Source organism: Segatella copri, assembly GCF_024330485.1.
In the GTDB taxonomy this organism is placed as follows: Bacteria; Bacteroidota; Bacteroidia; order Bacteroidales; family Bacteroidaceae; genus Prevotella; species Prevotella copri_L.
This window is the reverse complement of the sequence record NZ_JANDWX010000023.1, coordinates 1-56917: the sequence shown is the minus strand read 5'-3', so window position 1 is coordinate 56917 and position 56917 is coordinate 1. Positions and strand designations below refer to the sequence as shown.

Sequence of the window (56917 nt, the reverse complement as noted above, 5' to 3'; positions counted from 1 at the left end):
ATTGCAAAATACAGAAACGAGCAGAAGTCCGCTCGTTTCCATATTGTTACCTATATAATATAGGCAAACGCCCAACTTCTTGATTTTCAATCAAAGTCCAATTTAGAGCGAGTTAGATTGTTTAACAGGTTTCAGATTGAGAGCGTGCTGAAAATCGCGCCTTATCACACGCTGAAATTTGGTGGTATCGGGAAATTGGCGTATCTTTGCACTGTCGTTCGAAGAAAGGCTGCACTCGACAAAGCTTAAGCAAGCTTAGCTCTGTTCTCGTTTGCACTTTCTTTGCATCGTGATTCAAGAAAGGCTTGTGCACCCCGCCAAGTCAACATTCAACATTCAACATTCAACACTAAAAAATTTAAGATTATGGAAGTAAAAGGAACATTGAAATATCGTAAAGTACAGCGCACACCTCAGACTGGTGAAAACGCAGGTAAGAAGAAGTGGTATGCTACTTCGGTAACCGACCGCGAAGTGGACTTCGAGGGATTCGTATCGCATATCTCCGACCACGGCTCGCCTTACTCACGAGGTACCATCCACGGTGTGCTGATGGATGCACTCGACCATCTGCAGGAGCTGATCCTCGACGGCAAGAGCGTGCGTCTCTCTGACCTCGGATTGTTCTCTATCGGTATGAGCTCCAAGGCGGAGGATACCAAGGAGAAGGTGACGGCTGCCAGCGTAGAGGGCGTGCACCTGATTGTGAGAAACACGAAGAGCTGGAGCAATACTGAGCTGCGCAAGAAGTGCAAGATTCAGGAGTACGGCGGCTATATCGGCACCGACGAGGAGGGCACTACAGGCGGTGGTACTACCGGTGGCGGCACTGAACAGGGCGGCGGCTCTGACACCAGCCAGGGCGGCAGCGGTACAACCGGCGGCGGAACCCAAGAAGGCGGCGGAGGCGGTTCTCAGGATAGCGGCGATGGGCTTGAATAAAGCCCTCGCCTGAGGGCCGCCCCGCAGGAGCGCCTAACGGGGGTGCGTCTCTCCCTAACACCTAGCGGAAGCCAGCGCATCCCCCACCAAGTCAACATTCAACACTCAACATTCAACATTTAAAAAGTCAACACTCAACATTCAACATTAAAAAAGTCAACATTAAAATAAAGATTATGAAAGCAAATACTTGGAAAACGATTTTGCAGATTGCTATCTCCGTCCTTACAGCCATCGCTACTACGCTCGGAGTTACCAGCTGTAGCGTGTAAAAAAAAAGATGTTTTTTAAATTTTGATTCGACATAGCAAAGCCCCCGGTGCATCACGCATCGGGGGCTTTTTTTTAACCCTTTAACCAGTCGGCTACCCATGTACGGCGTTTCGCCGTATATGGTATGCTAACTAGTTAATAGTCAATACTTTGTAAATAAATATTTTCAATAATTAAAATTTTTCTATCTCTTTACAACCCCTCTTATCACGAACCAGGCATGAACTGCAAGGGTGGGAAGAAGGCCGTAATGGGTGCGCATCACCTGGAAACGCTCCTTCAGGGAGGCTTTGTGGTTCTGCGTGGTCATGCCGCCATCCAGAAAATGGGTGAGAACGGCATGGACGTTGCGCAACGGGAGCTTGCGGCGAGATGACTCCCGCATGATGCGGATGCACCAGTCTACATCTGCCGAATAACGGTAGTGCAGATCGTAATGAATCTCACGGGCTATGTCTGTGCGGGCATAGAATGACTGGTGACATACCAGCATGCCCCAGATGAACGAACGCCACGTGAGCTTCTTGGGTGGAGCTAGACGGCGATGACGCAGGAAATGGCCCATCTCGTCCACGATATCGGTATCGCCGTAAAGTACGCCGGGCAGTACTTCGCCTTCGCCTACACAGCCTTCTACGTACTCCAGCGTATCGGCTGTAGGAAAGGTGTCGCCGGCATTCATGAACACCAGGTAATCGCCCGTAGCACGGTCGATACTCTTGTTCATGGCATCATAAAGTCCCTTGTCGGGCTCTGATATCACCACGATTTCGTGCGAGCTCTCGCCTACTGCATTGCGATGCTGATATGCCTTCACCAGCTGGAGGGTGCGGTCGCGGGAACCGCCATCCATGATGAGGTGCTCGATGTTGCAGTAGGTCTGGCGCTGCACGCTGTCGAGGGTACGCTGCAACTCCTTCTCGGCATTGTACGTACAGGTTACGACGGTGAACTTAATCATAACTTATAGTTTTTGTAGGCCATCGCCTCGTTATAAACTTCAATATATTTCAATGCTACTGCATGCTGCGAATAGTTCTGTGCTACCTTCTGCAGACATGCCTGCTTCAGCGCCGCCCTGTCGGCCTCTTCGAGTACCCAGTGGATACCGCTCGCCAGGTCTTCGGTATCACGGTAGTTGGCCACGTAGCCGTTCTGCTGATGGTCTATCATCTCCGGTATTCCTCCTACCCTGAAACCGATGCTCGGCACGCCGCACGCCATCGACTCCATGATGGTGTTAGGGAGGTTATCTTCGAGCGATGGCAGCACAAAGGCATCGGCAGAATTGTAGATTGCCACAATCTGCTTCTCATCGCTGACATAGCCGAGCGAATAGGACGGCAGAGTGAGGTTCACTTCCTCGGAATGGCCGCCCAGGATGGCGATGGCGGTATTCTCCTTCATCTCGGGATAGCGCGCTACCAGCCGGTCGATGGCTTCGATGAAATAACGCATGCCCTTGCGCTCGTCGGTTACGCGCTGGGATACGAAGAGGATGATATGCTTGTCGGCTGGCAGACCGGCACGCAGACGCGCCTCTGCCTGATCCTGAGGACAGAACACGTGGGTATCTATCGGATTCGGGATGTTGGTGATGCGCTGGCCTACGAAGAGACCGCTACCCTTTGCCTGCCGTTCGAGCCAACGGCTACAGGTGACGAAGGAGATGGCGCCGCGATGGTAGAGTTCCTTCTTGCGGCGGAATATCTTTGCTGAGAGGTCGTTCTTGCTGCCTTTATTGGGGAGAAGCGGACAGTTGCCGCAGGCGGAGGCATAGCGGTTGCAGCCACGGGCATAATGGCAGATGCCGGTAGCTGGCCAGAGATCGTGCATGGTCCATACCACCGGTTTGCCGCTGCGGATTATCTTGCGGATGTTCTTGAGTGAGAGCATGCCCTGGTTGATCCAGGAGAGATGGATGACATCTGCCTCCTGAAACTCGCGGAGCCTGGTGATATCGGTACCCGATGTTGCCACGTCTACCTCCCAGAGGCGCTGACGGGAGAAATGGAGATGCCAGAACACGCACCAGCGCTCCCACAGGAAGTTCCACTGCAACCTGAGCGAACGGGGCAGACTGACCACGGTGATGTCTTCAGTCTCCTTGTCGCGTACCAACATCTTTGCCTTAACGCCATTGTTGTTAAGGGCATCCATCAGGCGGTTGGCTGCTACTGCCGCTCCGCCTGTCTTTTCACTTGTATTTACTATGAGTACTCTCATCTGCGTATATTTTTGATACCGCAAAAAGCTGCGTATATTGATTGATACTGCAAAGATAGCACAAATCGGAGACAAAACAAAATAAAAAGGCATGTTTTTTTCGAGGAAATCGGAAAAGAGGAAACGGAAGGGGGAGAAAGGGGCATAAAAAAAACATGCCACAACTCTCAACGAGCTGTGGCATGCAATATGTTTAACTTAAAAAATCTAATCAAAATAGTCTCACGACCGTCTCAATTATCGGTTAAACAATCTACCTTAAAACCTAATAACTAAAAACCTAAATCTATTACTACTAACCTAAACAATCTATTAACCTTTTGACGCTGCAAAATTACTACTATTTCGGCTATCCACCAAATATTTAGCCAAGAAAGTGTGACGTTTTTACATTTTTTTGATATATATCAAGCAAAAATGAACAAAAGAAACGGAAATTAACAACTTTCTGACACTTTTCCTACATTTTGCAGAATATAAAGCTTTTGCCCTTTCAGGGCGCCTTGCTGATTGCTATTATACCCAGGGCGATGCCCTGGGAGGGCACTGAAAAAGTCCCTTCATGGGTTATGTTAGTTTAACATTCGATCTTTGAAATAGTGTACCCAAAAGTTGCATATGTGCAATATTTTTTGTATCTTTGTAGAAAAATACAAGGATTATGCTAGAGCAACAACAGACCATATCATTCAGTGATTATTCAAGTTTGTATGACTTGATTATCCCAAAAGACAACCTGCTCCGCCAGATTACTGACCTGGTGGACTTTCGTTTCGTATACCAGGAATTGCAGGACAAGTATTGTCATGACAATGGTCGTACAGCAGAGAGTCCTATCCGTATGTTTAAGTATCTTCTTTTAAAGGTAATCTATGACATATCGGATGTTGATGTTGTTGAACGTACTCGCTATGATATGTCGTTCAAGTACTTTTTGGGATTAACTCCTGAGGAGACTAATCTGATTAATCCTAGTTCCTTGACCAAATTCCGTCGACTTCGTCTGAAGAATATGGACCTGTTGGATCTTCTTATCAAGAAGACTGTTTCTATTGCTATAGAAGCAGGTGTCCTCAAGTCTAGAACCATCATTGTTGATGCAACCCATACGCATTCTCGTTCCAACCCTATCAGTGCAGCAAAGAGTTTGGAGTATTATTGCAAGGCCGTAATCAAGGTCGTTAATTCTGTAGATGACAGCATGGAATTGCCTGAGCTTCCAAAAGAAAAGAAGTATTCTTCTATCATGACTGCTGCCAAAACGATAGTTGCAACAGTAGAAGCTGACGCTGCAACTGCCAATATGCCTGCAGTCAAGGAACGTCTTAACATGCTGAAAGAAACCATTTCCGATGCAGAGACCCGAGGCGTAATATCAAAAGATGCAGATGCCCGTACAGGACATAAAACAGCGCATTCTTCATTCTTTGGCTATAAGACGCATATAGCTATGAGCGATGAGAGAATTATCACCGCAGCTACCGTCACCTCCGGCGAGAAGGGTGATGGACAGCAATTGCCAGAATTGATAAAAAAGACAGAGGAAGCAGGAATGGAAGTTGATTCCATAGTAGCAGATAAGGCATATTCCAGCAAGGAGAATCTCAAAATGGCAAAGGAAAACAATATGCGCCTCTCTGCTCGTTTAAGCTCTGTAATTGACGGTAATCGAACAAACAAACTCCCTTTTGAATACAACAAGGATGCAGATCTGTACGTCTGCCCAGCAGGGCATCTGGCGAAATGGAAAGAGATGAATAATCGCAAAAATGACAAGCGTCACAGAAACTCCAGCATTACCTATTATTTTGATGTGGACAAATGCAAGGTCTGTCCATTACGTGAAGGTTGCTACAAGGAAGGAGCCAAGACAAAAACATATGCGATTACCATCAAATCGGATGAACAGTTGGAGCAAATCGAATATCAAAAAACAGAAGAGTTTATAAATCTTCAGAGGAAACGATACAAGATAGAAGCCAAAAACTCCGAACTTAAGAATGTCTTAGGATATGACAGAGCCCTGTCATACGGTTTGTCGTGCATGGAAATGCAGGGAGCTTTGACTATTTTCGCTGCAAATGTGAAGAGAATCATCAAATTGATGCAAAATGCATAAGGGGGAAGTAGATTTCTCTATATATTGCCGAATTAAACGCCAGAAACGCTATAGAAAGCTGTTTGAGACTATATTCCTGTCCAAAAAAGTATTTCACTTTTAAAAGATGAAATGCTTCTTGGACAAGAATTAAAGTTCAAAAACAAGCTATGCAACTTAAAATTGGGTACCTTTTTCAGTGCCCTCCCTGGGCTAGGAGCTTCTGCCCTTTCAGGGCGTGCTGATTGCATGCTGCCCGATTAAGGGCGTGTTGCTTGCATGCTGCTCTTTAAGGGCGTGCTGATTGCGTGCTGCTCTTTAAGGGCGTGCTGCTTGCATGCTGCTCTTTAAAGGCGCCTTGCTTGCGTTCTATCCTTTCTGGATAAGAACGGTGGCATAGGCGGAGATACCCTCCATTCTGCCCGTGAATCCGAGTTTCTCGGTGGTTGTTGCCTTGATGGATATCTGGTCTTCGTCTACCCCCATTACCTCTGCCAGACAGGCTTTCATGGCTGGCACATGCGGGTTGAGTTTAGGGCGTTCGGCACAGACTGTGGCATCGATATTGCCCAGTGTATAGCCCTTGGTAGCTATCAGTTCCATCGTTTTGCGGAGCAGTATCTTAGAATCCACATTCAGTGTCTCTGCTGCCGTATCCGGGAAATGATATCCGATATCACGCATGTTGGCGGCGCCCAGCAGGGCATCGCAAATGGCATGTATCAGCACATCGGCATCGCTGTGACCCAGCAATCCCAGTTCATAATCTATCTTGATTCCTCCCAGCCACAAGTCGCGGTTCTCCACCAGCTTGTGGACATCATATCCAAATCCTACACGTATATTCATCGCTTTAAATTTATATTAGTGTTGAATGTTGAATGTTGAATTTTTGCCTAACGGACTCAAGGGCGCTAGCCTAATTCAACATTCAACATTCAACATTCAACACTATTCATTCAACATTCAACATTCAACATTCAACATTCAACATTCAACACTATTCATTCAACATTCAACATTCAACACTCAACATTACCTTTTAAACAGGTCCTTCAGTCCATCCATATCAAACGACAGGGTGAAGCGGAGGGTCTGGTCGAGCGGGTTACTCTTGGCGGTAGCCACCACATAGGCAGCATCGAGCGAGAAGACATTCATCTTGAAACCGGCACCTACAGTGAAGTACTTGCGGTTACCCTTGCTCTGACTCTCGTGATGATAACCGGCACGGAGCGCAAACTTATCATTATATACATACTCGGCACCCAGACCGTAGTTGATTTCCTCCAGCTCTTCCTTGAAACCGCCAGGGGCATCGCTGAAACTCTTGAAGATACCGCTGATGCCCGAAATATCATCATACTCACGATGCACACGGTCTTCATATTCTGAATTGTCCTCACCCTCTTCCTGCTTCGGAACGGTAGGCACCAGATACTTGTTGGCATCGGCTGCCAGGGTAACGCGATTGTACTCGTCGATAGGAATCATCAGCGAGGCGCCCAGACGCATGTTGGCTGGCAGGAACTCGCCATACTCCTTGCCGCTGAAGGTAATCTTACTACCGATGTTAGAAATATTCAAGCCCAAACCCAACTGGCATTCGCGCTGGCCGATGACCACATAGTTCTGGTAATAGGCGGCAATATCGGCTGCGAAAGCGGAGGCTGGCGAATTGTCTTCGGTATAATCGAAGCGCATATCGGAATAGATCCAGCGGATGGCGGCAGCAAGAGAGAACTTCTCGCTGAGCATCAGAGAATAAGCCACATCGACCGACATCTCGTAAGGATTGATGGTCATACCCGTGCCTGTCTCGGCACCCTCCTTACTGGTGTACACTTCGCCCATATTGAAATAGCGGAGCGATGCCGATACGGCGCTGTAATCGCCAATGCGGTAATAGCCAGAGAGATAGGCAAGATTCATATCATTGACCAGCGAGCGCAGCCAAGGAGTGAAACTGAGCGACACTCCGGCACGCGAAATGGTGAAAGGATATTTTGCCGGGTTCCAGTACTGGGAGTTGACATCAGGGTCGGTAGCCGCACCGACATCTCCCAAACCGCCACCACGGGCATCAGGAGCTATGGTTTGTGAAATGACTGCATAGTTCACAGGATTGAAGAGGTCTTTCTTATCCTGCGCCTTCACTTCTGATGCCATCAGAGCGAGACATCCCAAGATGAATATCTTATAGATTCTTTTCATTGCCATTGTAAATATATTTTTATTTAATAATGATGAGTTTCTTGACTTTAGAGGTGTAGCTGCTGCCATCGCTTGCCACCTTGACGCGATAGAGATATACGCCGGTACCCAGAGGAGTGCCGCTATCGGAGGTGAGGTCCCAGCTGACGGTATAGCTGCCCGAGGTAGGTACACCGCTTTCGGAATGGCGCCAGTGCTGTCTGCCCGATGAATCGAACACTTCTACCACCACGTCCATATCGCTCTCTGTGCGGTCGTGACTGATGATGAAGGTGGTGGAGGTCTTAGCCGGATTGGCGGTTACGCCCACATCGAAGAGTGCCGGACTCAGTGCCTTCACCACATTGAAACGGAGTTTCACCGTAGAACTGTTGTTCTGGATATCCCAGGCACGGAAGGTGAGTTCGTGCTTGCCCGGTTCCAGTTGCGGTATGCTGTAATAGGTAGAACCGCTGGTATAGGTTCCGAAATCGTAGGTGAAATTGCTGTTCAGCACGTAGGTCTTCGACATATCGCCATCTATCACCAGCTGCAGGTCGTGGCCGATACCGCTTCCGGCAGCATTGATTCCGTCCTTATCGGTTATCTTTGCCACAAAGAACGGGGTGGTGTTGACATTGCCGCCATCTACGAAGGAAGGCGAATTGAGATAGCAGTAGATGGAAGGACCGATGGAATCGTTCTTCTGCTCCTCGCTCTCGCCTACCGTAAACTGCTCGCTGGAGCCGTGGGCAGAGAGGGTCTTGGCGGTATTCACCGCATAGAGGTTGACCAGACCGCTCTGGTTGGAATAATTGATATCCAGCGGAACGGCAAAGGAGAAGGCAAACTTGCCGCCTCTTACGCTATCGGTGCCCTGATACAGGGTCTTGGTTCTGTCTTTGTATTCGAAAGCCTTCTCAGCACCATCTTCTTTGCTGGTATTGTTCAGTCGACAGGTAACCGTTTCCTTAGAATCTCTTACGATAGCGGTTATCACGCCCCGGAAGTCGTCTGCTCCCTCGATATGACCTGCCATGCGGGCGATAGAGCCTGCCTTCAGCATCGGCAGGGTTTCAGACTCGGCAACAGGAATGCCATTGATGGAATCTACTACTATCTGATACTTAGGCAGATTGAGCGCAAGCGCCGGGTCGCCCAAGAGGGAATAGTTGAGATGGTTCACCGTGACATCGGAGCCGGGAGTCGGGCCGTTGCCGCTCACCAGATCGTTCTGAGCCAGACGGTGTGCTTCGCCCATCGTAACAGGCTTGCCGTCTACCAGACTGAGCACTCTGTAGATGAAGGCGCGGTTGATATATTTGTTATACAGGGAGGAAACGGTACGGGTGGTGCCATAGAAGGCTACTGCGCCGCCTTTATCGTTGAGCAGCGCATATTCTCCGATGTTGGCCTGGAGTCCGTCGAACGGCATGATATCGCAGGAGGCAGTTACCCAGAGCGGCAGGTTGGTATTGCGGAAATCGGCAAAATCGTTGAGTTTCAGAACCGATTCGTGCGATATCTGGGTAGGATCGCCATGTCCGGCATAATCCATGATGAGGGTTCCCGCAGCCTGCTGCTGCTTGATGATCTTGGTTGCCTCTGGATAGGTATTGCCCGTAGAGGAGGTTTCGCGGGTATAGGCATCCCACATCACCTTCTTGACGAGATAGGCGGGATAGGTGGTGAGCACATCATTTGCCACCTCATCGGCATCCTTCATGTGGAGGTTGCCGTTTCCGTCATCGCCCATAAACATCAGGGTGTTCTGCCAGGCGCCTACATTGGCATTCTGAGCATAACTGATGGTCTTGTCTACCAGCACCTTGGCCTCTTCTGCATAGGTTACCGGGAAGCGGCCTACGGCTACATCCTGCAGTTCACGGCTAGGATACAGTCCGGCTCCCTCGCCGAGCATACCGAACCAGCTGTCGCTGACGAAGCAGGATACGGCGCTGAAGGAGTTTTCACTCTCAAAGCACAGCAGGTAATCGTCAGGATTCAGGATTCTGCAACCGGAGGTAAGCATGCGGTTATCCCATACGCAGTCGCCAAAGAGCAGGAGATATTTCGGCATGTCAGCCTCGCTCTTCGCCTTATCGGAAAGCATGCGCAGGTAGCGGCGGTAGGCGTTGGCATCGGGGGTACCGCTAGAAAATTCGTTATAGAGTTCATCAGCAGGTACAATCGTAACGCGCAGTCCGTCGTGCTGTTCATGAAATTCTTTCAGCCGCTGAGCCTGTTTCAGCAGTTTCTGTGAGGTCGGGATGATGATGACCATATCGGCTGCTCCATCGGCATGATGATCCTGGTTGGTGATGCCGTAGACATACTGGGCAGCCGGAATCTTTCCACCGGCGGTCAGGTTCGCAGCGGTAAAGGCACAGCTTCTAGGCTCTGCCCACGTTACGGAGATATAATCGAGGCGGATGGAAGCACCCGACAAGACCTTGATAGAGATAGTATCCTTATCCTGGAAATCGGAAATGGGATAAGTGGCAACCTTCTCTGTAGCCTTGAGGTAAGCTATATCCTCCGTTGGATTGTCATCTTTGAGAGAAAGGGTGATTTTGCCCAAAGCCTTGCCATTCTTCTGTATCTGAGCCACGCTGTTTGTGACGGTAGTCAGGGCTACGGAGAGTTTGCCTGCCGCAGAACCGGTGGTATTCGTGATTACCACTTTCTTTTCATCTCCCACCTTCAGTTCTTCTGCATCGAAGAGGTTTCTGCCGCCATGATAATAGCTGAAACCATCTGACTCGTAGAGGGAATGGTAATCGTAAGGCTGCGGATAATGGGAAGAGACAAAGGTGGCTGAATCCTGCACCAGTGGCTCTCCATCGGTTTGGGTAATAAAATAGTAGCCGTAATCGGAATAAGGATTACGGATGCGCTGGAGGGCGGTTTCTGACTTCCAGGATACCGGACCCTGGGCATAGAAATAATGCTTGCCGTCTACGATGCACTGGGGAACTTCCTGCAAATCGTCGGTAGCCTGCAGTTCGCTCGCCAGAAGGGCTTCGTTCTGCAGATTGCCGCCATAGCCGTAAATCTTCACCTTGCTGATATCGGAGAAGCCTGCCTGGCGCACTACCTGTTCGGTAAGCTGATGGAAACCAGTTTCGCTGACTCTAATCTTCGCCCATCTGCCTGAGGCTAGGACGGAATGGGAGGCATAGAGGGAAGAGGCTAAGCGCAAAGCATCAGAAGAAGTGAAGGCTGATACTTTGCCCTTAGCCAGTAAAGAACCCCGACTGGAACGCTCGGAGCGCTTCAGAGGACGGGCTTCTACCTGGAGCATGAAGCTGACCAGCAGCTGATGGCGGTTATTGCGGAACACGACAGGACTGAAATCTATCTGGAGTACGCCCTGCTTACGGCATTCGGTAACCCGCTGCTGGGGTAATACCTGCTCAGGAGGAACTGCACCCGACAGGCGGTTGTAATTGGCGATGTCGGAGGCAGTCATATCGATATACTCGCCATATTTCAGGCTGACGGTATATACGGAGTCACGATATGCACCGGTCAAAGGAATGGAATACACGAAACGGGGCAACACGGAATCTACTCTGACTTCAGAAGAGGTCAGATTGAAGAATCGCTGTGCCTGAGCAGGAGCCACCAGCATGAGCAGGCATGCCAGCAGCATGTATTTCCAAACCTTTGTTGTGTTCATATCGATATATTACTTGCAATATTGTTTATTTACAGTGAAAATCGAGCACCTTCCTGTCTTCGAGATAGCCTACGAGATGGTCGTCGATGTTGACAGGACCGCAGCCTGTAGGACATCCGGTATAGAGCAGGTCGCCCGTCTTGAGCGTGAAGTACTGGCTGATATAGGAGATGATTTCATCTACCTTGTAGAGCATATCGCTCGTGCAGCCTTCCTGTACGGTCTTGTCATTGAGGTCGAGGCGGAAGTGCAGTGCCTGGATATCACGGAACTTCTGGATGTCGACCCATTCGCCGATAACCGCAGAACCGTCGAATCCCTTGGCGAGTTCCCAAGGCTGGCCAGCCTCGCGCAGCTTCTTCTGCATCTCGCGTGCCGTAAAGTCGATACCTACGGTTACTGCATCGTAATAGCGGTGGGCGAAACGCTGCGGAATGGTCTTTCCCAACTTGGATATTCTGACCACTACTTCGGTTTCATACTCTATTCTTCCCAGATGATCAGGGATGAAGAAAGGCTTGCCGTTATTGAGCAAAGCAGAATCTGCCTTGGTAAAGATGACAGGACGCTCTGGTTTAGATAACGTACCATGCAGCGATTTATTGTGTTCGGTATAGTTCATACCGATGGCAAATATCTTCATAACATCAAATTTTTATATAAAAAAGAAATGGGAGTTAGAAGCAAAGCGAGGCTTAACTTCATAACTCCCGGTATTCTAATTTAACTATAAGTCAAATTAACGCTTGCTTTTGAGTAATGATTACTCAGCAGCAAGAGTAAAGCGCTGGTAAGCAACGATCTTGAGATCCTTGCTCTGAGAAGCGAGGTACTGAGCAACAGTCTGCTTGTCACCGTCACCGAACTGGAACTCCTGGTCAACGAGGCAGTTCTCCTTGAAGAACTTAGCCAGACGACCATTAGCAATGTTCTGGATCATAGTAGGGTTCAAAGTAGCAGCTTTCTCCTCACCAACAGTCTTCTTGATGTTGCGAGCCTCTTCAGCCTGCTCAGGTGTCAACCAACCCTTCTTGGTGTTGCTCTCGATGTGCTCCTCAGAGTCAACGTGAGCTGGGTTGATGCCAGCCTTCTTCAAAGCAGCGTTAACAGCCTTCTCTACGAGTTCTTCCTTAGTCTTGGCAACAGCAACCTCGAGCTCAGTCTTCTTAGTCTCCTCAGAAACAGAAGACTCGTCGAGAGCTACAGGGCGCATAGCAGCAACCTGCATAGCTACCTTGTGACCAGCCTCCTCGTTGTTCTCGTTGAGCTGAACCATAGTACACAATGTGTGCTTGTTCATGTGGTCGTAAACCTCGATGTTGTCACCCTCGAGAACGCAGTAGCCGTCGAGCTCCATCTTCTCGCCAGTGATACCAGAGCGCTGTGTAACAGCAGCCTGAGCATCAGCATCGCCAACCTTCAAAGTCTTCACCTCGTCGAGAGTGTGAGCCTTGGCAGCGATAGCAGCGTCGAGGATGTCAGATGTCAACTTGATGAAGTCAGCACCGTTAGCTACGAAGTCAGTCTCGCACTTGAGAGCGATGATAGCAGCGAAATCGTTAACCTTCTTAACGAGAACGCAACCGTTAGAAGTCTCACGGTCAGAACGCTTAGCAGCGATAGCGAGACCACGCTCACGGAGCAACTCCTTTGCCTTATCGAAATCACCTTCAGCCTCTGTGAGTGCCTTCTTAACGTCAGCAAGACCAGCACCAGTCATAGCGCGAAGTTTCTTGATATCTTCAATTGAAACAGCCATAATAATATTTTTATATTAAAAAGTTAATAATAATCTTTGCTTAAAAGCTACTAAAGCCATCGAATCATAAACAGAATCAATGGCTTCAGTATATATTTCTTTGCCTAATTACTCAGCCTCGTCCTTGCGGGCAGCCTTCTTCTTAGGCTGGTCCTTCTGCTCAGCAGCAGCCTTGTCGTCAGCCTTCTCAGCCTTGCGCTCCTCGAGAGCCTCAGCGATAGCACCGCAAACTGCAGTAAGGATAGCATCTACAGAATCCTTAGCATCGTCGTTAGCTGGGATAACGTAATCAACATTCTTAGGATCAGAGTTGGTATCTACGATACCGAACACTGGAATACCAAGACGGTTAGCCTCCTTAACAGCGATATGCTCCTTCATTACGTCAACAACGAAGAGGGCTACTGGGAGACGAGCCATATCTGCGATAGAACCGAGGTTCTTCTCCAACTTAGCACGCTGGCGGCTTACCTGAAGCAACTCGCGCTTAGAGAGGTTAGAGAATGTACCATCGTTCAACAGACGATCGATGTTTGTCATTTTCTTAACTGCCTTACGGATTGTAGGGAAGTTGGTGAGCATACCACCAGCCCAACGCTCGTTTACGTATGGCATATTGATAGAAGCTGCCTTCTCAGCAACTACGTCCTTAGCTTGTTTTTTAGTAGCGACAAACAGGATCTTTCTACCTGTCTTGGCAATTGTCTTGAGAGCCTCAGCAGCCTCGTCGATCTTAGCGACAGTCTTGTTGAGGTCGATAATATGAATACCGTTACGCTCCATGAAGATGTAAGGAGCCATTGCTGGATTCCACTTGCGACGGAGGTGTCCGAAGTGGCAACCTGCCTGAAGTAACTGGTCAAAATTTGTTCTTGACATTGTTTTTTCTTTTTTAATTGTGTTTACTTTCTTTTTGAATCTAATGTTAGATCAGTCGATGAGTAGTCCCCGATTAATGGAATCTCACCGATTTAGATACTAAACTTTTTAGCTCAGCTATATATAATCTGTATATATATAATAAAATATGTATAAGATTAACGCTTGCTGAACTGGAAGCGACGACGAGCCTTTGGCTGACCTGGCTTCTTACGCTCAACAGCACGTGAGTCACGTGTCATGAAGCCTGCATCCTTCAAAGCCTTCTTATCGTTAGCGTCGATCTTAACGAGCGCGCGAGCGATAGCGAGGCGGAGAGCCTGGCTCTGACCGGTGAAACCACCACCGTCGAGGTTTGCCTTAATATCATACTTACCCTCAGCTTCGAGCAACTGCAATGGCTGCTTTACTACATAGCGAAGGATTGCTGATGGGAAATATGTCTCAATATCTTTCTTGTTGATTGTGATCTTACCGGTACCCTCTGTGAGGTATACACGAGCTACAGCGCTCTTACGGCGACCAATTGCATTAATTACTTCCATTCTACCTTAATTATTTATACTGGTTAATATCAATAGCCTTTGGCTGCTGTGCCTCGTGCTTGTGCTCTGTGCCATCGTAAATGAAGAGGTTGTCCATCAAAGAACGACCGAGAGGGCCCTTTGGCAACATACCCTTGATAGCGTGACGGAGGATCTTGTCCATTCCATCAGGACGCTTGCGCAACTCTGCTGGAGTGTTGAAGCGCTGACCACCTGGATAACCAGTGTAACGAGTGTAAACCTTATCAGTTTCCTTCTTACCAGTGAAAACTACCTTAGCGGCATTGATAATGATTACGTTGTCACCACAATCTACGTGTGGAGTGAAAGTTGGCTTGTACTTTCCGCGGAGCAATTTAGCAACCTTAGAGCAGAGACGACCTACAACCTGGTCGGTAGCGTCGATTACGACCCACTCTTTCTTAGCTGTTTCCTTGTTTACGGAAATAGTCTTGTAACTTAATGTGTCCATTTTAAAATTTAAATTTACTACTAAAAAACGTTTTTAATCTTTTTTACTCACTATTCAGACAGGTGATTCACTAACCACATACCCCGGCCACAGGGCATGCTATTAACACACCATATCTTGGGGACTCTAAGCGTATCCCCGAAATAATCGGACTGCAAAATTACACATTTTTATTTGATTATGTGTAGGTTACGAGTTTTAACCCCAAACTTTTATAAATATTTAACTTAGTTTACGCTTTTCTGCTCAGGATAAGCAAAAAAAGAGTGCATTGTTAACGGCAATGCACTCTTTTTTATTATATCAATTCCTTATCCAGGAAATATTATCTGATGAACAGCAGTTCACGATACTTTGGCAATGTCCAAAGTTCATCAGCTACGAGAAGCTCGAGCTTGTCTATCTGATAGCGGATTTCCTCCATCTTTGGAGCTACCGTGTCGTGATATGCTACTGCCTTCTCGCGCTCACTCTCTATCTTGTTGGCTACCTTGCGGGCATCTACCAATGCCTCTACACCACGCTCTATTGCCTCGGTGCGCTCGGCTATCTCACGGATAATCTTCACGTTGCGAGCAGTCAGTTTCTTGCCTTCCTCGCCACCGAAGATGTGAATCATACCCTCTACGTTCTTTGCCAGACGGCTCTGATAGTGGGTTGCCACAGGGATGATGTGGTTCATGCTCAGGTCGCCCATCACACGAGCCTCAATTTGAATCTTCTTGGTATAGGTCTCCCACTTCACCTCGTTGCGCGCCTTCAACTCGCTCTCGCTCATCACGTTGGTCTTGGCAAACATCTCGATGCTTTCCTTGTCCAGATAACGGTCGAAGACTACCGGGCAGGATGCCTCACAGTCCAAGCCACGCTTCTGAGCCTCTTCCTTCCACTCATCTGAATAGCCGTTGCCATCAAAGCGGATTGGCTTGCAGGTCTTGATATCCTCGCGTACAATATCTATAATAGCCGATGTCTGGTCCTCGCCCATTGCTATCAAGGCATCTACACGAGCCTTGAAGTCTTCGAGAGCCTCAGCTACGGCAGCATTCAGTACGATGAGAGATGACGCACAGTTGGCCTCTGAACCTACGGCACGGAACTCGAAACGGTTTCCGGTGAAGGCGAATGGAGAGGTACGGTTGCGGTCGGTGTTATCGATCATCAGCTCCGGAATCTCAGGGATATCCAGCTCCATACCCTTCTTGCCAGCCAGGGCGAAGAGTTCTTCCTTGTCTGCCTTCTCGATATGGTCGAGCAGGTCGGTGAGCTGCTTTCCGAGGAATGAAGAGATGATGGCTGGTGGTGCCTCGTTGGCTCCCAAACGGTGCGCATTGGTAGCGCTCATGATAGAAGCCTTCAGCAGTCCATTGTGCTTGTAAACGCCCATCAGGGTCTCTACGATGAAGACTACGAAGCGGAGGTTGTCCTCCGGTGTCTTGCCTGCTGCATGGAGCAGTACGCCGGTATCGGTGCAGAGACTCCAGTTGTTGTGCTTGCCCGAACCATTCACACCGGCGAATGGCTTCTCGTGAAGGAGCACACGGAAACCGTGCTTGTGAGCCACACGCTTCATCAGACTCATCAGGAGCATATTATGGTCTACGGCAAGATTGCACTCCTCATAGATAGGTGCCAGCTCAAACTGGTTAGGAGCCACCTCGTTATGGCGGGTCTTGCAAGGGATGCCGAGTTCGAGTGCCTGGATTTCAAGATCCTTCATGAAAGCCTGCACACGCTCAGGGATTGTTCCGAAATAGTGGTCGTCCATCTGCTGGTTCTTCGCAGAGTCGTGTCCCATCAGGGTGCGGCCTGTAAGCATCAGGTCAGGGCGAGCCGAATAGAGACTCTCATCTACCAGGAAGTACTCCTGCTCCCATCCGAGATTGGTCTGCACCTTCTTCACCTGAGGGTAAAAATAGTGGCACACCTCGGTAGCCGCCTCACTCAGCGTATGGAGCGAGCGGAGCAATGGAGCCTTGTAGTCCAAAGCCTCACCGGTATAAGATATAAAGATGGTAGGGATACAGAGGGTATCGTCGATGATGAACACAGGCGATGTAGGATCCCATGCAGAATAGCCACGAGCCTCGAAGGTGTTGCGGATACCGCCGTTAGGGAATGAGCTGGCATCAGGTTCCTGCTGGACAAGCAATTTGCCAGAGAATTCCTCAATCATACCACCCTTTCCGTCATGCTCCACGAAGGCATCATGCTTCTCGGCAGTACCTTCTGTCAATGGCTGGAACCAGTGAGTATAATGTGTTACCCCGTTTTCCTCAGCCCAGAGCTTCATGCCGGCAGCCACGGCATCAGCGATGGAACGGTCCAGACGAGTACCGTTGTCTATCACATCGATGAGTTTCTCATACACATCAGATGGCAGATACTTGTACATCTTCTGGCGGTTGAATACATACTTGGCGAAGTACTCCGAAGGGCGCACCTTGGGAGCCTCTACCTCTACAGGTCTTTTCTTAAAGGCCTCGGCTACAACCTCAAATCTCAAATTAGCCATTCTTTCTTTTATTATTAATTATAAGTTTGCGGGTGCAAAGTTACGAAAAAATGAGCAAATTGCTAGCGTTTGAGCGTATTTTTTATGCAAAATTCAAACTTTTCTTATACATAAAGTGCCTTTTTCCTACATGGCGACGTAATCTTTCCTACGTCCTGACACAGAAACTCCTGCGTCGCCATGTAATTTCAAGGGCATTAGAAGAGAAAAAATCCCTTGCAACCACTAGAGTCGCAAGGGATTCACATTATCCACTTATCTATTTGTACCTTAAGGATTTATTGAAGATTGGAGGTCGGCAATTAGAAACGGTATACAACAAAGCTGTTTGGCTTCATCTTCACGTTCAATACATTGCCCTGAACCTGTGCATCTGATACTACAGGAACAACCACATTTTTATTGTCTATCTTGTTTTCTGCCTGAATATCGTCGGCATGGAGAACGGTTACCTTACCTGGGTTCAACTTCTTGATACCATTAAAGGTGACGTTGATTTCCTTTGTCTCGTTAGAGGTGTTGGCAATCTTTACGATGTAGCTCTTGGTAGCCTTGTCGAAGCAAGCGGTGGCATAGAGACCATTCTCACCTGCTACAGCCTTGCCGTTCTCGGTAAGTTTCAACACATTGGTACCCTTGTTCTCGCCGTAGAGCTGCTGAACATAGTAGTTGGCAGAACGGACAGAGCTGAGGTTATCGAACCAGATGAGGTCCGGACGCCACTGCCATCCCTCTACATGAGCGAAGAGAGGTGCATAGGTAGCCTGATAAACCACATCGGCATTACGCTCCAAACCGGTCATGAAAGCTGCCTCAGAAAGGGCTGCCTCCCAAGAGTTTGGATCATTCTCGGCATGAGCAGCATACTCACCGGCAAAGACCTTAGGACCCTTGCGGTCGTACTTGTCGTAACGGCTGGCATTGCTGCGGAACCATTCCGGACTCTTGTAGTAGTGCTCATCCACCATGTCTACGCCCAACTTGCGCATCTGCTCCCAACCGTAGTCGAAGTCCTTGCCATCAGCAGATGGACCTGATGAACCGCAGATCTTGATCTTTGGATACTTGGCATGAATCTGCTCCATGAACTTCTGCAGACGCTCAGGATACATAGGACCCCACTGCTCGTTACCGATACCAATCTGCTTCAGATTGAATGGTGCCGGATGACCCATATCGGCACGGAGCTTACCCCACTTAGAGGTGACAGGACCATTGGCAAACTCGATGAGGTCGAGTGCATCGTCGATATAGCTCTGGAGATCCTTGACTGCTACATGCGCATTAGGATCCTTATCATCGTTCTGATACTGGCAAGCCAGACCTACAGAGAGAATAGGCAATGGCTCAGCACCAATCTTCTCTGAAAGGAGGAAATACTCATAGAAGCCCAAGCCCAATGACTGATAGTAGTTAGGGAAAAGGCGATGTGGGAAGGTATCTCTCCAGCGGTTCTCGTTTAGAGGACGGTTCTCAGGAGCACCCACAGAGTTCTTCCACTCATAACGGGTATCGAGGTCGGTTCCCTCGACGATACATCCGCCAGGGAAGCGGAAGATGCCTGGCTTCAAGTCAGCCAAATCCTGTACGAGGTCGGCACGGAGACCATTCCAGTTGTCCTCAGGGAAGAGAGAGATATGGTCGAGATCTACGCTCTCAGAACCCTTCTCCAGATATACTCGCATCAAACCCTTGGCATCGGTCTGAGGAGAAGTAAGGGTAGCAGTAAGCTTCTGCCATTTATTATTGGTGATGTTGATGACCTGCTTGGCAATCACATCATTCTTTGAATTGACGAGTTCTACGCGAATCTTGCCCTGCTTGCCATCGATGAGATGAAGACGGCCATATACGGTGAAATCGTACTTCATATCCTTCTTCAAGCCCATGCCGAAGAAGCCACGGTTCTCAAGACCAGTCTGCTTCTCACGTGCGCCTGCGCTCTCAAGTGTTACATAATGAGGATTGCGGTCGAAGGCAGGTTTTACGTCGCTGAGGGTTACATTTCCGAATGTATTCCATCCCATCAGGCGCTGTGGGAATTCGAAGGAGCGGTTCTCTACCATCTCTGCATAAAGACCACCATCGGCACCGAAGTTGATATCCTCGAAGAAGATACCATACATGGTAGGCTGGATTTCTGCTCCAGGCTTGTTAGCCTGAACAGTAAACTGATGCTGTGCGAAAGCTCCGAGTGAAGACATCGCCAGCAATGCTGCTGCGAAAAATTTTGCTTTTCTCATATTGTTCGTTATTGTTTTATTTTTAGGCTGTACCTACACTTTTCCGTGATAGGTGGTGCAAAGATAAAAAAATCCACCCCGAATGAGGTGGATTTTCTGTTTAAATATATTGGATTTTCGTATAAATCCCTGCTTTTCTACTATTTATCTAATGGAATGAGCACGAAAGTGAAGTTCTTATCGCCATAATGGAGGCGATATTTCTCCAAAGGCCATGCCCCCCAAGAGTTCTCACCAGCCACACCAGAATGCTCTGCATCGAGGAAGAGATTGGTGAATCTTGACTTCTTCAGATTGAAACTGTGGCGCTGATCCTTGTCATCACCATCATCCAGTTCTTCGGTGTCGAAGTGGATGGCAGAAGCATAGAATGGCTTGCAGCTCTTCACCTTGAATCCGAAGCCGGAAGCATCGGTCTGGTTCCACCAGCGCATATCGCCCTTGGTTCCACTCTCCTGTGGACGAATGTATGGGAAGTACTGGTTGTCGGCATCATCGCTGTAGATTCCGATGCGCATGCAGTCCTCACGGTCAGAATAGTTCTCGATAGGACCACGGCCGTAATACTGGCTCTTGTCCATATCGTATGGCAACTGCATCAGCATACCGAAACGGAACAGATCGCTGACCTTGGCATCATCAGAAGCATCAAACTCCTGGCTTACCTTCATCGCACCGGTGTTTGGCATGATGAGATAATCGATTTCCAGCTCACCCTTCACCTCTGGCATCTCATAGGTTGCACAGATATTGATGGTATTTGCCTTCTTGTCCTTTTCAACAGCTACACCCTTCAGGTTCATGACAGGGTTCTTCCAAACCTGGAACTTCTTCTGCAGGCCGGCACCGAAATCATTATCGGTAGGAGCACGCCAGAAGTTTGGCTTCAGGGTACCGCCCTCGCCGAGGAGCGACTTGCCACGATAGGTATATTCAGAGATGAGACCTGTGGTACGGTTCACCTTCACGGTCAAATTAGGAGTAGTAACGGTGATATCCTGCTCGCCCTTCTTGTCGATGAGCTTAGCCTTCACCTTCTTGCCGTCCTGAGCCTTAGCCATGTTGTCTGCACAATGACCGCAGCACTTCTTCTCCTTCACTGCCAGCTGGGCATAAGCCACAATCTGACCAGCCTCCATCAGAGGTTCAGCCTTCTTCAGACGGAAATCGATGTTGAGGAACACCTCCTTGCCCTTTACCTTAGAAAGGTCGTAAGGGATGGTGAAGTTCTTGGTTTGCTGGGCAGCTACATCGATATCAGCGATGGTACCGTTCTGAGTCTCCACGCCATCCTCAAAGAGGCTCCAAGCCAAGGCATAGTTGCTCAAATTGCGGAAGAAGTTCTCATTGTATACACTTACTTCGCCCTTCTCTGCATTCACCATCTTAGCCCAGATGTTCTGATACTGGTAGGCTACCTCGTAGGCATGAGGATTGAGCTGACGGTCAGGACCGATGATACCATTGCAGTTGAAGTTGTTGTCGCTAGGGTCGTAATTGTTGTAATCGCCACCGTAGCAATATTCTATCTTGCGGAGCTCTTCATTGCTCATCTTCTCAGGATTCTTGATGGTCATCGGCTTCAATACCTTGCGGTGCAAGCCCTGGTCAACGAAATCCCAGTCGAAACCACCCTGGAAGATAGGATACTTGCGTACCAGATCCCAGTATTCCTTCAGGTTACCACCCGAATTACCCATAGTATGGTTGTACTCGCACTGGATGAGCGGCATCGGACTGTTAGGGTCCTTCGCATACTTTTCACAAGCACTTACAGGATAGTACATAGGGCAGAAGATATCGGTACCCTCGCCTCTGCTTGCCTGCTCGTACTGAACCGGACGACTCTGGTCCTGGCTCTTGATCCACTTGTAAGCCTGCAGGAAGTTATCGCCCATCACAGTCTCATTACCCATACTCCAGGTTACGACACTAGGATGATTGAAGTACATGGAAACATTGTGCTGGTTGCGCTCCATAATCTGCTTGGCAAACATCGGCTTCTTGGCAGCAGCATCATCGCCATACTGGAAACCATGACTCTCCTGATTAGCCTCAGCTACCACATAGATACCATACTCATCGCAGAGCTCGTACCAGCGTGGATCATCAGGATAGTGGCAGGTACGGACAGCGTTGATATTCAGGCGCTTCATAATCTTGATGTCCTGAATCATGCGCTCCATGCTCAATACATAACCTCCATCAGGGTCAATCTCATGACGGTTGGCACCCTTGATGAGCACAGGCTGACCGTTGACAAGGAACTGCTTGTTCTTGATTTCCACCTTGCGGAAACCTACCTTGACAGGAGTCATGCTAGCCGCCTTCATAGCGTCCTTCTTCTGAGCACCCATCAGGGAAACCTGCAGGGTATATAAATAAGGTGTCTCGGCACTCCACTTCTGAGGATTAGCTACCTGCAGAGAAAAATTGGCAGTACCGTTCTTTGCCACGCCGGTAGTGGTTGCTACCTGCTTGCCGTCCTTATCGAAGAGGGTGAAGACGAGCTTACCGTTACCCTTTACCTTGGTAGAGATATTGAGCACACCATCCTTGTAGTTGTTTACAAGGTCAGGAGTAACACGGATATCCTCCAAATGCAACTGGGCATCGCGGGCAAAGAGATAGCTTTCACGAGCCACACCACTCAAGCGCCAGAAGTCCTGATCCTCATCCCAGGAACCATCACACCAGCGGAAGGTCTGGAAGGCAATCAGATTCTTGCCCTTCTTCAGATAAGGAGTGATGTCAAACTCGGCAGCTACCTTGCTATCCTCTGCATAACCGGCAAACTTGCCGTTTACATAGAGATAGATGTTGGAAGTAACGCTACCGAAATGAGCTACTACCTGCTTGCCATCCCAGTTGGCAGGGATGTCGATGATACGGCGGTAAGAGCCTACATGATTGTCCTTGGTAGGAACAGCTGGTGGCTGCTGGTCAAAATGTCCGCGCCATGCAAAACCATTATTTACATACTCCGGATCGCCGAATCCATTCATCTCCCAGTTGCCTGGAACATTCATGGTCTTCCATTTGGAGTCATCAAGATTTTCCTTGTAGAAATCGGTAGGACGCTGGTCTGCATTAGCCACCCAGTTGAACTTCCAGGTTCCGTCGAGCGAAAGGAAATACTTGCTCTCCGTCTTGTTCATGTGCAGGATATCCTTGCTCACGATTTTACCGTCTTTCTCTGAAACCCAGTCATCTGCCGGATAGGTGAAGAAATTGGTGTGCAACGGAAAACGATTGATGGCATTCACCTGAAGGTCGTGCCATTCTGTGTAAGTTGGCTGTTGGATGGTCGTCTTATTCAACGACTTAATGGCAGCCTTCGGTTTGGTTGCACCAAAGGTTGCCATTGCTAATCCTGCCAAACTCAATGTTACGAACAGTCTCTGTTTCATGTTTGTTAGTTATTTATACATTAGATTGAAATTACACCTTATTATATATAGGCTATTCTATACCTTATTATATATAGGCATATCCTGGAGCATCTTATATGCCTCCATGTTGCCGGTAGCCTCAGCTAAGCAACTGCAAATATATGAAAATTAAGTTAGAAACAAGCAGAACGACCGTATTTTTTATTGTTTTTTCAACACCGGAGCACCATTTTCCCAAGAAATAGGTACCCACAAGTGTCTGCTGTCACTCAAGTGTTTTGGGTTCCACATGTCTGCCATGAACACATAGTCAGCACCATGAAACATCTTCTTTTGTGCTGCAGTTTCCATCTTTAAAGGTAGCCATACCATCATAGAAAGGCATATAAATATATAAAACTTTTTCAATATCCGCTAAAAGAAAATGACAAAAAAGTTTGGTGTTTCCAAAAAAATGCATTACCTTTGCCATCATAAAATAAACAACGAAACGACATAAAAATTATGATGACAATCGAAGAATACAGAGCAGCCATCTTGCAGGCTTTGCTCGATACTAAGAACGAGGACGGCACTCCAGCCATTACTCCAAGGGAAGCACAGGAAGCACTCAACGGATTTACCGACGACGAGTTGCAAGACGGACTCCTATGGAATTCGCCCGAAGACGTGGCGTCAATTATCCTTGAGGGATAAATCACGGAAGTTATATTCAGCTACCAACAGATAAGAATAGGAGCAAAGACCCTTTTTGCGGGGCCTTTGCTCCTATTCCCATTTATACTTTCTGTTCTTTCCTTTAAAGACAGTCTTCAACAGCCCCGCAATACTTCATTTCTGTTGCAAAAGCAATAAAAAACTAAAGAATGCGACAAAAAACAAAAGAATGTGCAATTTTTCTTTCACAATTCAATTATTATTTGTAAATTTGCAGCCGCATAAACGGAAAGGGAACTTGCAAATCCCTCTTCAATCAGTTTAAAAAGATAATTTTACCGGTAAAAAAGATATATTAAATAATGAAGATAGAAAACGAAATCATCAGCTCGGTCATCGCAGCGGTGAAGGAGCTTTATGGTCAGGACGTGCCAGAGAAGATGGTAGCCCTGCAAAAGACCAAGAGTAATTTCGAAGGTAACCTTACCCTCGTCGTATTCCCATTCCTCAAGATGTCAAAGAAAAAGCCTGAGGATACAGCACAGGAAATCGGCGAATACCTGAAGAAAAACTGCGCTAATGTTATCGCAGACTTCAACGTGGTAAAGGGTTTCCTCAACCTTTCTATCGCTCCTGCCGCTTGGGTAGGACTCTTGAACACCATCAACGCTGACCCTAAGTTTGGCGAGAAGCCAGTTACAGAGAACAGCCCGCTCGTCATGATCGAGTACTCTTCTCCTAACACCAACAAGCCTCTCCACCTCGGTCACGTCCGCAACAACCTCCTCGGCTGGTCTCTGGCTCAGATTATGGAGGCTAACGGCAACAAGGTAATCAAGACAAACATCGTTAACGACCGTGGTATCCACATCTGCAAGTCTATGCTCGCCTGGCTCAAGTGGGGCAATGGCGAAACTCCTGAAACTTCCGGCAAGAAGGGCGACCACCTCATCGGCGACTACTATGTAGCTTTCGACAAGCACTATCGTGAGGAAATCGCCGAACTCAAGGCTCAGTATATGAAGGATGGCATGGACGAGGAAGCTGCCACAGAGAAAGCTAAGGTAGAGGCTCCGCTGATTAAGGAGGCTCACGAGATGCTCGTAAAGTGGGAAAACAACGACCCTGAGGTTCGTGCACTCTGGCAGAAGATGAACAGCTGGGTTTACGCTGGCTTCGATGAGACTTACAAGATGATGGGTGTAAGTTTCGACAAGATATATTATGAGTCAAATACTTACCTCGAGGGTAAGAAGAAGGTAGAAGAAGGATTGGAGAAGGGTCTCTTCTTCCGCAAGGATGATAACTCTGTTTGGGCTGACCTCACCAACGAGGGTCTCGACCAAAAGCTCCTGCTCCGTTCTGACGGTACTTCTGTTTATATGACTCAGGACATCGGTACTGCCGACCTCCGCTTCAAGGACTTCCCTATCGACAAGATGATCTACGTGGTAGGTAACGAGCAGAACTACCACTTCCAGGTGCTCTCTATCCTGCTCGACCGTCTCGGTTTCAAGTGGGGCAAGGACTTGGTTCACTTCTCTTACGGAATGGTAGAGTTGCCTAACGGTAAGATGAAGAGCCGCGAGGGAACCGTAGTAGATGCTGATGACCTGATGGCAGAGATGATCAAGGATGCTCGCCAGACAAGCGATGAGCTCGGCAAGTTCAAGGACATGAGCGAGGAAGAGCGCCAGGAGATTTCACGCATCGTGGGTCTCGGAGCGTTGAAGTACTTCATCCTCAAGGTAGATGCCCGCAAGAACATGCTCTTCAACCCAGAAGAGAGTATCGACTTCAACGGCAACACAGGTCCATTCATCCAGTATACCTACGCTCGTATCCGCAGCATCATGCGTAAGGCAGCTGCCGAGGGCATCGAGATTCCTGCAGAGTTGGGTGCAGATGCTCCTATCAACGAGAAGGAGATCGACCTCATCCAGAAGATGAACGACTTTGCTGCAGCTGTAGCCGATGCAGGCAACAACTACAACCCTGGCGGTATCGCTAACTACTGCTATGAGTTGACCAAGGAGTTCAACCAGTTCTATCACGACTACAGCATCCTGAATGCTGAGAGCGAGGCTGAGAAGATTACCCGTCTGGTTCTTGCAGCCAACGTGGCTAAGATTCTGAAGAACGGTATGTCTCTGCTCGGCATCGAGGTTCCAGAAAGAATGTAATATATACATAAGATATAATAACCTACAATTTAAAAATAAAAAAATATTGACTATTTGACATAATGAGCATGGCCCTGGAGCTCGACTCCAAGGCGCATGCTCATTTCAGTTTTAGCCAATCCTTTTTGTTTTCCAACCCCAAAAAGAAAAAAATATGAATAAAATGCCCGTAAATCCTCCTTCATGGAGAAACGATACCATTTTGCCTCTGCCCAACGAGGTAAGAGCCAACGCTTGGGCTGTGGATGCCGCCTGTTCCGGCAATCCCGGCCCGATGGAATACCAATGCATCGACCTTCAGACCGGTGCCCAGGTTTTCCACTATGGTCCTATCCACGGCACCAACAACATCGGCGAGTTTCTCGCCATCGTCCATGCCCTCGCCCTGATGCAGCAGAAGGGCATTACCGACAAGATAATTTATAGCGACAGCGTGAATGCCCAGCTATGGGTAAGCAAGAAACAATGCAAGACCAAACTGGAGCGCACTCCCCAGACCGAACAGCTCTACCAGATCATCGCCCGAGCCGAAAACTGGCTCCGCACCCACCCCATCAACATACCTATTATAAAATGGGAGACGAAGAAATGGGGCGAGATTCCAGCCGATTTCGGAAGAAAGGGATAAAAAGGACATTTTTATGTGCCTTTCCCGAAATAATACCCGCAAAAGCTTGCAATTTCAGATATTTTGTTTAATTTTGCAGCTATTATCGTATTAAACATACATAATCGCAAGAATGGAAATAGAAAAAGAAACAATATTATTAATGTCGAAAGGAGACAAGAAAGCATACGAAACGATGTTCCGCAGGTTCTATCCTAAGGTACACCGTTTTGTGGCCATGCTCTTGAAAAACGAAGATGATGCTGATGACGTCAGCCAGCTCATCTTCTTAAAGGTATGGAACAAACGCGAGAAGTTTGCCGATATCCAGGACTTCGATTCCTACCTCTTTATTTTGGCAAAATATACTGTCATCAACTATATTTCCTCCAAGCACATCATCCCAATAGATATTGACAGTCTGCCAGACAGATACGCCAACGAATCTTCGCCACATGACGATGTGGTGGCAAAGGATACCCAGCTGCTCATCGACATGGTGGTAGAAAGCATGCCGCAACAACGCCAGCAGATTTATCGCATGAGCCGCGAGCAGCATCTCAAGAACGAAGAGATAGCCCAGCGCCTGGGTATTCAGAAGAAAACGGTAGAAAATCATCTTAACCTAGCTCTTAAAGAAATTAAAAAAGCCTTATATTTGATGATTTTGTTACCTTGCCATTGGGTGTAACACCATTGAAACATGTCTTAAAAATAAATGAAGTTTTTATTATGGCAACAAAGATAAGGGATATCATAGATTATTATAGCGGGCACAATGTGCCGGATGAAATAAAAGAAAGAGTATTAGATAGGATTTCCAATACACAAGACGATAAAGAGGCGAACGAGGCATTTAGAGAATTATGGGACAAGGCTGATTCAGCCTATATGGAAGAAGAAGAAATTTCTGCTGCATACAACCGCCTCTTCGAAACAGAAGAAACAAGAGAAATAAAAAAGAAAAAATCGCTTCGAATCTTCAACTTTGCCAAACTGGCTGCCGTCTTCGTACCGCTGCTGATGCTGATTGTATTCGGCAAGCTCTACGTCCAGATGAACAACCAACTCAAGGATGTAAAACTGGCAACCATGCTCCAGGAGCATACCATCAACGAAGAGAGCAAAGTCATCGCCTTGGCAGACGGAACGAAAGTAAGACTCAGCCAGAGTTCCGTACTCCTCTATCCTTCCTCTTTCAAGGGAGCAGAAGAACGCAAGGTTTTCCTGTCGGGAGAGGCATTCTTCGACATCAGGCATGATGATGCCCAGCCGTTCCACGTCAGCACTCCTCATTTCGAGATTACCGACTTGGGCACCTCTTTTACGGTTTCATCTTATTCAAATACAGATGAAGTATCTGCCACACTCAAAACCGGCAAGATAGAACTCCGCATCATAGGTCAGGAAGACAAGGTCTACAGCATGAAACCTAACGACCAGTTAGTATATAATGTAAAGACCAAGGCTGTAAACCTCCGCAAGGTTTCGGCCGAAGAAGATGGTACAAGCTGGCGCAACAAGGAGATTGACCTGAACGATGTAACGCTGGCAGAAGCTGGTAAGATTCTGGGTAATGCATACGGAGTGAAATTCACCTTCCGTTCAAAGATTCACCAGAACACGAAGGTTACAGTTCATTTCAACCGTGGCGAAACCCTCTCGGGAGCCATGTTTGTCCTGAAGAACCTGGTTCCTGGTCTGGAATATGAAGTGAAGAAAGAGGAAGTAATCATCAGGTAGGCATATATTATAATAGGTAAACAAAAGGCGCATTATGTAAAAATGATGCGCCTTTTTTCATAAAAGAGTATCTCTGCACGGGATATGAAAACAGAAATAATAACATAAATGGGAAATATCATGATAAAGAATTTGATTTTTGATTTTGGAAAAGTACTCGTAGATTACGAATACTTTGAAACGCTTGACCAGATTTTCAAGACCCACGAACAGGCTGAAGAATTCTATCATCTCCTGATAGACGGCAAGTGGAATGAGAATATGGATCGCGGAGATTCTTTCGAAGAAACCTTCTGCAAGATGCAGCAGATTATGCCGCAATATAAGGAAGAAATAGCAACCGTAGCCCAGCGCTTTAACGAATTTGTAAGGGGCGAGAAGGAAGGAATGCGCACCTTACTAACCCAGTTGAAGGCAGAAGGCTACCACCTTTACGGACTTTCCAACTGGTGCACCAAGGTTCACGAAACGATGGCCCAATATCCCATCTTCCAACTTCTGGAAGGACAGGTGATTTCTTCAGAAGAGAAAATCATCAAACCCGACAGGGCAATTTACGAAAGAATCTGCCAGAAATACAATCTGAAACCGGAAGAATGCCTTTTTGCTGACGACAGAATAGAGAATGTAGAAGCCGCCCAGCGTTTCGGAATGCAGGCCATCTGCTTTGAGGATGCTGCGCAGTACGAGCGGGAATTGAGAAAAATCGTTATAAATAGTTAATAACCTTCCCAAAAGTTTCCATATATAGATTCTTTTGCTTATATTTGCACATGTTTTAAATATAAGACAGATAATGAAAGAAAGATTTAAAGTTCTGTTTTCAAAAGACGCTGACGACTTTTTGGAAAGTCTTTCACAAAAAGCAAAGGATAAGATATTGTCAAATATCCGAAAGGCTAAATATGTCTTAAATCCTAAACTCTTTAAAAAACTGGAAGGAACTGATATATGGGAATTCCGTACAAAATATGATGGAATCCAATATCGTTTGCTTGCTTTTTGGGACACTTCAACTAATTCATTAGTCGTAGCTACCCATGGGTTTATCAAGAAAGTGCAAAAAACGCCAAAGCAACAGATAAAGCGAGCAGAGGAAATCAGAGCATTATATTTTAAAATGAAAAGAAAGTGACTATGGAAGAAATGAAATTTTATAGTGAAGAAGAAATGCTAGATAAGCATGTTGGAAAGATTGGAACTCCTCATCGTGATCAATTTGAGGATGAAATCAACACATTCTTAATTGGTGAAGCTATTAAGGAGGCTCGTAAAAACAAAAAACTTACGCAAGAACAGTTAGGCAATCTTATCGGAGTAAAGAAGGGACAGATATCTAAGATTGAGAATGGCAAGAACCTTACACTCAATACTATTTCCCGAGTACTTCATGCTATGGGATTACAGGCTCATCTAAATATTCCGACAGTAGGACAATATGCAATTTAGATCCTACATTTAAGATACTCATTCGAAAGAAGACAAGGGCAGAAACTCCCAGTTCAGGAAATCATACTGAACTGGGAGTTTCTGCCCTTTACCTTGCTTTTCTTTCGGCAACCATTAGTTCTGGATATGTGATGCTTTGCAAGAAAAAAGTCAATCATATATTATAGGTGAGAAAATAAAAAAGAAAAACACAATTGTTTGCGAACACAAGATATTTTTTTCAGAAAAACTTCATTTTAACAGTTTTGTAATTGGGTGTAACTCTCTTTTCCGTTGTCTTCAAGACGTAACAAGCAAATTATTATTAACTTAAAAAGATAAAGTATGAATCTTAAAAGAATCTCTGCGTCATGCTTCTGTTTGCTCCTGGCAGGCCAGATGACCCTTTCGGCTCAGAACGTCAGCTTCAGCTCAAACAAGGTAACGCTTAAGTCAGCTTTTGAGAAGATTGAAAAGGAATCTAAGTACAAGATTGCCTACAACTCCTCACAGTTGAATGCTAACCGTTCGGTTACATTAACCAAGAAAAGTGATGATGTCTTTGGTATGTTGAACCAATTGCTCAAAGGTACTAATTTTACCTATGAGATGGAAGGCAACTACATCGTCATCAAGCCTCAGCAAAAAGCTAAATCGCAGGCTCATGGCAAGAAAATCAAGGTACGTGGTGTAGTGAAAGACGAAACTGGCGAGCCAGTTATCGGCGCTACCGTCATGGAGAAGGGTACCACCACCAATGGTGTTGTAACCGATTTTGACGGCAACTATACCATCGAGATTCCTGCCGACGGTATGTTGGCAGTATCATACATTGGCTGCAAGGACCAGGACATCAAGGTGAATGGTCGCGAAGTAATCAATGTAAACCTGGCAGATGATAATAAGGTATTGGAAGAAGTTGTGGTTGTAGGTTATGGCGTGCAGAAGAAGCGCGACGTATCTACTGCTGTGTCTTCTGTCAAGGCAGAGGCTCTTGCCAACAATCCTTCTACCGACTTCCGTCAGGCCTTGGCAGGTAAGATGCCTGGTGTACAGGTAACTGTACCTAGCGGAGACCCAGAGGGTAGCGTAAGCATTCGCGTTCGTGGTGTAAGTACCGTCAACGCCGGTAGCGACCCTCTCTATGTAGTAGATGGTGTTCCTATGGAGCGTGGTTTTGCCAACCTGAACACCAACGATATTGAGTCTGTTGAAGTTTTGAAGGATGCTTCTGCAGCAGCTATCTATGGTAGCCGTGGTTCTAATGGTGTAGTTCTCGTTACAACCAAGAAGGGTACCTCTGACAAGCTCTCTGTTTCTTACGATGGTTACGTAGGTGTACAGAACGTATCAAAGAAACTCGATATGATGAACGCTTACGAATATGCAGAATTCGTAAAGGATGCACGTAACAACGCATATCTTTCTAAAGTTCCTGGTGCATCTGCAAGTGACCCTAACAGCGTACGCCCTAAAGGTTACATGCAGATTGCAACCGATTTGTTCCCATATCTGGAGGGTGTTAAGGGCTTGACAGATACAGACTGGCAGGATGCTATCTTCCGCACAGCGATGACTACCGGACACAACATTTCACTTTCAGGTAAGTCTAACAGCGTCAACTATTTCGTATCAGGCAACTATATGAAGAAGGAAGGTACTATTATCGGTTCTGACTTCGAGAAGTTTGGTGCCCGCATGAATCTCTCAGGTCAGCACAAGCGCTTGAAGTTCGGTGTTAACTTCGCTCCTTCTTATTCTGTTTCTAATACAGTAGATGCATCTGGTGCAGGTGGTATCGTTCAATCTGCTTTGATGATGCCTCCAACCTTCCCTGTATACAACGCAGACGGTTCATATAACTTCCAGGGTAATGGATATTGGCGAATTGGTACAGACTATGAGCACAACGAGGTGATGAACCCTGTTGCGATGGCTCGCTTGCAGTCTAATGTTACCGACCGCATGTCTATTACAGGTAAGGCTTATGCAGAATTGGAACTGATGAAGGGACTTTCCTACAAGTTGTCTTTGGGTGGTGATTATTATGGTGCTCATAATGATAAATATCGCCAGTCAGGTTTGCCTTTGAAGGGAAAGGACTACTATGATTCTCCTTCAAACCCAACAGGTTACAGCTCTTCCAGTTTCTTCTTCAACTGGTTGGTTGAAAACCAGTTGACTTACACAACAACAATCAATAAGAAGCACAACATTACAGCCATACTTGTACAGTCTGCTCAGAAAGAAACCAAGAAGACCGACAACGTAACAGCAACCGATTACCCTAATGATTACATCCAGACCGTAAATGGCGGTACTGTAACCAAGGGTGGTTCTGACAAGACACAATGGTCTATTGCTTCTTACCTGGCTCGTGTTCAGTACAACTACGAAGGACGCTACATGCTTTCTGCAGCCATCCGTGCTGATGGATCTTCACGTTTCGGTAAGAACAACCGTTGGGGTTACTTCCCATCAGCCTCAGCAGCTTGGCGCATCAGCGACGAAAAGTTCTTCAAGAATATAAAGGAGTTGTCTTTCGTTAATGATATGAAGATTCGTGCCAGCTATGGTGTAACCGGTAACTTTGAGATTGGTAACTACGACCATTTGGCAACCATGTCAACAGACAATTACATCTTAGGTACCAATGGAGGTTTGTTGCATTATGGTTATAAACCAGACAACATCAAGCGCGACGACCTGAGCTGGGAGAAGAACCAGATGATCAACGCCGGTATCGACCTTCAGATGTTTGACGGCTACATTGGATTCTCTGTAGACTATTACAATACCAACACTTCAAACATGTTGCTTTATGTACCAGTACCTCTGTTGACAGGTTACAGCACCTCACTTCAGAATCTGGGTAAGGTAAACAACCGCGGTTGGGAATTAGCTTTGACATCACAGCATACATTTGCTAATGGCTTCGGCTATTCATTTAATGCCAACTATGCCAAGAATACCAATGAAGTGAAAGAGTTAGGTCCTGGTAATGCGCCTATCATTTCTTCGGGTAGTGTAGGACACGCATATTATATTACAGAGGTAGGAAAGCCTATCGGTAACTATTACCTCTTGGTACAGGACGGCATCTTTGCTACAGAAGAAGACTTGAAAAAGTATCCTCACTTCGACAACACAGAAGTAGGTGACTTCAGATTCGTTGATGTTGACGGAGACGGCAAGTTGGATTTGGATAAAGACCGTACAATCTGCGGCAACTACATGCCTAAGTTCACATACGGCTTCGGCGGTAAGCTCTGGTATGCAGGTTTCGATATGGACTTCAACTTCCAGGGTGTATATGGCAACAAGATTCTGAACTTGAACAAGCGCTACCTCGACAATATGGAGGGTAACACCAATGGTACCAAGATTGCTCTCGACCGTTGGAAGAGTCCTGAGAATCCAGGCAGCGGTTCGGTAAATAAGGCAAACCGTAAGCAGACAGGTTACAACAGCCGTACTTCTACCTGGCACTTGGAGAGCGGTTCATACCTCCGTCTCCAGAACCTGTCATTAGGTTATACTTTGCCTCGTGCACTTACTCAGAAGTTTAAGGTTGAGAAGATGAGAGTTTATGTTTCTGGACAGAACCTCTTCACTATTACCAACTACAGCGGCTACAACCCAGAGGTAAATGCCCGTCCTTCCAAGAACCTGACTCCAGGTGAGGACTATGGTACTTATCCTTTGGCAAGAACATATATGTTTGGTTTGAATCTCACATTATAAAGAATATAGCGACATGAAAAAGATATTAGTATTAGCATCATTGGCAACTCTGCTCATGACCTCTTGCGGAGACAGCTTCTTCGATTTGGAGCCAGCAAGCAGCGTAACCATTGACAAAGTATATAAGACTGCGAGCGATTATAATGTAGCAGTTATCGGCTGCTACGCAAAATTGCAGTCACAGGTGAATTTCTATACAGAATGCTGCGAGTATCGTAGTGACAATCTTTCTTTGGGCGCCCCAACAGCAGGTACCCAGGACCGTTACGATATCGACCATTTCACAGAGAAACCATCTAATGGAATCCTCAGTTCTTACTGGGCGAACTTCAACAACAACGTTTATCGTTGTAATCTCTTACTCGACCAGATTGATGGTGCAAACTTTGCAGAAAACCTGAAGAAGCAGTATAAGGGCGAAGCGATGTTTATCAGAGCTTTGAACTATTTTAACATGTACCGCATTTGGGGTGGCGTTCCTGCTACCAAGCATGTAGTAAGTGCTGCGGAGGCTCTGAAAGTTGCGAGATATTCTGATGAGCAGATGTTCGATTTGATTGCCGGAGATTTGAAGGAGATTGTTGACAACAACTATCTTCCAGAAACTTACTCTTCTGCAGATATGGGTAGAGCTACCTCTGGTGCTGCCAAGGCCTTGCTCGGTAAGGTATATCTTACTTTCCACAAATGGACTGAGGCTAAAGACATTCTTTCTCAGTTAATCGGAAAATATCAGTTGGTAAGCCCTATCGCCCAAGTCTTCGATGTGGATAACAAGAATAATAATGAGATTATCTTCGCTGTACATTTCAACAAGGAAATAGAGGGAGAAGGACATAGTTACTGGTACAATCTCACCAACGCATCTGATGATACCAACCAGACAAGTTCTCTGCTCAACACATTCCCTACAGGTGATGATCGCAAAGACCTCATAACATACGTACAGGTTGAGAAAAACGTTCGTTTGATGAATAAATTCTATGATACAAAGAGCCCTACCTTCAAGACTGTAGGTAATGATCAGATCCTTCTTCGCTACGCAGATGTTCTTCTGATGTATGCAGAAGCGCTCAACGAGATTCAGTATGATGCATCTGAGGGTTCACTTGCCCTGAAGTATCTCAACGCCGTAAGACAGAGAGCTGGCATTTCTAATCTGACTGTAAAACAGTTGCCTACACAGGAGAAGTTCCGCAAGGGCATCTTGGTTGAACGCCAGAGAGAATTCCCTTATGAGGGCCAGCGCTGGTTCGACTTGGTAAGAATGGGATTTGCAAAGAGCGTGATGGCTGAGAATGGTGTTGAAATCAAGGATTATCAATTACTCTTCCCTATTCCTCAGCAGGAGATTGAAAAGGTAGGCGACAAGTCTATCCTCTGGCAGAACCCTGGATATGACAACAATTAATAAACGGTTAAGACATGAAAAAGATTATATATTTGCTGTCTTTAGTGACAGTTTTTATTCTCGGTTCTTGTAGCGATGATCTTCCAAAAGCAAGTTGGGACATTTGCCAGGTAGGTACTTTGAACGCTACGGCACAAGATGAGAAGGTATTGTTGGAATGGGCTCCTATGCAGGGAGCCAACCCAACAGGTTATTTGGTCAATTGGACACCGGAAGTTGCTACATACGAAGGTGGTTCTGTAGAGTTGGATGCAAAGACTACTTCATATACTATAACAGGTTTGGTTAACAAGGTTACTTATACCATCACCATCCAGGCCATCTATGGCAACCAGCGTTCTATGATTTCAACAACAAAGGCAAGACCTGTTTCTGATACAGAGCCTTTCAAGGTTTGGTCTACAGATATGCCTAACGGTGGTATGGTGAAGACTGCAAATGCAGTATTCTCTTTAGACGGAAATACATTCTACTTGCCTTCTGCAGGTGCTACGGGTGATGTTACTGCTTTTGATGCGATGACTGGTACTGTGAAATGGACCGCTTCCATCCCTAAGACTACTTATGGTGGTGGTGTAGCAGTAGGCAAAGACGGTACTTTGTATCAAGGTGCTCGCAACGCAACCTTGTATGCTATCAATAGCGATGGAACACAGAAGTGGACATACGCTACAGGAGCTGCCAACAAGAATCTGGACTGTTTCCCTGCTGTAACTGCTGACGGACAGACAGTTTATATCCTTGATGGCGACAACGTTCTCCATTCTATCAATACAGCTACAGGTGTTAAGAACTGGTCTGTTAAACTGGCTGGTACAAAGAACAAGGCTGGAGCTGTAGCTATAGACAAGACAGGCAATATCTATGTAGGTACACGTACTACTATTTATGGTTTCAAGGCCGATGGCACTCAACTTTGGAAGGTAGCCGGTAAGGTAACCGAAATCGGTTCTTTCGCTTTGGACGGCGAAACTCTTTATGCTGCCCAGATTGGTGGTGCAGGTTTGCTGGCTTTGAACACAGCAGATGGTTCTACCAAGTGGAATGTTGAAACTGCGGGTGATATCTATGCTCCTATTGTTGACAAGAGCGGCAATATCTACTTTACAGACAAGGGTGGCAAGGCTCTCTACTCTGTAGATAAGGCTGGACAGTTGAAGTGGAAGTTTACTATTGATGCAGCTCCTACTTATTGCTTTCCTGTTCTCGACGATAAGGGAACTGTTTATTTCGGTAGCGGCGCCGGTCGCATCTACGCAGTAAACAGCGCAAATGGCGAGGAACTTTGGCACATGGACTCAGAAGGTACAGATAATAATGCCAAGATTATGTCTGGTATGACTATCGGCGAGAACCAGATGCTCTATGTTTCTTATATCGGCGGTAATGTTGCTGCTATTAAGATCTTTGCCGGCCCAGAGAAATCTACATGGAGCTGTAGAGGTGGTAATATTCATGGTACAAACCAATATTAATATTTGAATCAGTATGAAAAAGATATATTTATTCATCGCATTATTCGCTTGCGCCCTCTGCTCTTGTGGAAGTGACGAAGATGGAATGACTTATGCGCAGCCTGTCGAAATAGGTGAAACTACCGACATGAAGACTGCAAAAGAGGTGGCTGAAGCTTTGTGGGCTACTACTCCATTACAGCAGCAACCTCTCAATGCGGAAAGATCTGAAGTTCTAAAGAAGATACAGAAGATGGCAGACGACTGCACTTCTGATTTCTTTGAAAGCTATATTGCTTCTTTGGACCAGTCTGCTGAAATGAGAGAAAAGTACGACCCTATGCTGGCGTTCTACCGTTTGTCTCTGGATCATGTAATTAATGCCATCAAGACGACTACCGTTGAGAATGGTACTACATGCATCTGGCAGCTCTACAATATGGGTTACATCGTAAAGACTCCTACCACTTGCTTTGGTATTGACATCAACCATCGCTGGGCAGAGAAACTGGAGCCTTACCTGGATTTCCTCTGTGTTACTCACAAACACCAAGATCACTACAACACAGCTCTCATCAACGCGATGCTGAATGCAGGAAAGCCTGTTTATTCTAACTGGATAAAGGGTGGCTATACTTCTAAGAAAAATACCGATTACCAGTTTAATAACATCAAGATTCATGTGTCTATTACAGACCATAACAACTCGGGCTTATCAAACTTCGTTTCTGTATTTACTTTTGAATGTGGCGATGATAGTGGCAACTTCACAATGCTCCATACTGGCGACTCAAACTTCAAGGCTGCTCAGTATACCAATATTCTGCCACACGTTAATGTTTTGATTCCTCGCTACGCACCTAATGCGCTTACCGAGAACAACATTATCGGTACTGGTGCCGGTCAGACAAAACCTGACTATGTATTGCTCTCACACATTCTGGAACTTTCTCACGAAAGCGAGGAAGAATCTAGATGGAGTTTGAATTCTGCCTTAGAAAGAGCCAGCAAGCTTAACTGCGAGAACTCTGTTGTTCCTTTCTGGGGAGAAAAGTTAGTTTGGAAAGACGGTAAATTGAATTAAAATGAAGAAGATTTATATTTTATCTTTGTTGTGCATGCTCACTTCGGTGAGCTTTGCACAAAGCAATCTGAAAGAGATTCTTAAGAATTTCAACAAGCCAGCAAAAGAAAATGTTATAGTCGTTTCTCATCGTGGAGACTGGCGTAATGCTCCTGAAAATTCTATTCAGGCATTCCAAAACTGTATCGACATGGGTGTTGATATGGTTGAGTTGGACTTGAAGAAGACAAAGGACGGCGTTCTGGTTCTGATGCACGACAAGAAGATTGACCGAACCATGAATGGTAAGGGATTCCCAGAGAATTATACTCTTGATTCTTTGAAGATGCTCCGCCTGAAGAATGGTGTAGGCTGCAAGACCCGCCATCAGATTCCAACATTCCGTGAGGTAATGGAACTCTGCAAAGGCAAAATCATGGTGAATGTTGACAAGGGCTACGACTACTTCGACGATGCCATGAAGGTATTGAAAGAGACTGGTACAGTTGACCAATGCATCATCAAGGCTGAACTTCCTTACGAGGTGGTAAAGGCTGAACATGGTGATGTTCTCGACAAGATGATTTTCATGCCTGTAGTTAACCTCGGCAAGCCTGGTGCAGAAGAGGTAATCGACGGTTACATCAAGAACATGAAGCCAAAGGCTTACGAATTGGTATTCAAGACTGATGATGCCAACACTCGCCGCCTGATTAAGAAAGTACGTGATAGTGGAGCAAGAGTTTTCATCAACACGCTTTGGCCTGAGCTTTGCGGTGGACATGATGATGATCGCGCCGTAGAACTCAAACAGCCAGAAGAGAGCTGGGGATGGATTGTTGACCAGGGTACTAAGATTATCCAGACAGACCGTCCTGCTTTGCTTCTTGATTACTTGAGAGCCAAGAAACTTCATAAATAAAATTCAATAGGTTTCGCATATATGTTCAAAAGGTTAACAAGTTTAGGTTTGTTGTGCATGCTTGCTATTGCAAGTTATGCACAGCACCTAAATGAAATCCTCTCAGAATTATCTGCTCCTGCCAAGCAATCAGTCTTGGTGGTTTCGCATCGTGGCGATTGGCGTAATGCTCCAGAAAACTCACTTCAGGCATTTCAGAACTGCATAGACATGGGAGTAGACATGGTTGAACTGGACTTGAAGAAAACCAAGGATGGAGAACTTATCCTGATGCACGACAATACGCTGAACCGCACAACCAATGGTACAGGAAAACCAGAAGACTTTACGCTGGCAGAACTGAAAGAACTCAGGTTGAAGAACGGCGCAGGCTGCCTTACCCGTCATAAGATTCCTACACTTAGAGAAACCATGTTGCTCTGTAAGGGAAAAATTCTGGTGAATGTTGACAAGGGCTACGAATACTTTGAAGATGTTCAAAAGATTCTTGAAGAAACCGGTACGGCTAACCAATGTGTTGTCAAGGAAAAGATACCTTATCAAACGATTAAGGAACAGCATGGCGATATTCTAGACAAAGTAATTTTCATGCCTAAGGCAGACTTATGCAAGCCTGAGGCAGAAAGCATTATCGACAGTTACTTGCAGAATGAGAAACCTCTAGCGTTTGAAGTTAGATTTTCTCAAGTAAACGATAAGGTATTTGAACTGATTAAAAAGCTAAACGACAACGGCATCAAAGTATTTGTCAACGCCTTATGGCCTGCACAAAATGCTGAGCACGATGATGATAGGGCTGTTGAACTGAAACAACCTGATGAAAGTTGGGGATGGCTTATCCAACAGGGATTCAAACTGATTCAGACCGATCGCCCTGCCCTGCTTCTCGATTATTTGAGAGCAAAGAAACTTCATAAATAACAACTAAGGATTATATGTTTAAGAAAATAATAGACTTCTATAAGGTTTCGGAACCGATTCCGGCTAAAGCCTCAACACCTGAGGAAAACGAAAGAAAACTGAAACGTCTGCAATGGGCTACTTTCCTTTCTGCTACCATAGGATATGGTACATATTATGTGTGCCGACTCAGCCTGAACGTAATCAAAAAACCGATTGTTGATAATGGCGTATTCTCTGAAACTGAGCTCGGTATCATCGGCTCTGTCTTGTTCTTCACTTACGCTATCGGTAAGTTTACCAACGGTTTCCTTGCTGACCGAAGCAACATCAAGCGACTGATGTCTACCGGTCTGCTCGTTACAGCCTTGGTAAATCTGGCTTTGGGCTTTACCAATTCCTTCATTCTCTTTGCAGTTTTGTGGGGATTGAGCGGATGGTTCCAGTCGATGGGAGCTGCCTCTTGCGTAGTAGGTCTCTCCCGCTGGTTTAACGATAAGAACCGAGGAACGTTCTACGGATTCTGGAGTGCGAGCCATAATATTGGCGAGGCGATGACCTTCATCTTTGTAGCTTCCATCGTGAGCGCCTTCGGATGGCAATATGGTTTTATCGGAGCTGCGATAGTAGGTTTGGCGGGCGTTGTCCTGCTCCTTACTTTCTTCCACGATACGCCTGCCAGCAAGGGTGTTACCCTGCCGGGTATCAAGGTAGAGGAAAAGAAGCAGGATACGGAATCTTACAATAAGGCACAGAGTGCGGTTTTGAAGAATCCACTCATCTGGATTCTGGCCTTGAGTAGTGCTTTCATGTATATCAGCCGCTATGCTGTTAACAGCTGGGGTATCTTCTATCTTGAGAACGAGAAGGGATATACTACGATTGATGCCAGCTTCATCATCTCTATCAACTCTATCCTGGGTATTGTGGGAACCGTATCATCCGGTCTGGTATCGGATAAGATTTTCAAGGGCAACCGTTATCTGCCAGCTGTTATCTTCGGCTTGCTGAATGCGTTGGCGCTCTGTCTGTTCCTGCTGATTCCGGGCCATCATCTCTGGGTTGATGCTACGGCGATGGTACTGTTCGGTTTGAGCATCGGCGTGTTACTTTGCTTCCTCGGTGGTTTGATGGCGGTAGATATTGCGCCTAAGAATGCATCGGGTGCTGCTCTTGGCGTTGTCGGCGTAGCGAGTTATGTGGGTGCCGGCATCCAGGATATCATGAGCGGTCTGCTCATCGAGGGCAACAAGCATCTGGTAAATGGCGTAGAGACTTACGACTTTACCTACATCAATTATTTCTGGATTGGTGCAGCCCTGATGTCAGTCTTAATGACTTGCATCGTCTGGAAGGCGAAACCAAAGACAGTTTAAGAAATAAACGAAGCTATCATCAAAATACTCTTCACTCTTCACCTTTCGGCCGGAAACCCCTGTGTTTATCGGCATTCTGAGGGGTGAAGAGTTGTTTTTATCTCTTCACCCACTCTTCACCACTCTTCACCCACTCTGTTTTGGCGGATTTGTAATCCGCCATCGAATGGGTAACTATTGCGGATTTGCAATCCGCTAAAAGGACCGATGCAAGATACGCAAACTCGCTTGAGGCGGATTACAAATCCGCTTTAAAGTGGTCGAGCCTTCTTTGTCTGCGGATTGCAAATCCGCAGGAACGCCTTGCGGTCTTGCGCTTCTGTTTATGCCTTGCGGTCTTGCGCTTCTGTTTACGCATTGCGGTCTTGCGCATCTGTTTATGCGCATGAGTGGGTGAAGAGTGGTGAAGAGTAGGTGAAGAGTGCCCGAATACTCTTCACCCTTCGAAATGCCGATAAACACAGGGGATTCGGAGCTTTTGGTGAAGAGTGAAGAGTATTTGGCAGGATGCCTATACGAAAACAAAATAAAGGAGTTTTCGATAACTGTTCCAGTAAAACAGCCGACTAGCCACTCATGCGCTAGTCGGCTGTTTGCAGTTTGCTAGTTGGCTATTTATATTTTGCCAGTTGGCTATTTCCGGTAAAGCTCAGAAGGCTTCTGCATATACAGATATTTCTTTGCCACGTATACCTCCAGCTGCATCATCTGCTCATTCTGGAGATAGGCTCCATAAGGAAAGAGGATGTTGATATTCGGAGCATTCTGAGCCTGGGCATCCGAGAAATTCACGAAGGTAAGGTCGTTGATATACATCGTGGTGATGAATCTGCCCATATTCTCCAGCTTCTTCTTCTGATAGAGATTGCCCAACTGGATATAGTCGTTGCGCATCGCTACGGGCACCTGCTTCTGCCAATACTTGTCGCCAGCCTTCGGGAAAGGCACAAAAAAAAAGCCTGGGCTTTCATCAACATGGATGAAAGCACCAAGCCTAATATCATTATCAATTTCTTAGTCATATCGTTTACTTTTTGCGTACAAAGTTACGAAATTATAACAAGACCGAAGTCTAGAAAATGATAATTTTAGAGCAAATATCGCTTTAAGCGGTATTTTAAGAGAGAGAATTTCACTTTTTCCTCTGTTTATACCTCCAAAACTTACTACTTTCTCAAAGAATTGGCAGTCAGTTCCAGAAGACTCTGCAGATATTCATCGTCTGTATCCTTCTTCATCTTATTCAGCGAAGAGGCGCAGAATTTCTTCTCGTCAGCATTCAGCAACTTGCCGTATCCCTTACAAAGCTTGACTATTTTGTTGGCAATGCCCGTCTGGAGGGTACGCCGAGTCACCTGATTTCCCCAATAAGGGTATTGGTCTCTGGCATTCTTAAAGGCAGCACGGAGCGTGTTGAGTTGCATTATAAACTCTGCCGCATCCTTTGGAGGAGTCATATCCAATCCATAACTGCGAACCAGATTTTTGTTATACCTGATGTTGCCCAGAGAAACAAGAGAATCCAAACCTTGAACAGCATTCATCTTATAAGATAATGGCTTCTTATAGGTTTGCGGATCCTTGGAGTAGAACTTATATACACTGCCCTTTACCGAACGATCCATTCCCTGATACCATACCAAGGCATAAACATATCGCATGGTAGAATCCTTGCTGTCGCGGAAATACTGCAGGTTATAGTTGCGGTCTTTGTGAGTACCAAACTCGTAAGTCATGGAATTATCCTTGCCATACCCCACCCGATTCGTTTCAAGACTGAGAGAGCCCGCTTTCTTGGTAAAACTAATATAAGCGAGGCGACTATTGCTCAATAAAGCCTTTTGAAAGGTATCAACCATTTTCTGCTTTCTCTCAGGAATAGCGAACTCAAATCCCTTCATCATACCAATATTATAGGTATTCATAGAGGAAGAAGTAACAAAGTCGCCTTTCAACAAATCCTGTGCGAATACATCAAAAGCCTGGTCGATAGCCGGTATAGGCTCCTGAGCATGGCAAGCCGAAGAGAGCATCATCAGGCAAGCCACAAATGCTAATTTAAAAGTTGTTTTCATATTCTTCTTCTTTTTAATTGTTTCTTGTTAATAAACCTCTTGGTCACCACTCACATAGTCCTCATCATGCACATTCTCCTCGCTTTCGAACGAGGCACTGGCTACTTCGGCATTGAGCGACTGGGTCTGAAGAGCATTGATGAGATAGAGTTTGAAGAACATTTCGTTCTGCTGTGCCTCCATCTCACAGAGATGCTCATCGGCAAGCTTTTCCGGCTCTGCCAACAAAGAATCGGTAGCAATATTCTGAGCTATCCAAAGCTTTGGAGAAGCAGGAGCAAACAGATGCTGACGATATTTCCTCTGCTTGTGCTTCCTTGTTTTGGGAGATACGGAATCACCCGATTTTTTTACCTTTTCAGGCATGGAGAGATCGGCATCTGTCGATTTCTCCTCGTGGACAACAGCAGAATCAACATCCTCCTGAGTCGTTCTGCCATCGAGTTGAGCCATCTTCGAATCGTCCTGATGCCCTGTCTGTTGACCTATCCGAGGAATGGCAATCACAAAGAGCAGGGCGATGGATGCAGCCATACCTATCGGCAACCATAGGCGACGCATTCGTGCCTTAATCTTCGGATGAGCATCTTCTACATGATTCTCTGCCTCATAGTCGAGGGGCATCCCCTCATCGAAATATCCAAACATCATCTGATATTCCTTCAAGTCATCGCTCAGATCGGGATGTTTACGAAACCACTCCCCTATCAGAGCCTCCTCTTCCAGAGAAGTCTCACCAGCCATAAATCGGTCGAGCAACAGTCGTATGTCCTTTTCTTTTTCGTTCATATCCAGTTTCCTCCTTTATTGATTATACCTATTTTATATATAAGGGCTATCGACATCTTTTTCTGATTTCCTGCAACATCTGCTTTCTTGCCCTCGAAAGCAAGACAGATACAGATTCAGGGGTGATGCCCACGATTTGCGCTATTTCCTCAAAGCTTTTCTTCTCTACCTGTCGCAGATAAAGCACCTGATATTGGTTGGAGGGCAGAGCCTTGAGGCGTTTTTGCAGCCACTGTTCGTTCTCCGAGTTTTCCACTTCCACATCGGGCGGCGCATAGTGGCTAGGCGACTTATCGAAAGGCTGGGCATCTATCGAAATCATCTTCCGCTTGCGAAAGAAGTCGATGCAAAGATGCTTGGCGATGCAACCCATCGAACCTTTGGCATGAGCAGCAGACTGAATATCATCCTTGATGGCCCAGAGCTTGAGCATCGCATCCTGTGCGATATCCTCAGCCTCATCGCAGCCAACACCATAACCTTGACTGATCTGCAAGGTTATCTGCCGCAACTGCGGAACGATATGGATGAATTCATTCTCTGTCATTTGCTCTCTTTTGTTTTATTTGTTCAAAACTACAACATAAACGGAAAAAAAGTGTTTTTCTTAATGGGATTAACCTATATTAACAAGAAAGCCTGGCAAACGCCGTTTGCCAGGCTTTCTTGATTTAAAAAACTATTTATTACTTATCCATAAACGACAAGCCCTGATAGAACCAGACATTCATCTGGTTGGCACCACGATGATTCCAGGCATAGTAAGGAATCAAGGTGAGAGGGGTGCAATCTACAGCGACCACATCCTCCTTCTTCTGGTAGATAATATGGGCAGGAGAGGTAACGATAGTCTTTACGGTGAAGGCTGGGGCTCCCTTGGTCTCCGTGTTCTGAATGCTGTAGTTGTCAACGAGAGTGAAGCTTGGCTTCTCTGGCATAACGGCATGGAGCACAGGTTCATTGCTATTATCCACAGCCTCAGCGCAATATACCAATGGTCCACGCTCTACGGCAACCTTGCCATTATCATCTGCCACCTTGCCATTAGCAACCACAGTACGAACCGGCATATCGAAGTGGATGCGGATTACATCGCCCTTCTTGATGTTCTTGACAGGGAGATAACCCTTGTTGGCATCGAGATCAGCCTCTACAGCCTTGCCATTTACGGTTACTGTGTAAGCAGGCTTCTCTGCATCGCTATACTTGTAAAGGTCGCTAGGTACTACCTGGTTGCGAACCCATCCAGGAATACGGACCAGAAGGTTGGCATTCTTCACACCGCTCTTCTTCACAGCAATCTTGATGTCGCCGTTCCAAGGATACTCGGTAGTCTCCTCCAGAACCACATCCTTGCCATTCACCTTGATGGTAGATGTATTACCGGCAAAGAGATTCACATAGATGTTGTTATCCTTCACGCCATAGAGATAACCCGGAACAGAAGGGATGAAGCGGCACAAGTTACTTGGGCAGCAGGCACATCCGAACCAAGGCTGGCGGGTGGTGTTGCCATCAGCATTGAAGGCATACTTGCCATCGCTAGACAATGGGTTTGGATAGAAGAATCTGCCGCCATCCATGCTCATACCCGAGATGACACCATTATATAAGGTACGCTCCATACAGTCGATATACTTGCTCTCGCCGTGAAGGAGGAACATGCGCTCGAAGAGGTAAACCATAGAGATGGCTGCACAGGTCTCGTTGTAGGCAGTCATGTTTGGCAACTCATAGTTCTCGCCGAAAGCTTCACCTGCATGACGGGCACCTACACCACCTGTAAGATAGTACTTCTTGCCAACGATGTTTTCAAAAATACGGTCGATGACCTTCATATAGGCAGAATCCTTGGTAAGGGCAGCCACATCGGCTATACCGGCATACATATAGCCGGCACGAACCGCATGACCTACCGCCTCTTTCTGCTCCAGTATAGGAGCCTGGCTCTGAGAATATGGGTTGCGGATATGGGTCTTGCCACGATAGTCGAGCAGATACTTAGCCTCATCCAGATACTTCTTCTCACCGGTCAGGGTATAGAGACGAGCCAAAGCCATCTCTGCAATCTGGTGTCCCGGAACGATGGTAGTCTGTCCTGGTTTAGGTCCCACTTCCTTTACCACACAATCGGCATAGCGCTTGGCGATATTCAGGAACTTGGTGCTACCCGTAGCCTGATAGTGAGCGCAGGCTGCATCTACCATGTGACCGAGGTTGTAAAGCTCGTGGCTCGCCTCCTCGTCCTTGACCCAACGCTTATTTCCCGACCACTGGTGTGGATGCTTTGGATTGATGGTACGGGCGGTATAGAGATAGCCATCTGGCTCCTGTGCCGCAGCTACCACATCGAGCACGCTGTCGATGTAAGCCTTCAACTTCTTGTTCGGATAAGTCTGAAGGATGTAGCTGGCACCTTCGATGGTCTTATAAACATCGGTATCATCGAAAGAGAAGCCCATGAACTTGCTCACATCCCACTCCTTGGTATCCAAACCCGGGTGGTTAGGATGCTGCAGGGTATAGGCAGCCATATCGAAATTCTTATAACGGTGCTCGCTCTCGCACTTGCTGAAAGCCAATGGCACGGTTACCTCGCGGGCAGCCTTCAGACGGGCACCCCAGAAAGTATTCTGTGAAATCTTCACACTGGTGAAAGGAACCTGAGTAAATGGATAGCCATTGCCCAATGTCTTTGCATTCTTCGCCATGGTTGGCACAACTACGGCTGCCGAAAGCAATACTGCTGAAATTAATCTCTTCATTTTCAAATAGGTTTTATTAATTTAATATTATTGTTTGTTATTTCAGTTGCAAAGATAAGAAAACTTTCCGACTATAGTGTATAATAAACAATAAAAAACAGGTAATTATCAGTCAATCTCCTATATTTATATCATATTTAACGCTTTTTTTTGTTACAATCGTTTTTTTATCTTACCTTTGCAGTCAAATTAGAAATACAATAATATATCAAATATGAATCATCTTCCATACCGTGCCATCGCCCTTGATCTGGATGGCACCCTGACCAACCACGACAAGGTGGTTACCCCGAAAACCCGCGAAGCGCTGCTCCAGGCAGAAGCCGAGGGTGTTGTTATCATCCTTGCTTCAGGCAGACCGACCTACGGCATCGAACCGGTGGCGGAATGTCTGGAACTGGATAAGCGAGGCGGATACATTCTTTCTTATAATGGCGGCAACATCGTGAATGCCAAGACTGGCGAAAAACTCTTCGCCCAGTTCTTGCCTGATGAGGTGATACCTATATTGTATAGGTACGCGAAGGAGAAGAACCATGCCCTGCTGGGCTATGCCGGCAACGAGATTATCACCGAGATGCCCGACGACCAGTATGTAAAGGAAGAATCGCGTATCAACAAGATGAACATCCGAAAGGTAGAAAACCTGTTCGAAGCCCTGGAGCCTCACCCTACCAAGCTCCTCATGACAGGCGACCCGGCAGATATGCTCAAGGCAGAAAACGAACTTTCAGAGATTCTGGGCGACAGGATGGACATCTTCCGTTCAGCCCCATTCTTCCTGGAGCTGGTTCCTAAAGGCATCGACAAGGCAAAGTCCCTGCTCCGCCTTCTGTCGAAAATCAATCTCACCCCAGCCGATATGATTGCTTTCGGAGATGGCTACAACGACTTGAGCATGCTGAAACTGGCAGGCATGGGTGTAGCCATGCAGAATGCAGCACCAGAGGTTAGAGCCGAAGCCGACTACATCACGCTTTCCAATGAAGAAGATGGCGTAGCTGCTGCTTTGGAACATTTCTGTAAAAAGGCTTTTTAAAAGTAAAAAGGTAAAAAAGTAAAAAGGTAAAAAAGCCTAGCGGGGTATAATCTCCCTAGTTTCTTTTTACCTTTTTACTTTTTTACCCTTTTACTTTTCAACAATCAATCCACCCTTAGGCTGCATTTCCACCTTCAGTTTTCCCTTCTTATCCACCTTTACGGTCTTCATCTGAGAAACAGGCCAGAGAGCCTTCTTGTCCTTGCTGGCAGTTTCATGATAATAGGTAACGCTCTTGCCGGCAAGCATTGGCAGATTCAGGGTGAGCTTCATCACCTGGTCGGTGCCGTTCAAACCAGCCACATACCATTTATCACCATGGCGACGGGCAACAACGGCATATTTTCCAGGATAACCGGCGATGAACTTGGTCTCATCCCAGGTAGTAGGAACGCTCTTCAGGAAATCAATCTCGTGCTGAGGAAGCTCAGAGAGATTGTTCGGATAGATGGCGATACATTGGATAGCAGCCTGGTTCATGATAGCCGAAGCCATCTCGAAAACATCAGTAGTATAACGACGATGACGACTTTTGTTATCACGAGACAAGTATTTGTTCATGATGGTACCACCCCAATCCATCGCAGCCACGGCATTGCGGCAGAATGGATGCATGGTCAGCTCAAAGCCCTCCTGCTTGGCATGATAATCAGAGAAGAATACATTCTCTGAAGCCAATACAGCCTCACTGGAAATATAGTTTGGATACATGCGCTCCCAACCTCTTGGCAGGGTGCAGCCATGGAAGATAACGTGAATGCCGTAATCGTTGGCATCGCTCAGGATATCTTCATACTGCTGCATGGTATGCTGCTTGTCACCACCAAAGAAATCCACCTTGATACCCTTGATGCCGATACTCTTCATCCAAGCCATCTCCTTCTTGCGGGCCACGATGTTATCCATGATGCCACGAGGTCCCTGAGGTGCATCGTTGGCCACACCATTGGAATTATACCAGAGCATCAGACTCACATTCTTGCTCTGCGCATACTTGCTCAACTCTGCTATCTTGTCTCTACCAATCTGGGTATCCCAGAGCGCATCAACCAGCACATATTCATATCCCATGGTAGCAGCCAGGTCGATGAACTGCTTCTGGTCGTTATAGTTGCAGGATTCATCCTGCCAGATGAGCCAGCTCCAGGTATACTTGCCTGTTCCGTATTTCTGGGAAGCCTTGAATCTTGGCTCTACTACATCGTATGGAATGGTAGTCTCTACCAATGGCTTCAAATCTGAACCCACGGTGATGGTGCGCCATGGAGTGGAACCCGGAAGAATGAAAGCTGCCGATGTAGAACCGATGCCATCAGCCTCTTTCTCCATAGGGAAGGCTATCTGATAACCCTTTGCAGTATCATAATCGCTGATGTGACAACCCGGATAGTTGCCATGAGTACCCGTCTCGCTGACCAAAACCCAGCCATCGCCGCCTACCTTGAAGAGGCAAGGGAAAGTATAGCCATGACCATAACCCGACTTGGCTGTAAGAGGCTGATCCACCTTATAATCTTCTTCATAACTTGGTTTGGTACGGGCAAAACCGATGAGCGGATCCGACTGTGGACAGAGGTAAGTGGTGGTTACCTTAGGAAGATTGAAGGCTGTCTTCTCCTCATTCACGATGATATGCTGAGCCTTCAGTTGATCAAAAGTATAACGGAATGCCACGTCATTGTTGCTTACATTGAAGGTAACCGTCATTGGCTGCTTCTTACCGTTGATGTATGTCACGTTGAGTTGGTTGGCATGATAATCTACATGCGAAACCTTGGCGGTGCGGAGGTCATAACTCTTCTCCACCTTTATCTCATTCTTGCCCTGATAGGTCAAGCCCTGACTGAAATCGCCTACATTGGCAAGGAGTCCGAGCTGTGATTCCTCCATCATTCGCTTGCCTGCATAGTCGATGGAATAATAGAGTTTACCATCGTGGTCTTCTACCACGACATTCAACTTACCATCAGGAGAACTGACAGTATTCTTCTCTGCGTATGCACCGATGCTTGCCATCAATGCCAGCGCTACTGCTAAAACGTTTTTCTTCATTTCCAGATAAAAGTAATTAGTTTATTTGTTACTATGTTTTTATGCTTAATTCCACCGGCAAAATTACAAAAAAAAGAGAAGAATGACTGCATCTCTTTGTGATTATTTGTTCACGAATCATGAAAATGGAACAAAAGCCAAAGAAAATGTAACACAAAACAAAGAAATATTGCCCCCTAAAAGGTAGAAAATATATTATTATATGTTGCATTTAAAGGTTTTCGAATACGATTTATAGAAAATCGAATGCCAGGAGACGATAAAAAACTTACCTTTGCGGCGAAAAGTATTTAATACAGCGTTTTGCATCAAGTAGAAGATGATCTCCCCATAATATGATACGGGGAGATTAGATGATATTAGGCAATCCATTTCATATGCGGAAGCCACTGAACTTACTTGGCGGGACTAGGTTTCATGAAAATGAACCTACTGGTAGTCACTCGGCGAAACACCGAACTGCTTCTTGAAAGCAACAGAGAAATGAGCTGCAGTACTGAATCCAGTCAACACAGCTATCTCTGAAATGCTATACTGACCCTCATGCAGCATCTGAGCTGCCTTGTTGAGTTTGTATTTACGGAAGAAGATACCAGGTGTCTCGCCAGTAAGTTCTTTAATCTTATAATTAAACTTCGACGGACTGATGAACATGTCGCGGCACATGCTGTTCACATTCAGGTCTTGCTGGGCCAAGAGCTTCTCCATCATTTCATATACCTCATCCATAAACTTTCTATCCTGCGGAGAAAGCGTATCAGCTACGTTTTCTGCCAGCGAATCAGTCTTCGTACTCTCGCCGAGACGCTGACGGAGCATCTGCATGTTCTGCAACTGCGACTTGATGAGCGCTTTCAGATAAGCCGGATCAAAAGGTTTGGTGATATAAGCCACAGCCCCCAGTTTCAAGCCATCTATCTGGTTGTGCATGCTCGCCATCGCTGTAATCAGGACCACCGGAATATGGCTGAACGAGAGATTCCCCTTCAGCATCTTGCAGAATTCCAATCCCGACATATCTCCCATGATAATATCACTCAGGATGATATCTGGCTTCACCTCTTCCAGATCCGCCAAAGCCTCTTCGGCAGAATAGCGGTTCACCACTTCGTAATCAGGCGCAAAGAGATAGTGGAGGTAATCAGCTACATCCACATCATCATCTACAATCAGGATTCTAGGCAGATTCTTACTAGGAGCAGAAGCATTTCCAGCAAGAGAATTCTTCACTCTTCCCTCTTCCCTCTTCATTTCCAGAGTTCTTCCCTCTTCATTCTCCACTTTCAACGGAATCTGCATCACATGCTTCTCCTGAGCAACAATCTCCACCTTATTATATATAGACTTATCGGTAGGAAGACTGAAACAGAACTCCACACCATTCCTTAGCGAGGCCTCTGAAGAAGTCTCGCTGACCGCATTCATATTTTTTACATGAATCTCTCCATGATGAAGTTCTACCAGGCGCTTCACATAATAGAGACCGATTCCGGAACCCCAGCCATACTGATGGGAATCCTGAGAATCAGAAAGCTGATAATAACGCTTGAAAACATCCTGTATCTTATCTTCTTCCATCAGCTGTCCACTATTGAAGACCGAAACCTTCAATCTTCCTTCATCTGCTGAAGCCTGGATGCGGATGATGCCACCCGGAGCCGTATACTTGAGGGCATTGGTGAAAAGATTGCTCATGATTTTTTCCAGTTTGTCACAATCCAACCATGCATGGTAATTGCCATTCTTTACTGTCAGTTCCAGTCTGATGCCTTTTACTCTGGCAGATTCTTTAAAAGAAGCTACCTGCTGGCTCAACTCTTCAGCAGCATCCACTTCCGAAACTCTCAGGCGCAGTTCATCGGTCTCCAACTGGTTGAAGTCGAGCATCTGGTCTATCAGCCTCAACATTCTGTTCACACTCATACATACATGAATCAGGATACGGTGTACCGACTCAGGCAAGGCTTTATCGGCATTCAGCGTCATCAGAGGTCCGGCTATGATGGTAAGCGGATTGCGGAATTCGTGAGCAATATTGGCAAAGAATCGCATATTCATCTCCTTAGCCTGCTTTTCGCGTTCCAGTTCGCGCTGCTCCTGCAAAAGCAGAAGATGATTGGTGCGAGCCCTGAGATAGAACGTGTTGAGATAAAAGAGAATACCAAGAACGATGCTGAAATAGAGCAGCCATGCTGCTGATGACCACCAGGGAGCGTGCATAATCCTAATCTCTACCTTGCGCTCAGCCAAAGCCGGCTTGTCGGGAGATGATATGAGCCGCAGACGAAAAGTATAAGTTCCAGCCGGAAGATGGGCATAACGGGCCTCGCGACCGTATGTGGGAACCTGCCAGTCTCTATCATAGCCTTCGAGCTTGTACTGGCACATCAATGCCGAGCGACGGCTGAAGTTGGGATAATAGAAATTGAACTTCAGATCGTTCTCATCGTGAGCAAAAGTATAGCTGTGCAGATGAGCCACCTCATCGGTAACGGCAAGCACCTTGCCATTATTCTTCGTCACTTCTACACCATAAACCGACAGCATCTCGCTGGCATGAATGCCGGCCTGAGTATTCAGGAAGTTGGTCTGCATCGCCTTAGGCGGCATGAACTTGCAGCCGTCAGAACTGCCCAATACCACATCGCCCGAAGGAGAAATACAGGCAGAGTTGCTGAAATATTGCCAGTCGTCCTGATCCTGGCTGGCAGACAGGAGGCTGTTCATCTGAAACTGCTTTCTCTCAAAGGTTACGAAGAAAGCATCACGTATGGTGGTTACCCAAACCTGTCGTTTCGTATCTTCAACCAGAGCCTGAATATGGGCATCATTCAAGATATTGATACAGCGCATGTGCGTTTTTTCCTTATTCATTAAATAAAGACCATCCCGCTTGGTTCCCAGCCAAACGAATCCATAGGAATCCTGTTTCACAAACGCCGGATCCAGACTGCCCTCCTGAGGCATACCTGCAACTTTCATCTCGCGTATCTTTCCGGTATCAGGAGATAGAATCGCCAAATGCATGCCCGACATAAAGAGCAGAATATTCTCATCGCTCAGTTTAGCCAGTTTGGTTTCATAATTAAAATACGGACTTGGAATACGGATGATTTCCGGTTGCGGTTTACCAAACTCAAAACGCAAAAAACGCCCCTTTTCACTACTTACATACAGATGATTTCCCGCCTTTAAACCCTGTCCTAAAACTGACTTGAACAAAGGTGATTTAGCAAGCACTTCAATGCGTTCGTTGTTTATACGGCAAGATAACACCTGATGTTCACTCACCAGCCAGAGATGTTCATCATCATAGCCCACCATATTATTCAGGTTGATCTGACGGGGCTTTGGCAAAGAATCGAATAAATCCCTAAACAACGTCTGTTCCAACCGGCTATTCTTCTCATCATAAGCAAAAACACGAAGGGCTGTACCTGCCAGCACATGTCTGCCCACAGTAGCCATCGTGAGAATAGAGATGCCCTTGGTTTTATCAGATAAGGCATTGGCATTTGCTTTTTTATAAGCGATACGGTTTTGCGAAATAATCTGTACACCGGCGTTGCGGTAACCTACCCACAGATTGCCGCCCAAATCGCAGAATGTAGCCGTTACCACTTCCGCCGGTTTACGAAGGATGGAAAGATCGGCAGGCAGAGGAGCCTGCAGATTGTTGGGCTGGATAGAATGAGAGGAAGGCGTTATCTTTTCATCACCGCCGATGCGGTAAGTCTGATTGCCATCGCTCACCAATATCGCCAGAGAATCATGTTTCTCAGGTGAATCTTCTATGGCGATGATGTTGTGATGATGAGCGGGAAGAGCTACGCGATGAAAGCGGTAAGCCCCAACATACCGGGCAAGTCCGTTCTGCGTTCCTACCCACATTCTGCCCTTGCGGTCAAGATGAAGCACGTTGATATAATCATCGGGCAAGGCGGCAGTATCTTTCACATCATAACCAAACTGTATATAACTTTTCCCGTCATATACATTAAGTCCTGCCGAAGTACCGATCCACATCAGTTCCCGTCTGTCTCTAGCGAAAGACGTAACGCTCTGCGAAGAGAGCATCATATCTCTCACAGTCTGATTACCTTTTTCCTGTAGCACCTTGAGGGTGGCTCTTCTGCCAGGGTTAAAGCAATAAATGGCAGCCAACAGGCAGAACATCGCTGCGAGTATGGTAATGACGGCTTTCTTCATGATGGGTTCTTTTGTTGATTTATTTAAAGTTCATATTGCCCTTCATCAGACCAATATGCCGCAAAGATAATGCAAATGAGCGCAATGAAAGCTTGCTTTCAAATTGCCGAGTGCAGCTTATCTTATGCAAAGTTAAGCAATATTATCGAATAAACAAAAATTAAACCGAATTATTTTGTATTTTCTTCAAATAATAGTAACTTTGCACGAAATAAACTATACACATATCAGCAGTTATGTTACAACTTGACAATTTCTATAAGGCTCGCTTCGTGCTGAGCAAGGTAATAAGAAAGACTGAGCTGGTTCACACGCCAAGAATCAACCCAGAGAGTGATGTTTATTTGAAACCAGAGTGCCTGCAGAAGACCGGTTCGTTCAAGATTCGCGGTGCTTACTATAAGATTTCACAACTCACCGATGAAGAAAAGGCGAAGGGTGTAATAGCCTGTTCTGCGGGCAACCATGCACAGGGTGTAGCGCTGGGAGCTACAGCCATGGGCGTCAAGAGCCTCATCTGTCTGCCAGAAGGCGCTCCTATCTCCAAGGTAGAAGCAACCAAGCGACTGGGTGCTGAAGTCTGTCTGGTACCTGGCGTTTACGATGATGCCTACCAAAAGGCGCTGGAACTGAGAGATGAGCATGGCTACACCTTCGTTCATCCTTTCGATGATGAGAACGTCATTGCAGGTCAGGGCACCATCGGTCTGGAGATTCTCGACCAGTTGCCAGATGTAGAAGCTGTCGTCGTTCCTGTAGGTGGCGGCGGACTTATCTCTGGTGTAGCCTTTGCCATCAAGTCGCTGAATCCTAACGTCAAGGTATATGGTGTTCAGGCAGAAGGAGCAGCAAGTATGGTACAGAGTCTGCACGATCACAAACAGGAGAAGTTGCCTTCTGTAGCGACCGTAGCCGATGGTATTGCCGTAAAGGAACCGGGCAAGATTACTTTTGAAACCTGCTCCAACTATGTTGACGAAATAGTAACCGTGAGCGAGGATGAGATCTGTGCAGCCATTCTGAAACTCATAGAGAGCGAGAAGATGGTAGCCGAAGGCGCCGGTGCGGCCAGCGTGGCAGCCGTGATGTACAACAAGGTTCCGGTGAAGGGCAAGAAAACCATCTGCGTGGTAAGCGGCGGTAATATCGACGTAACCATCCTGAACCGCGTCATCACCCGTGGTCTTGCCAAGAGTGGCCGTCTCTGCACCATCGAGATGGAGCTGGATGACAAACCGGGCGAATTGGTAGAGGTCTGCTCTGTCATCGCCGGATTGGGGGGCAACATCACCGGTGTTCACCACGACCGTTCTGCCAACCGCAACAAGGTGAATGCCTGCGTGCTCCGCCTCACCATGGAGACTCGCGACGAGGAACACGTAAAAGAAATCAAGGAGGCTTTGGAATCAAAGGGATTCCATCTCTGGATAGTATAATATTTAATGTTGAATGGTTAGTGTTCAATGTTTAGTATTAAGTGTTAAATTATAAATTGTAAATTATAAATTGAAGATTATGAACGCAATTCACACAGACAATGCGCCTGCAGCTATCGGTCCATATAGCCAGGCTATCGAAGTAAATGGTTTTGTTTTTGCATCTGGTCAGATTCCTATCGACCCTGCAACAGGCAATTTCGTAGAAGGTGGCATCAAGGAGCAGACTCGCCAGAGTCTCACCAACGCCCAGAACATCCTGAAGGCAGCAGGTACCGACCTTTCTCATGTGGTTAAGACTACAGTTTATCTGAACAGCATGGACGATTTCGCAGCCATGAACGAGGTTTATGCCGAGTTCTTCAGCCAGCCATATCCAGCTCGTTCTGCCGTAGCTGTAGAGAAGTTGCCAAAGGGTGCCCTCGTAGAGGTTGAGGTTTTGGCAGCCAAGTAATTCTTCCTTTTTTCTATCAGGAAGTAAACATTCAAGGTGAAAATATTCTTTAGATGGTATCAAGCATTACATTAAAGAATCTGATTATAGGCTATCGTTCGAAGCATCAGCTCCGGGCGATAGCCTCACCTGTTCATGCCTCGCTCCAAGCCGGTGAACTGACCTGTCTCATCGGAGCCAACGGAGTGGGCAAATCTACCTTACTCAGAACTTTAGCCGGATTTCAGCCAGCACTTGATGGCGAAATCCTGATTCAAGACAAATCTCTTTCTGATTTCTCTGCCCAGGAACTCGCCAGAGAAATCAGCATCGTTCTCACATCGAAGACAGACCATGCCCAGCTCTCTGCCGAAGAGATTGTAGGCATAGGCCGTTCTCCCTATACCGGTTTCTGGGGCACATTATCTGCTGCCGACAAGCAGATTGTTGCTTCTGCTCTTCAGGAAACGGGCATTCAGCATCTTGCCCAGAGAAACATCAGCGAACTGAGCGATGGTGAGCGCCAGAAGGTAATGATAGCCAAAGCCCTAGCGCAGCAAACCCGCATCATCATCCTGGACGAGCCTACCGCCTTCCTCGATTTCCCCAGCAAGATAGAAACCCTACAGATGCTCCGCCGTCTGGCGCACGAACAGCATAAATCCATATTACTGTCAACCCATGATGTAGAGTTGGCGCTCCAGCTCTCCGACCGTCTCTGGCTGATGGAAGAAAGCCGTTTCTCTATCGGCACTCCTAAAGAACTGGCTGCCGATGGTTCCTTATCCAGATTCATCAATCGTGACGGCATCCGATTCAACAAGGATTCCCTCCGCATCGAAATCAAATGAGTTTTCGTAATTGATTTTCTCTATGGTTGCACGCAAGCACATGAAGAAAAATTCTCAAGTGGCTCAGTTTGCTAACTCAAGTAGCTCAATCTGCTAACTCAAGTAGTTCAGTCAGCGAGTTCAGACGTCTCAGTTAGTTGATGCAGACGTCTCGGTAAGCCTACGGATACGGCTCCGTTAGCCTACGCAGCCATATCTGTAACCCGATGCAGTCATATTCGTAACCCAACGCAGCCATATTCGTAGCCCAACGCAGCCATATTCGTAACCCAACGCAGCCATATTCGTGAATAAGTTTTAGATAATTATCTATCATCCATCACGATTTACATACACCACGCGCATTAATACACTAATATACAGATACTTAAATAGCGTGACAGATACTCCGAAAACGGGAATATCCATCACGCTATCCATCACGATTTGGGGTTATCCATCAGTAAGCGGCTCCGCATTTATACCATTGTAGTCTTCTCATTTGTTCGTACCTTTGCACCATAATTTTAAAATTACATGAATTATGACAGCAAACGAACGTTATGAGAAGGCTTGGGATTC

42 protein-coding genes are annotated in these 56917 nt (G+C 46.5%); 22 read left to right on the top strand and 20 right to left on the bottom strand.

What is annotated here, in order from left to right:
• Positions 1–366: 366 nt before the first annotated feature.
• The gene (locus tag NNC77_RS12045; protein ID WP_254971113.1) at positions 367–942 is read left to right on the top strand and encodes an HU family DNA-binding protein; all 576 of its coding nucleotides are present in this window, start codon (positions 367–369) and stop codon (positions 940–942) included.
• A gap of 176 nt (positions 943–1118) precedes the next feature.
• On the top strand, positions 1119–1214 hold the full coding sequence (locus NNC77_RS12040) for a smalltalk protein (RefSeq protein WP_233338489.1): 96 nt from the start codon (positions 1119–1121) through the stop codon (positions 1212–1214).
• Positions 1215–1399: 185 nt separating this feature from the next.
• Here NNC77_RS12040 and NNC77_RS12035 read toward each other — a convergent pair whose 3' ends face one another.
• Both NNC77_RS12035 and NNC77_RS12030 read right to left on the bottom strand, forming a co-directional pair.
• Entirely contained in the window at positions 1400–2176 is a 777-nt protein-coding gene (locus tag NNC77_RS12035) for a glycosyltransferase family 2 protein (RefSeq protein WP_254971115.1), read from the bottom strand.
• Positions 2173–3441, bottom strand: a complete 1269-nt coding sequence (locus NNC77_RS12030; protein WP_234564083.1) for a glycosyltransferase family 4 protein — start codon at positions 3439–3441, stop codon at positions 2173–2175. Before NNC77_RS12030 ends, NNC77_RS12035 begins: the two co-directional genes overlap by 4 nt.
• Positions 3442–4102: 661 nt before the next feature.
• Here NNC77_RS12030 and NNC77_RS12025 point away from each other — a divergent pair.
• Positions 4103–5560: an IS1182 family transposase gene (locus tag NNC77_RS12025; protein ID WP_254971117.1), complete on the top strand. Its 1458-nt coding sequence runs from the start codon at positions 4103–4105 to the stop codon at positions 5558–5560.
• A 348-nt stretch (positions 5561–5908) separates the two neighbouring features.
• Here the strand turns inward: NNC77_RS12025 and ispF are convergent, their stop codons facing one another.
• The 11 genes from ispF to NNC77_RS11970 all read right to left on the bottom strand — a co-directional run bounded on the left by ispF (position 5909) and on the right by NNC77_RS11970 (position 23237).
• Complete coding sequence (gene ispF / locus NNC77_RS12020; protein ID WP_006848000.1) at positions 5909–6388, bottom strand: 2-C-methyl-D-erythritol 2,4-cyclodiphosphate synthase; 480 nt, start codon at positions 6386–6388, stop codon at positions 5909–5911.
• 186 nt (positions 6389–6574) lie between these two features.
• A complete protein-coding gene (gene porV, locus NNC77_RS12015) occupies positions 6575–7753 on the bottom strand; it encodes a type IX secretion system outer membrane channel protein PorV (RefSeq protein WP_233338509.1) in 1179 nt (392 codons plus the stop codon).
• Between the two features lie 19 nt (positions 7754–7772).
• Entirely contained in the window at positions 7773–11414 is a 3642-nt protein-coding gene (porU, locus tag NNC77_RS12010; RefSeq protein WP_254971118.1) for a type IX secretion system sortase PorU, read from the bottom strand.
• 25 nt (positions 11415–11439) lie between these two features.
• A complete protein-coding gene (locus tag NNC77_RS12005) occupies positions 11440–12057 on the bottom strand; it encodes a fumarylacetoacetate hydrolase family protein (protein ID WP_022120436.1) in 618 nt (205 codons plus the stop codon).
• 120 nt (positions 12058–12177) lie between these two features.
• A complete protein-coding gene (gene tsf / locus NNC77_RS12000) occupies positions 12178–13173 on the bottom strand; it encodes a translation elongation factor Ts (protein WP_006848004.1) in 996 nt (331 codons plus the stop codon).
• A gap of 108 nt (positions 13174–13281) precedes the next feature.
• The gene (gene rpsB, locus NNC77_RS11995) at positions 13282–14052 is read right to left on the bottom strand and encodes a 30S ribosomal protein S2 (protein WP_022120437.1); all 771 of its coding nucleotides are present in this window, start codon (positions 14050–14052) and stop codon (positions 13282–13284) included.
• 158 nt (positions 14053–14210) lie between these two features.
• On the bottom strand, positions 14211–14597 hold the full coding sequence (gene rpsI / locus NNC77_RS11990) for a 30S ribosomal protein S9 (RefSeq protein WP_006848006.1): 387 nt from the start codon (positions 14595–14597) through the stop codon (positions 14211–14213).
• Between the two features lie 10 nt (positions 14598–14607).
• A complete protein-coding gene (gene rplM / locus NNC77_RS11985; protein ID WP_006848007.1) occupies positions 14608–15069 on the bottom strand; it encodes a 50S ribosomal protein L13 in 462 nt (153 codons plus the stop codon).
• A 325-nt stretch (positions 15070–15394) separates the two neighbouring features.
• A complete protein-coding gene (locus tag NNC77_RS11980; protein ID WP_254971120.1) occupies positions 15395–17584 on the bottom strand; it encodes a glutamine synthetase III family protein in 2190 nt (729 codons plus the stop codon).
• A gap of 302 nt (positions 17585–17886) precedes the next feature.
• Positions 17887–19827 carry an alpha-L-arabinofuranosidase C-terminal domain-containing protein gene (locus NNC77_RS11975; protein ID WP_254971122.1) on the bottom strand — a complete coding sequence of 647 codons (1941 nt, stop codon included), beginning with the start codon at positions 19825–19827 and terminating at the stop codon, positions 17887–17889.
• A gap of 140 nt (positions 19828–19967) precedes the next feature.
• Positions 19968–23237, bottom strand: coding sequence for a glycoside hydrolase family 2 TIM barrel-domain containing protein (locus NNC77_RS11970; protein WP_254971124.1), 3270 nt, complete (start codon positions 23235–23237; stop codon positions 19968–19970).
• A gap of 486 nt (positions 23238–23723) precedes the next feature.
• On the opposite strand from NNC77_RS11970, the gene NNC77_RS11965 reads away from it, so the two are divergent.
• The 15 genes from NNC77_RS11965 to NNC77_RS11895 all read left to right on the top strand — a co-directional run bounded on the left by NNC77_RS11965 (position 23724) and on the right by NNC77_RS11895 (position 40707).
• Positions 23724–23915, top strand: coding sequence for a hypothetical protein (locus tag NNC77_RS11965; protein ID WP_118065154.1), 192 nt, complete (start codon positions 23724–23726; stop codon positions 23913–23915).
• A 323-nt stretch (positions 23916–24238) separates the two neighbouring features.
• Entirely contained in the window at positions 24239–26059 is a 1821-nt protein-coding gene (gene argS, locus NNC77_RS11960) for an arginine--tRNA ligase (protein ID WP_254971125.1), read from the top strand.
• A 154-nt stretch (positions 26060–26213) separates the two neighbouring features.
• Entirely contained in the window at positions 26214–26687 is a 474-nt protein-coding gene (locus tag NNC77_RS11955) for an RNase H family protein (protein ID WP_437183287.1), read from the top strand.
• 112 nt (positions 26688–26799) lie between these two features.
• Complete coding sequence (locus NNC77_RS11950) at positions 26800–27357, top strand: RNA polymerase sigma-70 factor (RefSeq protein ID WP_217314086.1); 558 nt, start codon at positions 26800–26802, stop codon at positions 27355–27357.
• A gap of 41 nt (positions 27358–27398) precedes the next feature.
• On the top strand, positions 27399–28409 hold the full coding sequence (locus tag NNC77_RS11945) for a FecR family protein (RefSeq protein WP_254971127.1): 1011 nt from the start codon (positions 27399–27401) through the stop codon (positions 28407–28409).
• Positions 28410–28529: 120 nt separating this feature from the next.
• Complete coding sequence (locus tag NNC77_RS11940) at positions 28530–29132, top strand: HAD family hydrolase (RefSeq protein ID WP_117727340.1); 603 nt, start codon at positions 28530–28532, stop codon at positions 29130–29132.
• Between the two features lie 73 nt (positions 29133–29205).
• Complete coding sequence (locus NNC77_RS11935; protein ID WP_117727341.1) at positions 29206–29544, top strand: type II toxin-antitoxin system RelE/ParE family toxin; 339 nt, start codon at positions 29206–29208, stop codon at positions 29542–29544.
• 2 nt (positions 29545–29546) lie between these two features.
• Positions 29547–29858 (top strand): helix-turn-helix domain-containing protein, encoded by a 312-nt coding sequence (locus NNC77_RS11930; protein WP_117727342.1) that lies wholly within the window; start codon positions 29547–29549, stop codon positions 29856–29858.
• Between the two features lie 324 nt (positions 29859–30182).
• The gene (locus NNC77_RS11925) at positions 30183–33581 is read left to right on the top strand and encodes a TonB-dependent receptor (protein ID WP_437183288.1); all 3399 of its coding nucleotides are present in this window, start codon (positions 30183–30185) and stop codon (positions 33579–33581) included.
• 13 nt (positions 33582–33594) lie between these two features.
• Positions 33595–34992 (top strand): RagB/SusD family nutrient uptake outer membrane protein, encoded by a 1398-nt coding sequence (locus tag NNC77_RS11920; protein ID WP_217314083.1) that lies wholly within the window; start codon positions 33595–33597, stop codon positions 34990–34992.
• Between the two features lie 14 nt (positions 34993–35006).
• Complete coding sequence (locus tag NNC77_RS11915) at positions 35007–36467, top strand: outer membrane protein assembly factor BamB family protein (protein ID WP_254971130.1); 1461 nt, start codon at positions 35007–35009, stop codon at positions 36465–36467.
• Positions 36468–36480: 13 nt separating this feature from the next.
• The gene (locus tag NNC77_RS11910) at positions 36481–37530 is read left to right on the top strand and encodes a hypothetical protein (protein ID WP_437183289.1); all 1050 of its coding nucleotides are present in this window, start codon (positions 36481–36483) and stop codon (positions 37528–37530) included.
• A 1-nt stretch (position 37531) separates the two neighbouring features.
• On the top strand, positions 37532–38431 hold the full coding sequence (locus NNC77_RS11905; RefSeq protein ID WP_254971132.1) for a glycerophosphodiester phosphodiesterase family protein: 900 nt from the start codon (positions 37532–37534) through the stop codon (positions 38429–38431).
• A 21-nt stretch (positions 38432–38452) separates the two neighbouring features.
• Positions 38453–39352: a glycerophosphodiester phosphodiesterase family protein gene (locus NNC77_RS11900; protein ID WP_411197472.1), complete on the top strand. Its 900-nt coding sequence runs from the start codon at positions 38453–38455 to the stop codon at positions 39350–39352.
• A 14-nt stretch (positions 39353–39366) separates the two neighbouring features.
• A complete protein-coding gene (locus tag NNC77_RS11895; RefSeq protein ID WP_117727346.1) occupies positions 39367–40707 on the top strand; it encodes an MFS transporter in 1341 nt (446 codons plus the stop codon).
• Between the two features lie 633 nt (positions 40708–41340).
• On the opposite strand, the gene NNC77_RS11890 is transcribed toward NNC77_RS11895, so the two are convergent.
• The 5 genes from NNC77_RS11890 to NNC77_RS11870 form a co-directional block, all read right to left on the bottom strand.
• The gene (locus NNC77_RS11890; protein ID WP_254971134.1) at positions 41341–41655 is read right to left on the bottom strand and encodes a hypothetical protein; all 315 of its coding nucleotides are present in this window, start codon (positions 41653–41655) and stop codon (positions 41341–41343) included.
• Between the two features lie 218 nt (positions 41656–41873).
• Positions 41874–42782, bottom strand: coding sequence for a hypothetical protein (locus NNC77_RS11885; protein ID WP_144154070.1), 909 nt, complete (start codon positions 42780–42782; stop codon positions 41874–41876).
• Between the two features lie 27 nt (positions 42783–42809).
• Positions 42810–43571: a hypothetical protein gene (locus NNC77_RS11880; RefSeq protein ID WP_254971136.1), complete on the bottom strand. Its 762-nt coding sequence runs from the start codon at positions 43569–43571 to the stop codon at positions 42810–42812.
• A gap of 46 nt (positions 43572–43617) precedes the next feature.
• Positions 43618–44118 (bottom strand): RNA polymerase sigma factor, encoded by a 501-nt coding sequence (locus NNC77_RS11875; RefSeq protein ID WP_254971138.1) that lies wholly within the window; start codon positions 44116–44118, stop codon positions 43618–43620.
• A gap of 139 nt (positions 44119–44257) precedes the next feature.
• The gene (locus NNC77_RS11870) at positions 44258–46336 is read right to left on the bottom strand and encodes a glycoside hydrolase family 127 protein (protein WP_254971140.1); all 2079 of its coding nucleotides are present in this window, start codon (positions 46334–46336) and stop codon (positions 44258–44260) included.
• A gap of 214 nt (positions 46337–46550) precedes the next feature.
• Between NNC77_RS11870 and NNC77_RS11865 the strand changes: the two genes are divergently transcribed.
• A complete protein-coding gene (locus tag NNC77_RS11865) occupies positions 46551–47375 on the top strand; it encodes a Cof-type HAD-IIB family hydrolase (protein ID WP_118190225.1) in 825 nt (274 codons plus the stop codon).
• Between the two features lie 90 nt (positions 47376–47465).
• Here NNC77_RS11865 and NNC77_RS11860 read toward each other — a convergent pair whose 3' ends face one another.
• Together NNC77_RS11860 and NNC77_RS11855 are read right to left on the bottom strand one after the other, a co-directional pair.
• Positions 47466–49427 (bottom strand): glycoside hydrolase family 97 protein, encoded by a 1962-nt coding sequence (locus NNC77_RS11860; RefSeq protein ID WP_254971142.1) that lies wholly within the window; start codon positions 49425–49427, stop codon positions 47466–47468.
• Positions 49428–49856: 429 nt separating this feature from the next.
• Positions 49857–53636 carry a hybrid sensor histidine kinase/response regulator transcription factor gene (locus tag NNC77_RS11855; protein WP_254971144.1) on the bottom strand — a complete coding sequence of 1260 codons (3780 nt, stop codon included), beginning with the start codon at positions 53634–53636 and terminating at the stop codon, positions 49857–49859.
• 236 nt (positions 53637–53872) lie between these two features.
• Between NNC77_RS11855 and ilvA the strand changes: the two genes are divergently transcribed.
• The 3 genes from ilvA (at position 53873) to NNC77_RS11840 (ending at position 56356) form a co-directional block, all read left to right on the top strand.
• Positions 53873–55072, top strand: coding sequence for a threonine ammonia-lyase (gene ilvA / locus NNC77_RS11850; protein WP_022120251.1), 1200 nt, complete (start codon positions 53873–53875; stop codon positions 55070–55072).
• A gap of 79 nt (positions 55073–55151) precedes the next feature.
• Positions 55152–55526: a RidA family protein gene (locus NNC77_RS11845; RefSeq protein WP_006848032.1), complete on the top strand. Its 375-nt coding sequence runs from the start codon at positions 55152–55154 to the stop codon at positions 55524–55526.
• Between the two features lie 53 nt (positions 55527–55579).
• On the top strand, positions 55580–56356 hold the full coding sequence (locus NNC77_RS11840; RefSeq protein WP_118190219.1) for an ABC transporter ATP-binding protein: 777 nt from the start codon (positions 55580–55582) through the stop codon (positions 56354–56356).
• Positions 56357–56917 lie beyond the last annotated feature (561 nt).

What these genes read in the sequence shown, in the direction of transcription:
- NNC77_RS11940 (WP_117727340.1), top strand. Translation starts at nt 28,530, where the DNA reads ATGATAAAGAATTTGATTTTTGATTTTGGAAAAGTACTCGTAGATTAC.
- NNC77_RS11980 (WP_254971120.1), bottom strand. Translation starts at nt 17,584, where the DNA reads ATGGCTAATTTGAGATTTGAGGTTGTAGCCGAGGCCTTTAAGAAAAGA.
- NNC77_RS11970 (WP_254971124.1), bottom strand. Translation starts at nt 23,237, where the DNA reads ATGAAACAGAGACTGTTCGTAACATTGAGTTTGGCAGGATTAGCAATG.
- NNC77_RS11895 (WP_117727346.1), top strand. Translation starts at nt 39,367, where the DNA reads ATGTTTAAGAAAATAATAGACTTCTATAAGGTTTCGGAACCGATTCCG.
- NNC77_RS12005 (WP_022120436.1), bottom strand. Translation starts at nt 12,057, where the DNA reads ATGAAGATATTTGCCATCGGTATGAACTATACCGAACACAATAAATCG.
- NNC77_RS11840 (WP_118190219.1), top strand. Translation starts at nt 55,580, where the DNA reads ATGGTATCAAGCATTACATTAAAGAATCTGATTATAGGCTATCGTTCG.
- tsf (WP_006848004.1), bottom strand. Translation starts at nt 13,173, where the DNA reads ATGGCTGTTTCAATTGAAGATATCAAGAAACTTCGCGCTATGACTGGT.
- NNC77_RS11870 (WP_254971140.1), bottom strand. Translation starts at nt 46,336, where the DNA reads ATGAAGAGATTAATTTCAGCAGTATTGCTTTCGGCAGCCGTAGTTGTG.
- NNC77_RS11875 (WP_254971138.1), bottom strand. Translation starts at nt 44,118, where the DNA reads ATGACAGAGAATGAATTCATCCATATCGTTCCGCAGTTGCGGCAGATA.
- NNC77_RS11910 (WP_437183289.1), top strand. Translation starts at nt 36,481, where the DNA reads ATGAAAAAGATATATTTATTCATCGCATTATTCGCTTGCGCCCTCTGC.
- NNC77_RS12045 (WP_254971113.1), top strand. Translation starts at nt 367, where the DNA reads ATGGAAGTAAAAGGAACATTGAAATATCGTAAAGTACAGCGCACACCT.
- NNC77_RS11950 (WP_217314086.1), top strand. Translation starts at nt 26,800, where the DNA reads ATGGAAATAGAAAAAGAAACAATATTATTAATGTCGAAAGGAGACAAG.
- NNC77_RS12035 (WP_254971115.1), bottom strand. Translation starts at nt 2,176, where the DNA reads ATGATTAAGTTCACCGTCGTAACCTGTACGTACAATGCCGAGAAGGAG.
- NNC77_RS11955 (WP_437183287.1), top strand. Translation starts at nt 26,214, where the DNA reads ATGAATAAAATGCCCGTAAATCCTCCTTCATGGAGAAACGATACCATT.
- porU (WP_254971118.1), bottom strand. Translation starts at nt 11,414, where the DNA reads ATGAACACAACAAAGGTTTGGAAATACATGCTGCTGGCATGCCTGCTC.
- NNC77_RS11905 (WP_254971132.1), top strand. Translation starts at nt 37,532, where the DNA reads ATGAAGAAGATTTATATTTTATCTTTGTTGTGCATGCTCACTTCGGTG.
- porV (WP_233338509.1), bottom strand. Translation starts at nt 7,753, where the DNA reads ATGAAAAGAATCTATAAGATATTCATCTTGGGATGTCTCGCTCTGATG.
- NNC77_RS11845 (WP_006848032.1), top strand. Translation starts at nt 55,152, where the DNA reads ATGAACGCAATTCACACAGACAATGCGCCTGCAGCTATCGGTCCATAT.
- ilvA (WP_022120251.1), top strand. Translation starts at nt 53,873, where the DNA reads ATGTTACAACTTGACAATTTCTATAAGGCTCGCTTCGTGCTGAGCAAG.
- NNC77_RS11915 (WP_254971130.1), top strand. Translation starts at nt 35,007, where the DNA reads ATGAAAAAGATTATATATTTGCTGTCTTTAGTGACAGTTTTTATTCTC.
- NNC77_RS11965 (WP_118065154.1), top strand. Translation starts at nt 23,724, where the DNA reads ATGATGACAATCGAAGAATACAGAGCAGCCATCTTGCAGGCTTTGCTC.
- NNC77_RS11920 (WP_217314083.1), top strand. Translation starts at nt 33,595, where the DNA reads ATGAAAAAGATATTAGTATTAGCATCATTGGCAACTCTGCTCATGACC.
- NNC77_RS11880 (WP_254971136.1), bottom strand. Translation starts at nt 43,571, where the DNA reads ATGAACGAAAAAGAAAAGGACATACGACTGTTGCTCGACCGATTTATG.
- NNC77_RS12025 (WP_254971117.1), top strand. Translation starts at nt 4,103, where the DNA reads ATGCTAGAGCAACAACAGACCATATCATTCAGTGATTATTCAAGTTTG.
- NNC77_RS12040 (WP_233338489.1), top strand. Translation starts at nt 1,119, where the DNA reads ATGAAAGCAAATACTTGGAAAACGATTTTGCAGATTGCTATCTCCGTC.
- NNC77_RS11930 (WP_117727342.1), top strand. Translation starts at nt 29,547, where the DNA reads ATGGAAGAAATGAAATTTTATAGTGAAGAAGAAATGCTAGATAAGCAT.
- NNC77_RS11855 (WP_254971144.1), bottom strand. Translation starts at nt 53,636, where the DNA reads ATGAAGAAAGCCGTCATTACCATACTCGCAGCGATGTTCTGCCTGTTG.
- rpsB (WP_022120437.1), bottom strand. Translation starts at nt 14,052, where the DNA reads ATGTCAAGAACAAATTTTGACCAGTTACTTCAGGCAGGTTGCCACTTC.
- NNC77_RS11865 (WP_118190225.1), top strand. Translation starts at nt 46,551, where the DNA reads ATGAATCATCTTCCATACCGTGCCATCGCCCTTGATCTGGATGGCACC.
- argS (WP_254971125.1), top strand. Translation starts at nt 24,239, where the DNA reads ATGAAGATAGAAAACGAAATCATCAGCTCGGTCATCGCAGCGGTGAAG.
- NNC77_RS11975 (WP_254971122.1), bottom strand. Translation starts at nt 19,827, where the DNA reads ATGAGAAAAGCAAAATTTTTCGCAGCAGCATTGCTGGCGATGTCTTCA.
- rpsI (WP_006848006.1), bottom strand. Translation starts at nt 14,597, where the DNA reads ATGGAAGTAATTAATGCAATTGGTCGCCGTAAGAGCGCTGTAGCTCGT.
- NNC77_RS11885 (WP_144154070.1), bottom strand. Translation starts at nt 42,782, where the DNA reads ATGAAAACAACTTTTAAATTAGCATTTGTGGCTTGCCTGATGATGCTC.
- NNC77_RS11935 (WP_117727341.1), top strand. Translation starts at nt 29,206, where the DNA reads ATGAAAGAAAGATTTAAAGTTCTGTTTTCAAAAGACGCTGACGACTTT.
- NNC77_RS11860 (WP_254971142.1), bottom strand. Translation starts at nt 49,427, where the DNA reads ATGAAGAAAAACGTTTTAGCAGTAGCGCTGGCATTGATGGCAAGCATC.
- rplM (WP_006848007.1), bottom strand. Translation starts at nt 15,069, where the DNA reads ATGGACACATTAAGTTACAAGACTATTTCCGTAAACAAGGAAACAGCT.
- ispF (WP_006848000.1), bottom strand. Translation starts at nt 6,388, where the DNA reads ATGAATATACGTGTAGGATTTGGATATGATGTCCACAAGCTGGTGGAG.
- NNC77_RS11925 (WP_437183288.1), top strand. Translation starts at nt 30,183, where the DNA reads ATGAATCTTAAAAGAATCTCTGCGTCATGCTTCTGTTTGCTCCTGGCA.
- NNC77_RS11900 (WP_411197472.1), top strand. Translation starts at nt 38,453, where the DNA reads ATGTTCAAAAGGTTAACAAGTTTAGGTTTGTTGTGCATGCTTGCTATT.
- NNC77_RS12030 (WP_234564083.1), bottom strand. Translation starts at nt 3,441, where the DNA reads ATGAGAGTACTCATAGTAAATACAAGTGAAAAGACAGGCGGAGCGGCA.
- NNC77_RS11945 (WP_254971127.1), top strand. Translation starts at nt 27,399, where the DNA reads ATGGCAACAAAGATAAGGGATATCATAGATTATTATAGCGGGCACAAT.